The sequence below is a fragment of the Kitasatospora sp. NPDC048540 genome (genome assembly GCF_040651175.1).
Taxonomy (GTDB): Bacteria; Actinomycetota; Actinomycetes; order Streptomycetales; family Streptomycetaceae; genus Kitasatospora.
In genome coordinates, this window is record NZ_JBEZIR010000022.1 from 43863 (window position 1) to 86723 (window position 42861).

The 42861-nt window shown below is 70.3% G+C and carries 38 protein-coding genes and 2 pseudogenes; 21 read left to right on the plus strand and 19 right to left on the minus strand.

Going from position 1 to position 42861, the window contains the following annotated elements:
• Positions 1 to 14: 14 nt before the first annotated feature.
• The gene (locus AB0D08_RS11805; protein WP_359888009.1) at positions 15 to 3596 is read left to right on the plus strand and encodes a colicin E3/pyocin S6 family cytotoxin; all 3582 of its coding nucleotides are present in this window, start codon (positions 15 to 17) and stop codon (positions 3594 to 3596) included.
• A complete protein-coding gene (locus AB0D08_RS11810; RefSeq protein WP_359888012.1) occupies positions 3593 to 3826 on the plus strand; it encodes a hypothetical protein in 234 nt (77 codons plus the stop codon). Before AB0D08_RS11805 ends, AB0D08_RS11810 begins: the two co-directional genes overlap by 4 nt.
• 93 nt (positions 3827 to 3919) lie before the next feature.
• Here the strand turns inward: AB0D08_RS11810 and AB0D08_RS11815 are convergent, their stop codons facing one another.
• Both AB0D08_RS11815 and AB0D08_RS11820 read right to left on the minus strand, forming a co-directional pair.
• Positions 3920 to 4843 (minus strand): hypothetical protein, encoded by a 924-nt coding sequence (locus AB0D08_RS11815; protein WP_359888015.1) that lies wholly within the window; start codon positions 4841 to 4843, stop codon positions 3920 to 3922.
• Positions 4844 to 4935: 92 nt separating this feature from the next.
• The gene (locus tag AB0D08_RS11820; protein ID WP_359888018.1) at positions 4936 to 5859 is read right to left on the minus strand and encodes a LysR substrate-binding domain-containing protein; all 924 of its coding nucleotides are present in this window, start codon (positions 5857 to 5859) and stop codon (positions 4936 to 4938) included.
• A 90-nt stretch (positions 5860 to 5949) separates the two neighbouring features.
• On the opposite strand from AB0D08_RS11820, the gene AB0D08_RS11825 reads away from it, so the two are divergent.
• Both AB0D08_RS11825 and AB0D08_RS11830 read left to right on the plus strand, forming a co-directional pair.
• Positions 5950 to 6444, plus strand: a complete 495-nt coding sequence (locus tag AB0D08_RS11825) for a cupin domain-containing protein (protein WP_359888021.1) — start codon at positions 5950 to 5952, stop codon at positions 6442 to 6444.
• Positions 6445 to 6495: 51 nt separating this feature from the next.
• A complete protein-coding gene (locus tag AB0D08_RS11830; RefSeq protein WP_359888100.1) occupies positions 6496 to 6855 on the plus strand; it encodes a DoxX family protein in 360 nt (119 codons plus the stop codon).
• An 80-nt stretch (positions 6856 to 6935) separates the two neighbouring features.
• Here AB0D08_RS11830 and AB0D08_RS11835 read toward each other — a convergent pair whose 3' ends face one another.
• Together AB0D08_RS11835 and AB0D08_RS11840 are read right to left on the minus strand one after the other, a co-directional pair.
• Positions 6936 to 7571 (minus strand): dihydrofolate reductase family protein, encoded by a 636-nt coding sequence (locus AB0D08_RS11835; protein WP_359888022.1) that lies wholly within the window; start codon positions 7569 to 7571, stop codon positions 6936 to 6938.
• 199 nt (positions 7572 to 7770) lie between these two features.
• A complete protein-coding gene (locus AB0D08_RS11840; RefSeq protein WP_359888025.1) occupies positions 7771 to 8436 on the minus strand; it encodes a helix-turn-helix domain-containing protein in 666 nt (221 codons plus the stop codon).
• A gap of 110 nt (positions 8437 to 8546) precedes the next feature.
• On the opposite strand from AB0D08_RS11840, the gene AB0D08_RS11845 reads away from it, so the two are divergent.
• Complete coding sequence (locus tag AB0D08_RS11845; protein WP_359888028.1) at positions 8547 to 9386, plus strand: patatin-like phospholipase family protein; 840 nt, start codon at positions 8547 to 8549, stop codon at positions 9384 to 9386.
• A gap of 207 nt (positions 9387 to 9593) precedes the next feature.
• Here AB0D08_RS11845 and AB0D08_RS11850 read toward each other — a convergent pair whose 3' ends face one another.
• The 4 genes from AB0D08_RS11850 to AB0D08_RS11865 all read right to left on the minus strand — a co-directional run bounded on the left by AB0D08_RS11850 (position 9594) and on the right by AB0D08_RS11865 (position 14542).
• On the minus strand, positions 9594 to 10091 hold the full coding sequence (locus AB0D08_RS11850) for a hypothetical protein (protein WP_359888030.1): 498 nt from the start codon (positions 10089 to 10091) through the stop codon (positions 9594 to 9596).
• A 377-nt stretch (positions 10092 to 10468) separates the two neighbouring features.
• On the minus strand, positions 10469 to 12538 hold the full coding sequence (locus tag AB0D08_RS11855; RefSeq protein WP_359888032.1) for a hypothetical protein: 2070 nt from the start codon (positions 12536 to 12538) through the stop codon (positions 10469 to 10471).
• 181 nt (positions 12539 to 12719) lie between these two features.
• Entirely contained in the window at positions 12720 to 14006 is a 1287-nt protein-coding gene (locus AB0D08_RS11860) for an MFS transporter (RefSeq protein WP_359888035.1), read from the minus strand.
• Positions 14003 to 14542, minus strand: coding sequence for a helix-turn-helix domain-containing protein (locus AB0D08_RS11865; RefSeq protein ID WP_359888037.1), 540 nt, complete (start codon positions 14540 to 14542; stop codon positions 14003 to 14005). Before AB0D08_RS11865 ends, AB0D08_RS11860 begins: the two co-directional genes overlap by 4 nt.
• A 165-nt stretch (positions 14543 to 14707) precedes the next feature.
• On the opposite strand from AB0D08_RS11865, the gene AB0D08_RS11870 reads away from it, so the two are divergent.
• Both AB0D08_RS11870 and AB0D08_RS11875 read left to right on the plus strand, forming a co-directional pair.
• A complete protein-coding gene (locus tag AB0D08_RS11870) occupies positions 14708 to 15439 on the plus strand; it encodes a hypothetical protein (RefSeq protein ID WP_359888040.1) in 732 nt (243 codons plus the stop codon).
• A 251-nt stretch (positions 15440 to 15690) separates the two neighbouring features.
• On the plus strand, positions 15691 to 16026 hold the full coding sequence (locus AB0D08_RS11875; RefSeq protein ID WP_359888042.1) for a hypothetical protein: 336 nt from the start codon (positions 15691 to 15693) through the stop codon (positions 16024 to 16026).
• Positions 16027 to 16498: 472 nt separating this feature from the next.
• Here the strand turns inward: AB0D08_RS11875 and AB0D08_RS11880 are convergent, their stop codons facing one another.
• Both AB0D08_RS11880 and AB0D08_RS11885 read right to left on the minus strand, forming a co-directional pair.
• Positions 16499 to 17665 (minus strand): methyltransferase domain-containing protein, encoded by a 1167-nt coding sequence (locus tag AB0D08_RS11880; protein ID WP_359888103.1) that lies wholly within the window; start codon positions 17663 to 17665, stop codon positions 16499 to 16501.
• A gap of 744 nt (positions 17666 to 18409) precedes the next feature.
• Complete coding sequence (locus tag AB0D08_RS11885; protein ID WP_359888045.1) at positions 18410 to 19990, minus strand: FAD-dependent monooxygenase; 1581 nt, start codon at positions 19988 to 19990, stop codon at positions 18410 to 18412.
• Between the two features lie 55 nt (positions 19991 to 20045).
• Here AB0D08_RS11885 and AB0D08_RS11890 point away from each other — a divergent pair, with 55 nt between their 5' ends.
• The 3 genes from AB0D08_RS11890 (at position 20046) to AB0D08_RS11900 (ending at position 23191) form a co-directional block, all read left to right on the plus strand.
• The gene (locus AB0D08_RS11890; RefSeq protein WP_359888047.1) at positions 20046 to 20750 is read left to right on the plus strand and encodes a TetR/AcrR family transcriptional regulator C-terminal domain-containing protein; all 705 of its coding nucleotides are present in this window, start codon (positions 20046 to 20048) and stop codon (positions 20748 to 20750) included.
• Between the two features lie 465 nt (positions 20751 to 21215).
• Entirely contained in the window at positions 21216 to 22367 is a 1152-nt protein-coding gene (locus AB0D08_RS11895) for a mechanosensitive ion channel family protein (RefSeq protein ID WP_359888050.1), read from the plus strand.
• A gap of 305 nt (positions 22368 to 22672) precedes the next feature.
• Positions 22673 to 23191: a hypothetical protein gene (locus AB0D08_RS11900; RefSeq protein WP_359888052.1), complete on the plus strand. Its 519-nt coding sequence runs from the start codon at positions 22673 to 22675 to the stop codon at positions 23189 to 23191.
• Between the two features lie 125 nt (positions 23192 to 23316).
• On the opposite strand, the gene AB0D08_RS11905 is transcribed toward AB0D08_RS11900, so the two are convergent.
• The 3 genes from AB0D08_RS11905 to AB0D08_RS11915 form a co-directional block, all read right to left on the minus strand.
• Positions 23317 to 23790, minus strand: a complete 474-nt coding sequence (locus tag AB0D08_RS11905) for a hypothetical protein (RefSeq protein ID WP_359888055.1) — start codon at positions 23788 to 23790, stop codon at positions 23317 to 23319.
• A gap of 321 nt (positions 23791 to 24111) precedes the next feature.
• Positions 24112 to 24579: a hypothetical protein gene (locus AB0D08_RS11910; RefSeq protein WP_359888057.1), complete on the minus strand. Its 468-nt coding sequence runs from the start codon at positions 24577 to 24579 to the stop codon at positions 24112 to 24114.
• A 294-nt stretch (positions 24580 to 24873) separates the two neighbouring features.
• Positions 24874 to 25311 (minus strand): hypothetical protein, encoded by a 438-nt coding sequence (locus tag AB0D08_RS11915; RefSeq protein ID WP_359888059.1) that lies wholly within the window; start codon positions 25309 to 25311, stop codon positions 24874 to 24876.
• Between the two features lie 626 nt (positions 25312 to 25937).
• Here AB0D08_RS11915 and AB0D08_RS11920 point away from each other — a divergent pair.
• From AB0D08_RS11920 to AB0D08_RS11930, 3 genes are all read left to right on the plus strand, one after another.
• On the plus strand, positions 25938 to 28385 hold the full coding sequence (locus AB0D08_RS11920) for a tetratricopeptide repeat protein (RefSeq protein ID WP_359888062.1): 2448 nt from the start codon (positions 25938 to 25940) through the stop codon (positions 28383 to 28385).
• A 31-nt stretch (positions 28386 to 28416) separates the two neighbouring features.
• Entirely contained in the window at positions 28417 to 28686 is a 270-nt protein-coding gene (locus AB0D08_RS11925) for a hypothetical protein (RefSeq protein WP_359888064.1), read from the plus strand.
• Between the two features lie 102 nt (positions 28687 to 28788).
• On the plus strand, positions 28789 to 29748 hold the full coding sequence (locus AB0D08_RS11930) for a formyltransferase family protein (RefSeq protein ID WP_359888065.1): 960 nt from the start codon (positions 28789 to 28791) through the stop codon (positions 29746 to 29748).
• A gap of 96 nt (positions 29749 to 29844) precedes the next feature.
• Here the strand turns inward: AB0D08_RS11930 and AB0D08_RS11935 are convergent, their stop codons facing one another.
• Complete coding sequence (locus AB0D08_RS11935; RefSeq protein WP_359888066.1) at positions 29845 to 30240, minus strand: hypothetical protein; 396 nt, start codon at positions 30238 to 30240, stop codon at positions 29845 to 29847.
• 110 nt (positions 30241 to 30350) lie between these two features.
• Here AB0D08_RS11935 and AB0D08_RS11940 point away from each other — a divergent pair.
• A pseudogene (locus tag AB0D08_RS11940) lies at positions 30351 to 30646 on the plus strand (transposase family protein); the annotation flags it as partial.
• A 699-nt stretch (positions 30647 to 31345) separates the two neighbouring features.
• On the plus strand, positions 31346 to 31678 hold the full coding sequence (locus AB0D08_RS11945) for a hypothetical protein (RefSeq protein WP_359888069.1): 333 nt from the start codon (positions 31346 to 31348) through the stop codon (positions 31676 to 31678).
• Positions 31679 to 31762: 84 nt separating this feature from the next.
• On the opposite strand, the gene AB0D08_RS11950 is transcribed toward AB0D08_RS11945, so the two are convergent.
• Positions 31763 to 32191 (minus strand): DUF5994 family protein, encoded by a 429-nt coding sequence (locus tag AB0D08_RS11950; protein WP_359888071.1) that lies wholly within the window; start codon positions 32189 to 32191, stop codon positions 31763 to 31765.
• A 764-nt stretch (positions 32192 to 32955) separates the two neighbouring features.
• Positions 32956 to 33885: an alpha/beta hydrolase gene (locus tag AB0D08_RS11955; protein ID WP_359888073.1), complete on the minus strand. Its 930-nt coding sequence runs from the start codon at positions 33883 to 33885 to the stop codon at positions 32956 to 32958.
• A gap of 111 nt (positions 33886 to 33996) precedes the next feature.
• On the opposite strand from AB0D08_RS11955, the gene AB0D08_RS11960 reads away from it, so the two are divergent.
• From AB0D08_RS11960 to AB0D08_RS11970, 3 genes are all read left to right on the plus strand, one after another.
• Positions 33997 to 34443, plus strand: a complete 447-nt coding sequence (locus AB0D08_RS11960) for a MarR family winged helix-turn-helix transcriptional regulator (RefSeq protein ID WP_359888075.1) — start codon at positions 33997 to 33999, stop codon at positions 34441 to 34443.
• 399 nt (positions 34444 to 34842) lie between these two features.
• Positions 34843 to 35052 carry a hypothetical protein gene (locus tag AB0D08_RS11965; protein ID WP_359888077.1) on the plus strand — a complete coding sequence of 70 codons (210 nt, stop codon included), beginning with the start codon at positions 34843 to 34845 and terminating at the stop codon, positions 35050 to 35052.
• A complete protein-coding gene (locus AB0D08_RS11970; RefSeq protein ID WP_359888079.1) occupies positions 35039 to 36430 on the plus strand; it encodes an amidase in 1392 nt (463 codons plus the stop codon). The genes AB0D08_RS11965 and AB0D08_RS11970 overlap by 14 nt, the downstream gene beginning before the upstream one ends.
• A gap of 298 nt (positions 36431 to 36728) precedes the next feature.
• On the opposite strand, the gene AB0D08_RS11975 is transcribed toward AB0D08_RS11970, so the two are convergent.
• The 3 genes from AB0D08_RS11975 to AB0D08_RS11985 all read right to left on the minus strand — a co-directional run bounded on the left by AB0D08_RS11975 (position 36729) and on the right by AB0D08_RS11985 (position 39216).
• Entirely contained in the window at positions 36729 to 37196 is a 468-nt protein-coding gene (locus AB0D08_RS11975) for a VOC family protein (RefSeq protein WP_359888082.1), read from the minus strand.
• Positions 37197 to 37567: 371 nt separating this feature from the next.
• On the minus strand, positions 37568 to 38431 hold the full coding sequence (locus AB0D08_RS11980; protein WP_359888085.1) for a hypothetical protein: 864 nt from the start codon (positions 38429 to 38431) through the stop codon (positions 37568 to 37570).
• A 74-nt stretch (positions 38432 to 38505) separates the two neighbouring features.
• A complete protein-coding gene (locus tag AB0D08_RS11985) occupies positions 38506 to 39216 on the minus strand; it encodes a GntR family transcriptional regulator (RefSeq protein ID WP_359888086.1) in 711 nt (236 codons plus the stop codon).
• A gap of 1325 nt (positions 39217 to 40541) precedes the next feature.
• Between AB0D08_RS11985 and AB0D08_RS11990 the strand changes: the two genes are divergently transcribed.
• From AB0D08_RS11990 to AB0D08_RS12000, 3 genes and pseudogenes are all read left to right on the plus strand, one after another.
• The gene (locus AB0D08_RS11990) at positions 40542 to 40778 is read left to right on the plus strand and encodes a hypothetical protein (protein WP_359888087.1); all 237 of its coding nucleotides are present in this window, start codon (positions 40542 to 40544) and stop codon (positions 40776 to 40778) included.
• Between the two features lie 349 nt (positions 40779 to 41127).
• On the plus strand, positions 41128 to 42153 hold the full coding sequence (locus AB0D08_RS11995) for a transposase (protein WP_359888090.1): 1026 nt from the start codon (positions 41128 to 41130) through the stop codon (positions 42151 to 42153).
• Between the two features lie 208 nt (positions 42154 to 42361).
• Positions 42362 to 42526 (plus strand): annotated as a pseudogene (locus AB0D08_RS12000) (hypothetical protein); the annotation flags it as partial.
• Between the last annotated feature and the right edge of the window lie 335 nt (positions 42527 to 42861).

Here is a 42861-nt window from a genome sequence, read left to right on the forward strand (position 1 = left end):
CGGCGGGCGACCCGGTGGACGTGGTCTCCGGACAGGTCGTCGCCTCGGGAACCGACCTCGAACTCCCGGGCCTGCTGCCGCTGGTCCTGCGCCGCCGCTGCCTGACGGCGGGCGACCCGGTGGACGTGGTCTCCGGACAGGTCGTCGCCTCGGGAACCGACCTCGAACTCCCGGGCCTGCTGCCGCTGGTCCTGCGCCGCGCCTACGCCTCCGGGTACATCGGCGGCCGGCTGCACGGCCAGGGCTGGTCGTCGACGCTCGACCAGCGCCTCGAGATCGACGCCGACGGCATCCACTACGCCGGCGACGACGCCCAGATCCTGCACTACCCCCACCCGCCGCACACCGGTGGCCCCGTCCTTCCGACCGCGGGTGACCAGTGGCCACTGACCTGGGACCGGAACAGCGGCACCTTCCACATCGAGGACCCGGAGAGCGGCTGGACCCGGACCTTCCACGCAGCGGGCACCGGTACGTACCGGATCGGCGAGATCCGCCCCATCGCGGCACTGGCCGACCGCAACGGTCACCGGATCGACTTCCACCGCGACGCGGACGGCCTGCCGTCGGAAGTCGTCCACAGCGGCGGCTACCGGGTCGGGGTCGACATCGAGCAGAGCGGCGACGGCCCGAGGATCGCGGGCCTGCGTCTGCTGGACGGCACCGGCGGCGGCCAGGGCACCGCCGTCATCGGATTCCAGTACTACCCCGACGGCCGCCTGGCGGGCGTGGTGACCTCCTCCGGCCTGCCGTACGTCTACGAGTACGACGACCAGGGCCGGATGACCGCCTGGATCGACCGGAACGGTCGCAGCTACGAGTACGAGTACGACGAGGCCGGCCGCGCGGTCGCCGGCCGGGGACCGGACGGATACCTGTCGGCCGAGTTCCGGTACGACACGCAGCGACGCCTCACCACGGTCATCGACGCCCTCGGGCACCCGTCCGCGTACCACTGGGACGAGCAGCACCGCGTCACGACGACCGTGGACCCGCTCGGACACACGACGCTCACCGCGTACGACGACCTCGGCCGCGTGCTCGCCCGCACCGACGAGCTCGGGCGCACCACCCGGTACCGGCTGAACGCCGTCGGCGACACGGTACGGATCGACCACCCCGACGGCACCACCACCGAGGCCGAGTACACGGCCCTGCGCAAGCCGGCCCGCCTGATCGAGCCGGGCGGCCGCGAGTGGCACTACGCCTGGGACGAACGCGGGAACCTCCTCTCCGTCACCGACCCGGCCGGGGCGACCACCACCTACACGTACGACGACGGGGGACGGCCGTCCACCGAAACCGACCCGGCAGGCCACACCACCCGGTACGGGACCGACGCCGCCGGGCTCATCGTCGCGGTCACCGATCCGCTCGGCGGCACCACCCGCCGCCACCGCGACGCCTTCGGCCGGGTGGTCGAGACGACCGACCCCCTTGGACGCACCACCCGCTACGGCTGGACCCCGGAAGGCGCACCCGCCTGGCGGGAACTTCCCGACGGCAGCCGCGAGGAACGGCGCCACGACCCCGAAGGCGGCCTGCTGGAGCACCTGGACGCCGCCGGCGGACGCACCCGCTACGAGCGCACCGCGTTCGGCCAGGCCGTCACCCGGACCGACGCCGCCGGCGCCCGCCTCGGCTACGAGTACGACCGCGAGCTGAGGCTCACGCGGGTCACCAACGCCACCGGACTCGCCTGGACCTACACCTACGATCCGGCCGGCAACCTGAGCAGCGAGACGGACTTCAACGGCCGAACCGTCACCTACCGGCACGACGCCGCGGGGAAGCTGGTCGAGCGGACCAATGGGGCGGGACAGCGCGTCGAGTTCAGCTGGGACACGCTCGGCCGCGTGACCGCCCAGGACACCGACGACGGCGCCACCGCCGAATTCCGCTACGACGCCGCAGGCAACCTGGTGGGCGCGACCAACGCCGACACCACGCTGGAGTTCACCCACGACCCGCTCGGCCGCGTCCTCACGGAGACCGCCGACGGACGGACCCTGACGAACCGGTACGATCCGGCCGACCGTCGGATCGAACGCCGCACCTCCTCGGGGTCTGTCACCACCTGGCAGCACGACGGCAACGACCAGGTGACCGGCCTGAGGACCGGCCCGCTCCAACTGAGCCTCGGATACGACCCCACAGGCCAGGAGATCTACCGCTGGATCGGCGACCGGACCGCGCTGACGACCACCTGGGACGCCGCGGGCCGGCCCACCGACCGGCAGCTGATCACCGTTGAGGGCGGCAGGGCCGCGAACCGGGCCTCCCGCCTGCTCCGGCGCTCCTCCTGGGCCTACCGGGCGGACGGCATGCCGATCTCCCGGTCGGACGCATCGGGCACCGCGCACTACGACCTCGACCCGCTGGGCCAGGTCACGGCCGTCCGCGCGGCCCAGGGCACGGAACAGTACGCCTACGACACCGCCGGCAACCTGCTCCACGCCTCGCACAGCACCGACCCGCAGTCCGACACCGCGGGCGACCGCGCACTGGAGGGCGGCCTGCTGCGCCGTGCCGGCCGTACGCACTACGACTACGACCGGCAGGGCAGGCTGGTCCGCAGCGTGCGCAGGACCCTGTCGGGCCGGACCAGGACGTGGACCTTCCGGTACGACGCCCACGATCGCCTCACCCACGCCGAGAACCCGTCCGGTGAGTCCTGGCGCTACCACTACGACGCGCTCGGGCGCAGGACCGCCAAGCAGCTCCTGGGGCCGGACGAAATCCTCGCCGTCGAGGTCCGGTTCTCCTGGGACGACGAGGTGCTGGCCGAACAGGAGGTACTCGCCGGCGGTCGGCCGTCGTCGGTCGTCACCTGGGAGTACGAGCCGCAGTCCTGGACGCCGGTCACCCAGTACCGGCGCTCGCTCGCGGCCGACGGCACCGTCCGGGAGGAGGCGCACGCCGTCATCACGGACCCGGCCGGCGCACCGACCGAGCTGGTGTCGGCCGACGGCACCGTGGTCTGGCGCCGCAACGCAACCCTGTGGGGCTCACCCGCCGCAGCCGGGACCGCGGCCGCAGCCGGCGCCGTGGACTGCCCGCTGCGCTTCCCCGGCCAGTACCACGACGACGAGACCGGCCTCGACTACAACCTGTACCGCTACTACGATCCCGAGACGGCACGCTTCGTCACGCCGGACCCGCTCGGCCTGGCGCCGGCGCCCAACCACTACGCCTACGTCGCCAACCCGCTGGACGAGATCGACCCGCTCGGGCTCGCGAAGCGCAAGACCAAGGGCGGGGGCAACGCCGGCACGGGCAACGGCGGTGCGGGGAGCGGCGGCACACCGACACCGACCCCACCGGCGCCGGGCAGCCGTGCGCTCACCGGTCCGGTGAAGGCGCCGGCGACCCTGCCCGGATTCCCGGGCGCCCGCTCGGTCCGGGCGAAGACACCGGTCCAGGGCGGTGGTGGAAAGCGTGCGCGCTGGGAGGACGGCAAGAACATCTACGAGTGGGACTCCCAGCACGGCGAGGTCGAGAAGTATAACAAGCAGGGCAAGCACCTGGGCGCCTACGACCCGGACACCGGGAACCAGCTCAAGGGGCCCGTCCCCGGCAGGAAGTGTGTGAAATGACCTGGATCATCGAGGGATTCCGCAGGGGCCAGGACGAACTGACGGCCTGGTACCGGTTGCCCGAATCCTTCTCGGTCGAGACCGCCGCCGCATGGGTGGGCGACTGGCCCGACCTGGTCGGGTCCGTCTTCGACGTCCCCGAGGAGCGGATCCCCGAGATGGCGGCGCTGCTGGGAATCGAGGCGGACCCGGACGTCGACTACTGCCTCTCGGACCGCGACCTGGGGTAGCCCGCCGCCGGTGCGGCCTGATCGAACGCTGCGACGGCCGGTCCGGGAGGCCGGTCCTGGGAGGCGCGTTCCCCGGTACCGGCGGTCGCGCTGCTACCCGAGGGACCAGCGGACCAGGTCCGTTCCATCGACGGTGAGCCAGCTGCCGTCACCTGCGCAGACAACGGCCCGGGGCCGGGTCCGTACGGGGTACTCGACCTCGCCCAGCAGCTCGAGGGACGGCGCCCGGAGCACCACGGTGGAGGCGACGCCGTCGTCGTCCGCGACCGTGGCCAGCACCGTGGACGCGTCGTAGTACCCGAAGACGTAGTTCCAGGGCCGTCCCCGGAGGAGGACATCGGCGGCCGGGCGCTCGGTGAGGAGTTCCGCGCCCGGGAAGGAGTGGGTGGACAGGGTGACCCAGCCCTGGTTGAGGTAGTGGCGGCCGTCGGGGGCGACGGCCACCAACGACCGGTCGTGGCGTCCCATCAGGTCGGTGGGAGTCTTGACCAGGCGGTTCCCCTCGCGGCGCAGCCAGTACCCGAAGCTGCCGTCCTGTCCCTCGCTCACCACGACCCCGACGTGGCGGCCGTCGGGGTGGACCGTGAGATGCGAGTACGACATCTCACTGTCCATGGACGTGCGGCCGAGCACCTTCCCCGTCACGGCGTCAAGGACCCAGCACTCGTCGCCCCAGCCTTCGCTGTCCTCCTGCTCAGGGTCCCCGCACTCGCCGTCGGGATCCTCATCGTCCGGGTCGCCCGGCCGCACCGTGGCCCACACCTCGGTGCCGTCGGGCGAGAACGCGCAGGCACCGAGCCCTGAGGGGAAGTCGCTCCACGAGCCGTGCCCCCGCCTCCAGCCGACGTCCGGCCCGGCCACCTGGATGCCGTCCTCGAGGGAGGCAGCCAGCATGCTGCCGTCAGGGGAGACGGCGTAGGAGGCGGTGTCCGACGCAAGGGGCACATCAACCCGGCGGACCTCCTGGAGCCGGCCGTCGAGGACGACCGCCTGCCGCGGGTCATCCTGGCACGTCACCCACCAGCCACCCCCGGCCAGCGGCCGAACGAGCCGCACTCCGGCGGGCAGGCCGATCCTGTTCATCAATCGCGCGAGCATGGGGAGTCACGCTACCGGCCCATACCGACATCCCCACCGACATCCCCACCGGCATCGCCGCTGTGCACCGCCCGTCGCGGCGCTCGGTGACGGTAGGCGGCCGTCGCGATCCCGATGAAGGAGTGGATCAGCGGATTGGTGTCGCCTTCGTTCCACACCGCCACCACGCGGCTCGGCGCCATGTCGGCCAGCGGTACCACCGTCAGCTCCGCGGGCAGGTCGTGCCCGAGCGGGGCCAGGCCGACCGTGCCGTTCCACAGCACGGCGTGCAGGCACTCCTGGACGCCGCGCACCACCGGGCCCTCGCGCGGCGTGCCCCCGTTCCAGTAGGACTGCCAGAGGGGGTCGGTGCCCTGCGGGAACTGGAACCAGCGGCGGTCGCCCAGCTCGGCGAGCCGCAGCCGGTCGCGGCGGGCCAGCGGATCGTCGGCGCGCAGGACCACGCCGACCGGATCGTCCCGCAGCGCACGCACCGTCAGGGCGGTCTCGTCGAACGGCGCCCGGGTCAGGGCGACGTCGACCAGTCCGGCGCGCAGCCCGCAGGTCGGGTCGGTCAGATCGGTGTCGCGGATCCGGATGTCCACGCCGGGGTGGGTCCGGCGGTAGGCGGCGGCCAGCCTGGACACCCCCGGGTCGGTGCCGTCGCCCAGGATGCCGACGGTGAGGGTCGAGGCGCCGGCCGCCGCGCCCACGCGGACCCGGACGCGGTCGGCATGGTCGAGCAGGGACCGCGCCTCGTCGAGCAGCACCGCGCCCACCGCGGTGAGCGTGACGCCGGTGGGCGAGCGGGCGAACAGCAGGGCCCCGACCTCGGCCTCCAACTGCTTGATCGCCCGGCTCAGCGGCGGCTGGCTCATGTGCAGCCGGGTGGCCGCCCGGCCGAAGTGGAGTTCCTCGGCGACGGCCACGAAGTAGCGCAGGGTTCGTAGCTCCACGCTGCAAAGATACCCTCCGGGTATCGGCTCCGTGGGATGGGTCTTGGACACCGGCACACCCCCGGCGATGCACTGGTGACCATGACCGACATGACCGAAGAGACAGCGGCCGACGCGCCGCAGGCCCACCCCACCGTATCCGTGGTGGGACCCGGCGACGGCGAGACGATCGTGCTGGGCACCACGCACATGCGCGTCCTGGAGGACGGCAGCCACACCGGGCACCGCCTCGCGATCGCCGAGTCCGTCCTCGCCCCGCACACCCAGGGACCGCCGCAGCACCGCCACGCCCAGCACGACGAGGGTTTCTACATCCTCTCGGGCACCGTGCGGTTCACCGTCGGGGACGAGCACCACGACGCCACCACGGGCACGCTCGTCATGGTTCCGCCCGGCACCCCGCACACCTTCGCCAACCGGACCGACCGACCCGCCGTCATGCTCAGCACCTTCACCCCCGACCTGTACGTGCAGTACTTCCGGGACCTCCAGGACGTGCTCGCCGACGGCCGGCCCTTGACGCCGCAGGCCAACACCGACGCGATGAGCCGCTACGCGACCGAGCCTGCCACCGACCTCGCCTGAATCGTGAACACCGCTGTGAACACCACCGCGAACACCACCTTGAACGGAACCATGAACACCGCCTACTGGATCGTCGCGGGACTGCTCGCGCTCTTCTACCTCTACGCGGGCACGCTGAAAGTGAGCCGCAGCCGCGACCAGCTCCGACCGATGATGGCCTGGGTCGACCGCGTACCCCTGCCCGCCCTCAGGGCACTGGGAACGGTCGAGATACTCGGCGCGGCCGGCCTGGTCCTGCCGCCGCTGACGGGCATCGCGCCTGCCCTGGCCCCGGCCGCGGCCGGCGGCCTGGTACTCCTCCAGGCCGGTGCGATCGCCGTCCACCTGACCGGCGGCGACCGCCGGATCGCACTCAACCTCGGGCTCATCACCACCGCGGCCGTGACCGTCTGGCTGGCCACCGGGCTGTGACGTCCGGGCCGACGGGGACCTGTACGGCGCCGCCGTGCAGGTCCCCGCCGGCAGGCCGCCAGACGGCCGCGGCGGCGGTGTCAGCCGTCGGACCCGAGGCCGCGGTCGGGTGCGCTCATGTCGCCCGTCCGGGGCGTGCCGTCGGCGAGCCCGTAGCGCAGGTACACGGTGCCCTGGGGACCGGCCACCGGCGGCTCGACGAGCGTGAGGTTGGTGGGCACCGCACCGCCGTCGAACATCTTCTTCCCGACGCCCAGCACGATCGGGTGCACCCACAGGTCGAGGCGGTCGAAGAGCTTCTCGCGCAGGAGCGTCTGCACCAGGTCCAGGCTCCCGACGACCTTCACGTTCTCGTGCCGGTTGCGGACCTCACGGACCGCGTCCGCCAGATCCGGCCCGAGCAGCACGGATCCGGCCCATGGGAGGTCCGGCGTGCCCCGGGACGCAACGTACTTCGGCACGCGGTTGAAGAGTTCGGCGATCTCGCCCTCCTTCTGGTGCGGCCAGTAGGCGGCGAAGATGTCGTACGTCCGCCGCCCCAGCAGGAGCGCGTCCGTGCCCTCGTACGCGGCCAGGATCTGCGCCCCGGTGGCCTCGTCCAGCAGCGGCGCCTGCCAGCCGCCGAACGGGAACCCCACCGGGTCCTCGTCGGGTCCGCCGGGCGCCTGCCCGACCAGGTCGAGGGTGGTGAACAGCTCGAGGTGGATGAGGCCCATGTCTGCACTCCTGATGAGTCGGTCGTCGTCCCGGTCACGGTGTGGACCGGCCGGAGCCCGGAAGAACGGTCGCCGCGCCGACATGCAATTCTCCGGTCCCGCCGACGGCCGGCACGTCCACCGGCCCTTCGGCGTGTCGGAGCCCGGCACCGTCGAGCGGCTCCGGTCGCCCGTCGGAGAGGCGCCGTGCAGGAGGGGATCAGCGGGACCGGTGCGGGCCCAGATCGCGCAGGACGTCCGCCAGTTCCGCGGGGGTGAGCGCGGGCGCCGGGAGGGCACCTTCCTGCGGCACGGTCCGCAAGCCGTCCAGAAAGAGCGTCAGGTAGCGGCGCCACACATCCGGGACCACCGCCGCGAGTGCCGGTACGGCCCGGCCGAGGGCCGCCAGCATGACGAGCAGATCCTCGGTGGTGACGTCGGCGCGCAGCGTGCCCTGTTGCTGCGCACGGCGGATCAGCAGGTCCACGGTCTCGCGGTTGTGCGTGTGGACGGCGTCAAGGGAGCGGACACCCTCGATGCCCGTCGTCATCAGGTCGTTGACGCCGCGATCGGCAGCGAGTCCGGCGAACACCGCGCCGAGGTAGCCGGCCATGCCGGTCCAGGCGTCCTCGGCGTCCCGCGCCTGTTCACCGGCGGCCACCGTCGCGGCCAGCGCTCCGTGGAACACCTCTTCGATGAGGTCGGCGCGGGTGGAGAAGTTCCGGTACAGCGTGGCGTTGCCGACCCCCGCGCGGCGGGCGATCTCATCGAGCGGGGCGCTCAGGCCCTGCTCGGAGAACACCTCACGGGCTGCCGTGACGAGCAGTTCGCGGTTGCGGCGCGCGTCACGTCGCACCGGCCGGGGCCGCCCCGCACTGACTGTCATGGTCGCTCCTTGCCTCGGCGGGACGTACCGGGGAGTGCTCCCCGGTATCGATGCTACCGTCGGACGGGAAACGGGGACTGATTCCCACTCAGGCGGGAGGGACTTTGCGGATGGCAGGCACGGCTCTTGTACTCGGTGGCGGTGGAACCCTCGGAGGAGCCTGGGAGATCGGTGTGATCGCCGGGCTCGCGGAGTCCGGAATCGACCTCTCGGACGCCGACACCGTGATCGGCACCTCCGCGGGTTCGATCATCGGCGCCCGTCTGACGTCGGGCGTCGGCGCCGAGGAGTTGTACGAAGGGCAGCTCGCCGGCGCCCCCGTCATCGACGTCACGGTCACACCGGGCCAGACCGCCCGGTTCCTGTGGGCAGCACTCGGCTCACGGGATCCGCAGCGGTCCGTCCGGCGTCTTGCGCGCGCCGCGCTCGCCTCCCGCACGGTCGACGAGTCCGTCGTCCTCGACTCGGTCGGCACCCTGCTCGAAGGGGTGGGGGAGTGGCCCGCCCGGAACCTGTGGGTGACGGCGGTCGACGTGCTGACCGGGGCACTGGAGGTCTTCGATGCGGCAGCCGGGGTCACCCTGCCCGAGGCGGTCGCGGCGAGCTGTGCGGTGCCGGTGGTCTGGCCGCCCGTGTCCGTGGCCGGACGACGGTGGATGGACGGCGGCAGCCGTTCGACCACCAACGTCCACCTGGCCCGCGGGCACCGCCGGATCATCGCCCTCTCCCCGATCCCCAAGGCCGTGGGCCCGCACCCCAATGCCGTGGCGCAGGGCGAGGAACTCGCCGCGGAAGGCGCCGACGTGGTGGTCCTGACTCCGGACCGGGGCACCCGCCGGGCCTTCGGCCGCAACATGCTCGACCCGTCCCGGCGGTCGGACGCCGCACGGGCCGGTCGCGCCCAGGCCGCCGCCTGCGCGGAGGCCGTGGCGGCCGCCTGGCAGGCCTAGATCGCAGCACCAGCTGCACGTCACCGTCCACGCCCAGAACCACTCCCTCCGGGACAGCCAGACCGTCACCCTCCGCCTCGGCCACCAGTAGCCGCCCACCGAACGGGCGCCATCGCGCACGTGGCCGACCACCCGCCGGGCCGCGCCCGGACCGGGTCGGGCCGGTCGGGTTGCCGACCCCTGCTCGGTGGGCGCTCGCCCTTCCGTTCACCCGAACAGCGGGTCGACCGGCGGCCATGGGTAGCCGAGTCGCCCGGCGTCATGCGAACCTCCCCAGACCGCGGCGGTGGCACGGCGATCGCCTGCGGTCAGCTGCGCCTCAAGGCGCTCGGCCTGCTCCGATGGGGAGGCCGCGGAGATCGGGAGAGTCATCCCGAACTGGAGCCAGGGCGGATCCGTCCCGGCCCGGGTGGGGGGATGCCTCAGGATGACGTGGATCCGGTCGGGCTCTCTGCGGGAGGCCCAGACCTCCTCCAACTCGCACTCCCACCGGGCGAGCCAGTCCCCGCGTCGTCTCAATCCCGCCTCGAGCAGCCGCGCGACCGCTCCTGCCGGCCACTCCCAACTGCGGTCCTCGCCGGCCCGCAGGACCTCGGCTCCGTACCGGCCTGCGGCGAAGCGGAGTTCCGGCAGGTCGAAGTCCCGGTTGGCCGGGTCGCGCAAGCCCGCCCAGACCACGTGGTCCCCGTCCCTCCTGACCGTCACGTACAGGGCACCACAGCACTCCTCCGCGCCGCAGCCGGACCGAGCGAGACGAACCTCACGGGGCGTCGCCGCGGCCTGCAACGGCCTGTCGAGGCCCAACAGATACCGAGGGCCCACCCCCACGTACCGGGAGCCTCCCACGCCACCGGGGACCACCTCGGCCAGGAGATCCCGGCCGTTGACGACCGGGCGGACCTCCACGCGGCCCTCGTCGGGTGGCGGACACACGATGCTCAGACTGAGAAGGTCGTCCGGTCTCATGGTCATCGGCCCATGATCCCGGACCCGGCCCGCACCGGCCAGGGGACTTCGGTCGGCCACCTCGCAGGGGGTCGGTCTGCCGTCCGATGGACGTGGGCGGTGATCCTCCGCCCTGGTCAACGGTGGGTCAGAACGGCGATGTCCGAGCCGAAGCAGACCACCAGTTGCCCGTCCGGGGCCACCGCCAGTCCGCCGATCGGGGAGGGGAAGGCGTACGTCCCGAGCTGCTGCCCCGTGGCGGCGTGCCACACGTGGACGGTTCCGTCGATGCTCCCGGCGGCGACGACGGTGCGACCGTCCAGCGTCCCCGCCGCGCCGGCCGACACCTCGGCGGTGTGGCCCGTCAGGGGAGGCCCGAAGCGTTCACCCGTGGCCAGGTCCCAGAGCTGGACCGTCTCCGTCCGGTCGCCGGTCAGGAGGAGGTTGCGGCCTTCGAGCGTCTCCAGGGCCAGGGCGCCGCGCTGCTGCGGCTGTACCCCCATCCAGGCGTGCGCGGCCAGGTCCCACACGCGTCCTTCCGAGGTCACGGCGACGAAGCGGCCCTCCGGTGCCGCGAAGAACCGGATGGACGGGCTGGTGTACTCGCTCGTCGTCAGTCCGTGCAGCTCTTCTCGGGTGGCCAGGTCCCGGACCTGCGCCCTCACGTGCCGGTCGCGGGTGAGCAGCGCGGGCCGTCCCTCCACCGTACCCACCGTCAGCATGGACACGGCGGCCGTGTGGCCGGTCAGCGGCTCACCCAGCTGACCCCCGTCGTGGATGTCCAAGATCCGCACCTCGGTGTCCGACCCGCCGGTGATGATGACCGAACGGCCGTCGACGACTCCCGTGGTGACCCGTTGCACGGGCCCCGCAGCACCGGCCGGACGGCTGTCCGATTCCTCCTGGCCGAGGTCCCAGATGCGGACCGATCGGTCGTCGCCGCCGGTGACGGCGAGATGGCGCCCCTGCACCACGGCCGTGGCCGCTCCCCGCACGGTCCCTTGATGGCCGGTCAGCGGCCGGTGGGAGCGCTCGCGGGTGGACAGGTCCCACACGGCGACCGGCCCGCCGAGGCCGAACCCGACGATCGCGGTGGGGCGCCCGCGGAGCACCGTGAGGGTCGCCGCCTGCGCGAACCCGCCACCCGGCCCACCCACCTGATCACCCGTGGCCAGGTCCCAGATGTACGTCGCGTAGGAGTTGGCGCTGATCACCAACGGGCACTCGAACGCCGGGTCGGTGGCCAGGACGTGCGTCATGGCTTCGACCTCCATGGTGCCGCACCGGCGCATCCCGCCGTCACCGCCGCCGCCATCGCCGTCCGTGTCGCTGCTGCTGTCGGCGGCCGTCGGGTGGGAATCCTCGTCGTTGCCCCCGGCGCGCAGCTCCCGTCCCGTGATCAGGTCCCACCTCCGGACGGCGCCTTCGGGATGGCCGGTGACGGCGACCGGACGGCCGTCCACCACCGCCGTCGCCAGCGCATGCACATGGCCGGTACTGATGGTCAGGAGCTCCGTGGTGGGGCCGGGGACGGCCAGGTCCCACACCCGGAGCAGGCGGTCGGTGCAGCCGGCGACCAGGACCGGTCGGCCCTCGACCGGTGCGGTGGCCAGGGAGATGATCCGGACGCCGTCGCCGGCGCGGTACTCCCCGACCGGTCGTCCCTCGGCGAGGTCCCAGGCCAGGACCGTCCCGTCGGAGCCGCAGGTGACGGCGACGGGACCCCCGTCCGTCACCGCCGTCACCAGATCACGCACGGCGCCGGTGTGACCGGTTGCGGCCTGGCCGAGCTTGCGGCCGGTGACCGGGTCCCACCAGTGCAGCGTGCCGTCCTTGCAGCCGGCGACGGCGAATCCGCGGCCCTCCGCGACCACGGTAGCCACCGCAGTCACCTCGGCCGGCGCGGGCAGCGCGTACCGCAGCCGTGCGTCCAGGCCGGTACCGGTCGCCCACTCCACCGTCCAGCCACCAGCGGCCTCCTGGGGGAGCGGCACCTCCGCGAGGCTCCTCGCCAGCCCCGGGTTGCCGTACCGTGCGGCGTCCAGCGCCAGCAGCTGCCGCCGTACCTGCGTACCGGCGTCACGGTGGACATGCCCCGACGCCCGGTACACGGCAGCAGCCGCCACCTCCTCCGGCCCGACCGCAGCGTCCAGCGCCGCCAGGACCTGCTCCGGGTCGCCCTGCACCAGCCATCCCGGATCGGTCAACCGCCCACGCCCTGCGGCATCTTCACGGACCTGACCATCGCTTCGGAAATCAGCAGACATGACCGGCACCCTAACCGCACCCACCGACCACGGTCTGTCCGACGACGTCCGCCGTCCGTCACGCTCTGCGCCCCCTCCGGTCTCGGCGCCCGAAGCACCCCGCACAGGCGAGGGATGTGCCCTAAACGGCACCCGCGTGAACAGGTTCCGAGGATTCGCGGCGAGCCGGAGCATCGGCCGGGGCGGCGGTCTGAAGCGCTGCCTCGATCCTGCGGTTGGTGGTCATGGTCGCCGTGACGGCGGTCATGGTGAGGAGGAGGCCGGCCGCGGCGAAGAGCGGGGCGCGGACGTCGTAGGTGCTGGCCAGCCAGCCGCCGAGGAAGGAGCCGAACGGGGCGGCGCACATGGCGAGCATGCGGGAGGTGGAGGCGACCCGGCCCATCAGGTGGGCGGGAACGATCGCCTGTCGGAGGGAGGGCCCGAGCACCATCGTGGCGCCCATGCCCGCTCCGCAGACCGCGAGTGCGAGGCCGGCGAGGTACGGGTTCGGGGCGGCGGCCAGGCCGAGGACGGCGAGCCCTTCGACCGCGGCCGTGCAGGTCAGCGCGGTGCCGGTGCCGAGGCGCCGGCCGAGGAAGGAGGCGACGCCCGTACCGAGCAGACCGCCGGTGGCCTCCGCCGTCAGGAGCAGGCCGAAGCCGAGGGTGCCGATGCCGAGACGGTCGTGCGCGAAGAGGGCGAGAACGGTCTCCACGGCGAGGAAGGCGATGTTCCCGACCGCCGGGCGCAGCGCGAGCCCGAGCAGCAACCGATCCCGCAGGACGTACGAGGCGCCGGCCCGCGCCTGTCGCAGCAGCGACTCACGGGCCTGCGGCACGGGCCGGGGCGCGGCAGGCAGCGACCGTACGAGCAGCGCGGAGAGCGCGAACGAGACCGCGTCGGCGAGCAGCGGAACCGCCCGCCCCAGCGCGAGCAGGGCACTGCCCGCGGGCGGGCCCGCGAAGCCGGACGCGGCGGTCTGGCTGCCGCGCAGGCGGGAGTTGGCGCGTTCCAGGAGTGCGGGGTCGCGGCAGAGCAGGTCCGGCAGGTAGGCCGTGGCGGCCGTGTCGAAGAAGAGCCCGCCGAGGCCGAGGAGGAAGGCGAGGGCCGCGAGCAGGGGAACGCTCAGCGCATCGAGCGTGGCCGCTGCCGCCGGTACCGCGAGCAGCGCCGCGCGTGCGGCGTCCGTGACCCACATCGTGCGCCGGCGGTCCCAGCGGTCCACCAGTGCGCCGCCGAGCACCCCGAAGAGCAGCCACGGCAGCGTTCCGGCGGCCGTGACGACGGCGAGCGCCATCGGGTCGCGCGTCAACGTCAAGGCGAGCAGTGGCAGCGCGGCATGCGTCACCCCGTCGCCGAGCGAGGACACCGTCTGCGCGGTCCACAGCCGTCCGAACCCGGTCGGCAACTTCGGAGCTTCTGTGGTCACTTGGAGTCCCCCTCGGCCTGCGCCTGCGTTGCCGGGTGGAACAGTGCGAAGACGAGTGACGCGTCCGGCAGCGACGGATCGGACAGGTCCCGGTACTCGTCCGCCAGTGCCTCCAACCGCGCCCCCAGCTGCGCGAACTGCTCCTCGGTGAGCCGCAGGTGCGCCATCCGCACGTGCCGCTCGCTGTCCGCCGGCGACGCCTCCAGGTCCGCCACCGCGTGGCGCATCAGCACATCCGGCCCTCCTTCGCCCGGATCCGGCAGTTCGATCGACCGCGCGGCCATGGCGTAGTACCGCTCGGTGACGCCGCGGACCTTCCGCGTCCGGACCACCTTCACCAGGCCGGCTCGCTCCAACAGCCGTACGTGGTAACTGGAACTCCCCTTGGCGAGGCCCACCCGCTCGGCGATCTGCGTGATCGTCGCGGGCTCGAAGCGGAGCACGGCCATGATCCGGTGGCGGGTGAGGTTGGAGACGGCGCGTAGCTGCTCGTCCGTGGTGACGTGGAACGTCTCGGGAAGATCGTCTGTGGGCATGCCCCAATGGTCAACAGTTCTTGACCATTCGTCAAGGGGGTATCTGTCACCCCGGCGAACCTCTGCGGCCCCGCGGCCCGGCCCGGTTCGTCGCGCGGGGGAGAACCGGACGGACCGGACGGACCGACCGGTGGTTGTGTCCTTCCTGGGGGATATCGTTCTCGGATGTCCGAAAGCCTCGATCTCCGGGCGGACCTGCCATCGGCCCTCACCGGCCCGTCCGCCGCCTTCACGTTCGTCGAACGCTTCGCCGCGCACCTCGGCGCGCCGGTGCGCCCCGAGGACGGAGTGCCCGAGACCGAACTGGCCGCCGCCGAGCACCGGTTGGGCTTCGCACTGCCCGGGGCGATGCGCGAGTGGTACGCCCGGTTCGGGCGGCGCTGGGACCTCTTCCACGCCCTCCGTTACCCGTACCCGCCCGAGGACCTGGAGACGGAGGACGGCGTGCTCGTCTGGCAGACGGAGAAGCTCTTCTCCTACGGCTTCGCGATCCCGCTGGACCACGTCCACGAGAGCGACCCGCCGGTCGTGATGGACAGCCACGAGGCGGGTGGCGAATGGACCGCGTACGCGGACCGCTTCTCGCTCGCCTGCATCGAGTTGCTGATCACGCAGAACACCCTGTGCGGCGACAACGGCGGCCGGAGGAGGGAACGCCTTCCCGGCGACGCCGAGTACCTGGAGCGCCACCTCACGGCGGTGCCGTCGCTGTACAGGCCCGAGGCCTGTGACGGCCTGCAGCGGTGGTTCGCCGGCCGCGACGCACTGGTCTGCGACGACCGCTCGGACGACGGCGTCGAGCTCGGGTGGCTGGAGTTCAGGGCGCTGACGCCCGAGGCCGTCGACCGCCTCCGAGCGGAACTCCCGGGCGAATGGCGGGAGATCATGGACTACTGACGGCACTCGGCCCTTCCGGTGTCGCGCCCGGCCTGCTCCATCAGCCGCGGCCGCGCGGGGATAAAGGATTTCTGGGTGCTGCGGGGGTGGGTCCTCCTGCCGGCAGTCCCGGGTGCGTGTTATTGGTGCATGGCGAGATGCGAGCCAATGTTGAACATGTTCAAAAATCTGTGCCATGATGTCGGCCGCTCGGCGTTGAAATCGGGGGACAGGTGGAGAGTTCGGCTGCGGAGGGTGGCGGGAACCGGTCGGTGCTCGCCTGGGTGTGGGCGGTCGGCTGGGTGGTAGTGGCCGCCGTGGGGCCGTTCGTCGGGCTGTTGCTGGGAGCCATCGCCCTCGGCACGATCCCGGCCGTTCCCCTGGGTGTCTACCTCGGGCGGAACCGTGCACGGGCGATCCTGATGGTGACGGTCGGAGCCGGGATCGCCGTGCTTCCCGCGGCCGCCGCCGCGACCGGCGCGTGGACGGCGGGTGAGGATGCGTCCTGGCTGTGGGCCCTGGCAGCGGTCGGCCTGGTGCTGTACGCGCTGCCGCTCGTGATCGGAGGCTGCGTGGGTGCATGGCTCGCGGGCCGGGAGCGGCGCTGATCCGTACCGGACCTCATCCGGCAACGTCACGCGAGAGGGCGGAGGCTCCGGTCGGGCGAGACCGGTCGGTGAACAGGCGGCTTGTACCGGTCGAGCAAGTACGGGCAGGACCCGAGCCGCCGTGTGGCACGGTCCGGTGCGGACGCCGTCGCAGGCGTCCACAGCCTGTTCCAGTTCGGCCGGCGCGGGTGCCAGGGCGGTGGCACGGGAGGGACCTTGATCGAACAGGTGGTCGTCCCTGGGCTCGGGCATCCGCGGCCTCGGAGAGTTCCGCCACGTGGCGGATCAGACCGTCGCCCTGCACCACCCGCTCGAGCGCGTCGCCGTCCGCCGGGAGCGCTGCCTCGACCTGCGCGACTCACTCGGGTCGCTTGTGCGTGCGCCCACCTGCTGGTGATGGCCGCACAAGCCGACGGCGCGATTTTGTCACGAGCCGGAGGCAGGTACCGGTAACGGCGTCGGGCAGGGGCCCTCATCCGGTCTTCGGCCAGCGTGGTCCGGTGTGCGGGTCGTTGGCCCAGGTGTACTGGCCGGTGGCGGTGACGGTGATGCCGTAGTCGTAGACGCCGGGGGAGCCGATCCGTTCCCACTGTGCCCAGGCGTCCTCGAGTTCGGTGGCGAGCCGGCGGGGGCCGCCCTCGAGCACCCATGCCCCGCCGTCGGGCCGGGCGGACAGGGTGGCCCAGGAGGAGCGGCCGTCGGTCAGCCAGGCGCTGGTGCCGTCGGCGTCGCTCGCGCAGGTCACCGCGGTGTCGGGCAGGGCGACGCGTACCGCGAAGCCGAGCCGCCACCAGTCGGTGAGCGCCGCGGGGTCGCGGTCGGTCTCCCCGTGGTGCTCGGGCTCGTGGTGGCCGCGGACGGCCGCGAAGGCGGCCGGCCCCGGCGAGCCGCCCGCGGCGGCGTCGGCCGTGCGGGTGGCCATGAACTGTCCGAGGCCCTGCATCCAGCCCGAGGCGGACCTGCCGTCGTCGGCGACGGTCAGGGCGACGTGCCCGAGCCGGCCCCACGGGGTGACGATCCGTCCGCCCGGAGCGGTCTGCTCCACCCACGCCCACGGGACCCGCTCGACCGCGTAGGTGGCGATGACCCGCTCGTACGGAGCCCCGGCGGGCCACCCGGTGTCGCCGTCCCCGAGCACGACCGCGACGTCCAGGCCCGCCGCGCGGATCCGGTCGGCCGCCGTGGCGGCGAGCCGAGGGTCGACCTCCACGGAGGTGACCTTGCCGGGTCCGGCGCGGTGGGCGAGCAGCGCGGCGTTCCAGCCCGCCCCGGCGCCGAGTTCCAGGACGCGCTGCCCGGGCTCCAGCAGCAGGCAGTCGGCCATGTCCGCGACCACCGCCTGACAGGAGAGACTGGAGGTGGGCAGGTCGCCCGTGAGCTGGGTGATAGCCGCCGTGTCCGGATCCCCGTACAGCTCGCCGGCCCAGCCGTCCGGGTCGGCCGCCCGGTCGAGGGCCGCCCACCGGTGGCCGTCCCAGCGCCAGAGCAGCTCGGGCGCGAACCGGTCGCGGGGCAGCGCGGCAACCGCCTCCCGGATCCAGGGCGAACGTTCGGGCCACGCCCCCCGCTCGGCCATCACCTCGTCGAGGCGGGCACGGTACCGATCAAGGTCGAGACCGGGGCGGCCGACCATCGTCATCCCCACGAACGCCTACTTCCGGTGCTTTCCGTCGCCGGGCGGCGGCGGAGGTACCTGGCCGTCGCTGTTGCCGGGCGGCGGGGTGCCCTGGCCCGGGTCCGGTGCGGGCTTCTCGTGTTCACCCATGATGGCGCTTCCCCTCCCGTCGGACGGTCGGCACGGATGTTCGCGTCCGCCTGGGAGCCATCGTGCCCGGGCGCAGCCGGGCGGGGAAGAGCGCGTCAGGGTGGCTTGTCGGTACGCGTGTTGACGTGCGTGCGGTGCCGGGACTCTGTCCCGCCCGGCCGCGTCCTTCCGGATCCTTTCGCCGTGACGGTCCGCGCCGCTGCTTCCGCGCCGGGGACCTGGCCGGAAGGCTGCCCGGAGGCTCGTTCGAGCGCCTCGGCCGCCGCATCGGGCTGGTGGGTCGAGCCGGGCGGGTTGCGGATCGATCCGGGCGAGGTGGTGCGGGTGGTGCTGCGCACCCGCAGGGCCGTGCGGGAGGCCGCCGTTGCTGTGGTCACCACCCTCGCCCGGCGTCCGGTTGGTCGTCCGACCTGCTGCGCGAGTACGCGATGGCCGTCGCCGCTTGGTCGTCTGCGGGGCGCCGTTCACCGGCTGCGGCAGGTTCGACCGCTGGGCCGGACACGGCCTTGCCCTGTCGCGTCCGGCGGCCCGCGCGGCCGAGCCGGTCTGACCCGTACTCAGGGGTGGACCGTGACCCGGACCGCTGTGACGGGGCGCCGCTGTCGGGGTGAGCGCGGGTCAGGTACCCGGGACCGGGCGGGCCAGCAGCTGGTCGAGGACGTCGGCGAGGCGCCGCGCCGGGTCCGGGACCGGCGAGGTGACCCGCATCGCGACGATCGCGTCCGGTCGTACGAGCAGTGCCCCGTCGTCGGGCAGCCACGGCGCGCGGACCCGGTGCGCCTGCAGGCCGACGCCCGCCGCGGCAGCGAGCCACCCATCGCCCGCGGCGCCCGCCAGCAGGGTCCAGCGGGATGCGACCAGGTCGAGGGTGGAGACCCCGTCGACCCACGCGTGGGGCACCCGTGAGCCAGGCGACCCGTCGAGTGCCGCCGCCAGGTCGACCGTGGACGGGAGTTCCGGCCGCGGATCGACGACGGCGGCCGAGTCGTACCGCTGGCCGAGGTGCACGAGCGGCGCCGCCCACACTCCCGCCGCCGCCCTGGCGGCGTCGGCCTCGGGTCCACGCCCCCAGTGCAGCGCCGGGTCGGCGAACCTGCGCATCGCCTGGTCCAGCGTCGCCGCGGCCACCGGCTCGCGCTCCTGCGCGTAGGTGTCGAGCAGGCCGGCGCCCGCCTCGCCGTGGTGGACGGCGGCCAGCTTCCACGCCAGGTTGTGGGCATCGGCGACGCCGGTGTTGAGGCCGAACGCCCCGATGGGCGCCACGGTGTGGGCGGCGTCACCGACCAGGAACACCCGGCCGACGGCGAAACGGTCGGCCAGGGCGCTCCGGGGCCGCCACGGCAGCACGCTGCGCACCTCGACGTCGAGCCCGGGATCGCCGACCGCCGCGCGGACGAGCGCGACGCACCGTTCCTCCGTGAAGTCCTCGGGGCGCTCGCCCCCGTCCACGTCGCAGGTGACGTGGAGGACCCAGGTCCTCGCTCCGTCCACGGTCACCAGCAGGCCGGGGGCCTGCGGCGTGGTGATCGTGCAGGTGCCGAAGGACATTCCCCGCAGGTGGGGCCGGAGGTCGGCGCCGAACAAGATGTTGATCTTCGACTTGCCCAGGTCGCCCGCCCCGGAGGTGCCCAGGCCGAGCGCGGTGCGCACGGGGCTGTGCGTGCCGTCCGCGGCCACCACGTGCCCGCAGCGCAGCGCGTAGCGGCCATCGGGCCCCTCCAGCTCGACGTCGACCTCGTCGGCGTCCTGCACGATCCCGACCAGGCGGGTCGACCAGCGCACCTCCGCTCCGCGGCGTGCCAGGTCGGCCGCCACCACGGCGTCGAGGCGGTCCTGCGCGCAGACGCCGCGCAGCCTGAACGGCGTCGTCTCCGGCTCGGTGGCGGACGGGACCGGCATGGGCACGGTCACGACGTCGCCCGTGCCCATCTCGACGACGGTCCGTGCCACCGCCTTGGCCGTGGCACCCCGAAGGTCGACGGCGGCGGCGTCGACGGCGGTGTCCAGACCGAGTTCGCGCAGGATCTCGACCGTCCGGGGCCCGATGCCGGTGGCGCGCGGGTGGACCGACGGCCCCGGGCGGCGTTCGACGAGGACCGCGGGGACGCCGTGGTGGGCGAGCAAGGCCGCGGTGAGCAGCCCGACGCTGCCGCCCCCGACCACGAGGACCGGAACTTCTGGATACGCTGTTTCCGTCATGGCTACACCGTAGCCAGAAGCTAGAATGCCGGTCAACGAGAGAGGGAAGCACCCAATGACCGAACCCGATCCCTGGTCGGTGTGGACCAGACCGCGTCCCGAACCGGCCCGCCGCGCCCCGGGGGTGGACCAGTACGTGGCCGCCGCGCTGGCCGTCGCCGACGCGGAGGGCCTGGCCGCGGTCTCGATGCGCCGGATCGCGAGCGACCTCGGCTCCGGGACGGCCACCCTCTACCGCTACATCACCAACCGCGACGAGCTGGTCGACCTGATGGTCGACGCGGCCCAGGGCGAGGACCCGCTCCCCGAACCCACCCCCCACTGGCGCACCGACCTGGCCGCGGTCGCGCACGCCCAGCGCACCATCCTGCTGCGCCACCCGTGGCTGGCGGCCGAACTGGCAGGCAGGCCCTCGCTCGGCCCCAACACGCTCCGGCGGGCCGAATCCGCCCTGCGCGCCGCCGTCGCACTCACCCCCGACATCACGCTGGCGTCGCAGGCGCTCGGTGCCGTGCACGCGTACGTGCTGGGCTCGGTGGCCACCCAGCAGGCCGCCCGGCGCGCCGAGCAACGCACCGGCCTGAGCGAGGAGCAGTGGCAGCGCAGCCTCGGCCCCTACATCAGCGCCGTCCTCGCGGCGGGCGATCACCCGATGCTCGCCCGCCGCGTCCACGAGGCCGAAGAGCTAGACCCCGACGCGGAGTTCGCGTTCGGCCTGGAGTGCGTACTCGACGGCCTCGCGGCCCGCACGGGCCGCTGAGCGGTTTCGGGGGCACTCGGGCCCTGGGACGCGGATCCGATGGGATCCGAGGTCCGGGTTCCTGGTCCGGCTCACGGTTCGACGGCGACGACCAGTGTGTGGCGCGGGACGAGATCGGTGGCTTCCGTGCGGTGTGCGGGATTGTCCGGCCGCACCTTGGTCGCCTCAACGGGGCGGGTCGGCCGGTCACGGGCAACCCCGCTGCCGCACGGGCGGAGTGAGCCCGCCGCGCTCCTTCCGTACTCCCGCCGTCCTTCCGGCGCCGGCCGGGCGGCCGGAGGGCCGGGGTCCGGTTGTGGTGGGGGCCGCGGCATGGGGCAGGATGGCCGTGCGTTCGGAACGCGTACATCCGCTCCAACGCGGCAGCGCACGATACGACCTGACAGGCGACAAGGTGACGACACAGCACGTACGGCGGCCGGCGGCGGCCCGCTCCCTCGTCCTCCACACTGCGGGGGCACGGCGGTGACCCGGGACCTGGTGCTGCACGACTGGGTGGTGGCCGGCATCGCGCTGGCCGGCGGCTGCGTGGCCGCTCTGGTGCTGCGGGCCCTGATGAAGTGGCTGGGCAAGCACGCGAGCAGGACCAAGTGGAGCGGGGACGACATCATCGTCGACGCGCTGCGCACCATCGTCCCCTGGGCGGCCGTGGTCGCCGGGGCCGCGGTGGCGGCTTCGGCCCTGCCGCTGACCGCGCGGATCGGGGCCCTGGTCGACCGGTCGCTGACGGCCGTGCTCATCGTCATCGCGACGCTGAGTGCGGCCCGGGTGGTGGCGGGGCTGGTGCAGTCGGTGGCCGCATCACGGACGGGCGTCGCGGCGTCCGCGAGCATCTTCGTCAACATCACCCGCATCGTGGTGCTGTCGATGGGCGTCCTGGTGGCCCTGGAGACCCTCGGGGTGTCCATCGCCCCGCTGGTCACCGCCCTCGGGGTGGGCGGTCTCGCAGTCGCGCTGGCATTGCAGGACACCCTCGCCAACCTCTTCGCGGGGGTACACATCCTCGCCTCGAAGACGGTCCAGCCGGGTGACTACATCCGGCTGACCAGCGGGGAGGAGGGGTACGTCGTCGACATCAACTGGCGCAACAGCGTGGTGCGCAACCTGTCGAACAACCTGGTGATCATCCCCAACGGCCGCCTCGCGCGGACCAACATGACGAACTTCTCCCGGCCCGAGCAGAGGCTGTCGATCCTGGTCCAGGTCGGCGTCGGCTACGACAGCGACCTGGAGCACGTGGAGAGGGTCACCCTCGAGGTCGTCGACCGCGTGATGGCCGATGTCAGCGGTGGAGTGCCCGAGCACAAGGCCGCTGTCCGGTTCCACACCTTCGCGGACTCCAGGATCAACTTCACGGTGACCCTGGGCGTCGGCGAGTTCAGCGACCAGTACCGGATCAAGCACGAGTTCATCAAGCGCCTGCACCAGCGGTACCGGACGGAGGGCATCTCGATCCCGGCACCCACGCGCACGGTCTCGCTGCAGCAGAACGCGGCTGCCGGGGAGGTCGGGGCGGTCGGGGCGGTCGCACCGTCGTCCCTCACGGCGGTTCCGCACCAGTGGGAAGGGTCGTCCGAGGTACGGGCGTCCGAGGTGCTGGCCGACGGGCTGCGGTAGCCGGATGCCGCCGACAGTCCGGCCTGCTGCCCTGTCCGGGCAGGGCCGGGGCCGGGGCCGGGCGGCCGCGGGGCGCGGGCCAGGCAGGTGCTGCTGACCACCTCGCAGTAGCTGAGCTGCCGGCTCTGAACGTTTGCGGGAGGTACTGGACTCGCAGGCGCCGATTAGGAATCGAGCGGGGTTGTACTCAGAGGTCCACGGAGGGACCGGATCACGGTGCTGCGGAGGAACGGCGGGTCAGCGGTCAGCCGCTGCGGCGGGCCGGAGGCCGAAGCCGAGCCCATGGTGTGCCAGGATCTGCTGCGGTGACCAGCGACCCTCTTGCTGGCCTGGACGATGTGCCCTGGGCCCAACTGCAGCATTCCTACGGCAAGGCCGACGACGTCCCCGGACAGCTTCGGGCGATGCGGGCGGGGGATTGGGAGGGCCAGTACCCGCCGGGTGCGCAGCTCGCGAACCACATCGTGAACCACGGCATGCGATCGCAGGCTGCGGTGTACACCGTTCCGTTTCTCGTGCGGATGGCGCTCGACCCGAGATTGGTCAACAGGCACCGGTTCGTCGCTCTGCTGGTCGCTATCGCGATCGGGCGGGACAACAACCACTTGCCGAGCGGCTACGACCCTCAGGAAGACCGCGACCACCTGGCGAGCATGCGAGGTGAAGCCGACGACTGGGCTCGGTGGATCGCCGGGGCCACGGACGACGAGCAGCGCACACAGCGTCAGGAGAGCTGCGAGCAGGTGCTCATCGACGCCGAAGCGGTTGTGTCCTCCTACGACGCTGTTCGGGCAGCACTTCCCGCACTCTCGCCGCCCTGCTGACCTCGGACAGCCCCGAGCTGCGCGCCGCGACGGCGAACCTGTTCGCGTGGTTCCCCGAGTCCGGGTCGAGGTCGATTCCACTGCTGAAAGCGTTGGGTGTAGCTCTTCTGCGGTGAGCCCGCTGATCAGGCGGTGAGTGTGTATTTGTCTCGGTGGACGTGTTGGTGTTGGCGGGCGAGGTGGTAGCGGAAGTAGGCGTCGCAGTCTCCGTTACTCTCCACTGCGCGGAGCTTGAGGACGGCTTCGGCTCCGATCAGGCTCCAGCGGGCGCCGGTGATGTCGAGGCGGTCCGCGATCAGATACCGGCACGCGCCCTCGAAGACTCCGGTCGCGATCGGCCAGCTGGCCGCGAGCGCCTGGTCGTAGTGCAGGTACTCCCGCTTCGCCCGCAGGTAGCCTGCACACGCGTCCGCGCCATGTCGTCGTTCCCCGCGCAGTGCGGACGCGTCCGCCTGTTCCTCGATCCGATCAGCGACCCGGGCGGCGTGACCGGCCAGGAGTGCGAGGGCTTGGACGGCGACCCAGCCCTCGGCGGCGGGATCGTCGGCGTCGTGGAGGCTGAACGTGGCCTTCCAGAGGTATTCCAGGCAATGGATCAAGTCGAGGACGATGTGAACCGTGACGTCCCGGCGGGTGGCTTCGGCCTGGACAGGTCTATGACGCGGTCCCGGCGGTGCGGCGGGCGCACGATGTGATCGCTGTTCCCGGCGGTCGGGCCGGGGACCGCGAGCTGAGGCCGGGACCAAAGGCGAGGGACAAGTGGCTGACCAGCTCAGTCGCCGCCGATGCCCGCGAGGTGGTCAGGCAGGTCTTCGAGCAGGCCGCATCCCGCGACTCCGGGTACCGGCGGTGCTGGGTCGTGCTGGGACCGTTCCCAGCGTGGCCATGCGCTTGCGGTTCGGCTTCTTACCCGCGGTCAGTCAGTCGCGGAAGACACCCCGGTGCCTCGCCGCGGCCTTCGCGGTCGCGGGCCGCAGGGCATCGGGCCGCATCACAATGCCCTTGCCGTCCACCGACAGCACCAGCAGCACCTCGGCCGTGGCCGGAACCGGAACCCGGGCACGGTAGAACGCCTCGACATCCGTGGCGGCAGCCGCCACCAGCTGTTCGACCTGCCGTTTTCCCGCCACCTTCCCGCAGCGCCGCGTGATCGCCGCACTCGCCGCGTCGAAGGAGCCGCGGACCGCCTCGACGGCGGCCAGGCGACGTAATCCGTGCGAGTGCCGCCCGGCCAGCAGCGACAGAGCAGTGTCGGCCGGGTAGCAGTTGCGTGCCGGGGCCGCCCGCAGCGCGCACATGCGCACGGTGACCGTGCCGAACGCCGTGGCCAGGGCCCGGTGGTGACCGGCCTCGACTCGGGTTCGCGGGCGTCCCCAGGCATCGGTCACCGGTCCCGGACGGGTGCGCAGCGCCTGTTCCTCGCGCAGTGCGCGCAGGTCCAGATGGTCCTGCAGGAGCTGTCGCAGCAGTTCACGGCCCCGGGGTGTCGAGCAGGTCCTCCAGGCCCTGGTGCGCCAGGCCAGCCGCGGCCGGTGCGGCGAGGTCGTTCACGAGGGTCTCGAAGCAGCTTCGGGCAGCGACAAAGGGGTTAGCTGTCGTGGGGCGTGACGTACGGTCCCACTGGGCTCTTCTTCCGACGGTCCTGCTTGTTGGCACTTCCGAACCTTACGAAGAAGAGCCCGTCAACCAGCGGGTTTTGACACATCCGCCGCATCCGCGCGCACAGGGCAGGCGAACATCCCCGGCATCTGTTCCGTCAGCCACTCGCGGGCCACCAGCCGCTTCGGTTTCGACCGCAGTCCCTCGACCTTCGAGGCGTCCTCGGGCATCCCGAGCACCGGCGCGATCTGCTTCGCCCGCAACGGCCGCCCCGCGTCCCTCAGGACCTCCAGCACATCGCGATAGGACTGCGGCAGCACCGACTCATCGAGTCCCGGCCGCCACGGCGGCACCGTGAGCACCCCGATCACCGGCCCGTATCCGGACCCGGCGACGTCACCACCCACGACCGTGATCGACTCGGGGCCCGGTAATACGCTGGTGCCGGCCTCTGTCAGGGCTTCCTCAACGGTCTCCCGCGCGATCTGCAACCGGGACAGCCGCTCCTGCGCCGCCGCCACCTCATCGGCCAGCGCCGAAGCTCTTCCAACCGTGCCCGTGCCACCCGTTCCCGCAGTTCGAGCTCCTCGACCAACGAACCCATGGCCGCCACCTCGCCTCCATAGAAACGGTAGGAGAAGCACACCAGTCACCGCAGCCAAGCCCACTACTTCCCAGCTCAGCCTGTCCCTACAGAAGAGCTACACCCGAAGGCGACCATGCGCGTCCGCGTGCGGTGGCCGCGCCGAGGGCCCGAGCTTTTGGCGATCGACACGCTCCATGGAGGTGTAGCCATCAACCCCGCCCCCTGAGCCAGCGGCCCGGGCATTGCCACACAAGTCAGAGTGCTGTTATATAGAAGCTACAGAGAGTAATCGGAGGTCGAGTTGTGACAGGCTCAGCGCTCAGCAGCGGGACCGGCTCCAGCCTGTCGGCACCAGCCTGCGACGTGACGCAGGCTCGTCATGCCGGGGGTTGTGTGCGCTCCCGCGACATCGGCGGTACGCGCGGGGTGCCCAGCGAAGCCCGGCGCCGCAGACATATTCCGCAGATCCTCGAGTGTAGCGACAATCGATGCGTTTACCATTAACTATCTCCGGTGCATGCGTCAGTCCTGTAGCGGGCAAGCACGCCAGAAGGTGATGCAATGATCGAAAGATCTTCCGACGATCCAGGGCGAGAGGGAGATGGATCATCGCGTGAAGGTACGCGATCCGAACTCTCGGGAAATGCCCGAGATGTCATTCAAGCGCGTAGTGTAAGTGGCGGCGTCCACTTTCATGGATCGGCGGCGACTTCGAAAAAGCTGCCTCATCAGCTGCCTGGCGATGTACGCAATTTTGTCAATAGGGTCGCCGATCTCGGGCGCCTCGATAGTGTCCTTTCACAGGGTATGCAAGACCTGCAAGCTGCGACGGCGTGTGTCATCGTAGGTACCGCTGGAGTGGGGAAGACGTCACTCGCGGTGCACTGGGCACATCTGGTTCGCGATAGATTCCCAGACGGTCAGCTCTATGTCAACTTGCGCGGGTACGATCCAGGCGCACCGGTGACCGCCTATCAAGCACTCGATAGGTTTTTGAAGGCTCTACACGTTACCCCCGGCGAGATCCCATCGGATCTTGATGATCGAACTTCACTATTTCGTTCAATTATTGCCGATCGTAGATTGCTGATTCTTCTTGACAACGCTGCGACAGTTGGACAGGTTCGACCGCTCCTCCCAGGGACATCGGAGAGCCTGGTTCTAATTACGAGCAGGAGCCGTCTGTCGGGATTGGTGGCACGAAATGGCGCATATCGAATCACTGTGGAAACTCTGCCTGAAGAAGAAGCAGTCAACCTCCTTCGGGCAACCACTTCAAGCTATCGCTTCGAAGATCGCCAAGAAGATCTACAAGAGCTGGCACGGCTTTGTGCTCGTCTGCCTCTAGCCTTGCGGATTGCCGCAGAAAGGGCGGCAAGTCGGCCGCATATGCCACTCAGTGAACTAATAAGAGATTTGCAAGATGAGTCAGAGTTGTGGGAAGCCCTCTCTGTCGAGAATGACGAGGAAGCAGACGCGGTCCGTACGGTTTTCGCTTGGTCATATCGGGCTCTGACAGAGGATGCGGCACGTCTCTTCAGGCTACTGGGTCTTCACCCTGGCCCAGATTTCCGAGGGCAGGCCGCGGCAGCGCTGGCTGATATTCCTGTCGGCCAAACAAGGCATCTTCTTGATGCACTGACTGGCGCTCACCTCCTAGAGCAGACCATGCCAGATCGCTATAAATTCCACGACCTCCTTCGTGCCTATGCCAGCGATCAGGCGCACAGTGAGGAGTCAGGTGACGACCAGATTGCCGCACGGCGTAGAGTGCTGGAATGGTACCTCCACACCGCCGCCAGCGCCCCGTTGGCCTCTGCGCTCTTCATCCGCCAGCCTGTACTTGATCCACTCAGTCAAGGCGTAGCGCTTCCGAGATTGTCATCTCATAGCGAAGCTGTCGATTGGTATAAGTCTGAATGGGAAAACCTTAGTACGGCAATCCGCATGGCGAAGTCATCCGGGCTCGGCGGCATAGCATGGAAACTCTTCATGGCGCAGTACCGTTTGAATGACTTTGTCCATTCTATCGATGACATGATGGGCGAGTCTCAGATCGCGCTAGAGGCAGCAAGACAGGCCCAGGACTTGTATGGGGAGGCAGAAGTACTACACATTCAAGGGATTATCTTTGAATGGGGGCATCATCAAATTTCCAATGCTTTGAGCCGCTATCAGGCTTCTCTGGAGATTCGTCAAGAAATCCGCGATCAAGTGGGCCAGGGGATTTCCCTGAACTATATCGGATTTGCACATGCGCATGCAAGGAGGTTTCTTGAAGCGGAGCCGTTCTATAGGCGAGCTATAGCTCTATTCGAGAGCTGCAATGATCGCTCGAGACTTCTTGTCGTCGAGCGAAATTTGGCTACAATCGCGTTCAACCTAGGCCGCTTTGAAGAAGCAAAAGCCCTGTGCAATGGAACACTCGGCGAAGATCGAGCGGCAGGAATGAAGTTTGGCGAACTGGCCTCGCTGAGGATAATTGCACAAGTTTCACTTGCGACTGGAGACTTCGCGGAGGCTTTGCGCATTTCCAGTGAAATTGCGACAGAGGCTCAAGGACTCTCAAGCCCTCTATACGAGGGCTCGAGTTTGATCTTAAGTGGGGAGGCTCAGTGTGGACTTGGCTCATTCGAAGATGCGCTTATCTCATTCCACCGTTCCGCTACTCTTTATCGTCAACTCGGTATTCGTGTGGACGAAGCTGTCGCCATCAATGGTGCTGGCCGCGCTTACTACGGCCTGGGCCGGCTTCAGGATGCAATTTCTTTCCATCGACGATCGGTGGCCGTGTGCCGTGAGTGCGATGAGAGATGGCACCTCGCTAGATCATTGAATGATCTAGCGATGGCAGTAGCCGCTTCTGGGGATAATGATGAAGCGCAACAGTTTTGGGCGGAAGCTCTGAGCTTGCTCGGTCATTACAATGATCCGCAAGCTGTTCTGCTTCTGCAAAGTGTGACATCCTCGCTCGCTGCGCCTGGAGAGTCATCGCAGTCAGTTGATTAGGAACTCTTCCTGTAAAGAACTAGGGTGTGTTATGACGCGTGGTTGGGAAGCCGATGAGTCAGCAACTTTCGTCCGTCGGGCTGGCAAGTCCGCTGCTGAGCTGGGGAGTACGGGTGGGGGAAACGGCTGTCCCGATATTTGGGAACTTAGCAACGGTGATTTCGCCATCATTGGCAGAGACCTTACTGACGCCTATGCGGCTGGACTACCCGATGACGTATCCATTGGACCCGATGAGCGTCTTGTAGTCATTCCGCGGATAATGGTGGCTCATGCGAAGCTGGATTTCCCGGATGCCTGATTGCTTGACGGAATGTAGCGAACGGGTTCGCAGTTACAATAAGGCAAGAGAGGCCAGGATGCCGGTTGCGGTGAGCAAATACACGTCAACGAGAGTATTTACGTGAGTACCGATAGCCGGCCGGATGCGGTAGGCTCTCTGGCCAGCGATCCGCTGAGGATCATCGTGCTCTCGCACGATGCAAATGGGTTTGCATTAATTCGTTCGATATGCAGCAGCGAGGGACATGTCGTCGTCGCAGAGGTATTCGCCCGGTCGCTGAAGCCTTGTAAGCCAGTGCGAGAAGATGCAAGCGATACGGTCGCGGGGCTCATTGATGCGATTCCAGCAGACGTCGATCTTCTAGTGCCCTCAAGTACGAGAGGATTGGCTCAGGCGCTGCCTGGTTACCGCCCGGACCTCATTATTTGCAACGGATTCCCCTGGAAGCTTCCCCGGAGTGTGCTTGAGATTCCACGGCTCGGTGCCGTCAATATTCATCCATCACTGCTGCCACAATACAGGGGTCCTCTACCTGTCCACTGGGCAATCCGTAACGGCGACGCTGAAATTGGGCTGACGTTCCACTGGATGGACGAGGGGTTTGACAGTGGACGGATTATCCTTCAAGAGGGTGGGATTCCTCTTGATGACGAGGTAGTACCTGATCGGATCTTCGGCTACATCGATGCGGCGATCGCTCGCCTGCTCCCCACCGTTCTCGAACGAGCTGCAACTGGTATAGTTGGCGAAATTCAAGATGACACGGCCTCCTCGTACGCACGCTGGATGGAGACGGAGTTTCAATATATCGACTGGGCGGACAGCGTTCGAAGCATTCATAATCAGGTCCGCGCAAGCCGGCTATTTTCCCCCGCGAATGGCCCGATCGCTGAAGTTGAAGGCGCCTGGGTCAAAATCCTGCGAACTGAAACTAAGCCAATGGACGGCATCCGCGTCGAATGCTCCGATGGATCGATTTGGATTGTCGAATCGCTGCCGACGAGTCCGCCACATACAGGCACGTCGAGGAACGCAGAGCCTTTGGCTAAGGCTTGTCCCGTAACGCCTGACCACAGTTGAGGTCTCGCCAGAACGCCTGCCGCCTCGGCCTGTTGCTCGAAGCTGAGGTACTGCTGCAGGTAGTGGTGGACGGACAGGGGTCGGATGCGGATCAGCTCAGGACTCGAATGAGTCCTTCGCGCTGTGCCGCCGAGGGCGCTTGACACCGCTGCATGCCAAGAGTTCGGTCCCGGTGGCGTCGAAGTACAGAGTGAAGGACCAGAGCCCGTCCGCTGAGTCGATGATCCCGGTGCGCAGTTGCTCGCCGCGGTGCAGTGCAAGGATCTCAACGGTCTCGTCGAGACCGATGATCTCCTGCAGGCCACGGGCCAAGGACCGCTTCAACCTCGTTGCGGCGATACCGGCGACCATCCACTGGGGCACCTCCCTGTCCCAGACCTTCACGTCGGCGCCGGCGGCGATGGCCTCGCGTGCCGGCTTGCAGGCGCTGGTCTGGTCGGTGAGCATCGCGGCAATGTCGGGCCGGTGCGGGGGCTCGTCTTCGATGGCCATGCGGTGACTGTAGAGACCGAGCGGAGGCGTCGCTACAGGATTCGGCGCGGCCAGGGCAAGGGAGACAGGGGATCACGATGTTGCGCCGGGCATTGTGGATCGATCTTGTGATGGCTGGTGTGATCACGGCTTCGGAGCCGTCCTGGATATACCCCCGTTCACCGGGCTGGGCCTACGCGACTTCCAGAAGCTGATCACGATGCTTCGCCGCGAGGGCGCCGGCGCGATGCGCCGAGGCCGCCTGTGGCGCCTGCCGCTGGAGGACCGGGTCCTGCTGGTCGCCGCATACTGGCGGACGAACCTGACACTGCGGCAGCTCGCGCTGCTGTTCGGGGTGTCGAAGTCGGCGGCCGGCCGGATCATCGACCACACCGGCCCCGTGCTCGCGCTCAACCCGCGGCGCCGGCCAGCACCCTCATCAGGTACGCACCCAACTGGTTTGCTGCGGCGCCAGGTACAGGGGCGCGGTGTCGTAGGTCACCGCTACGCGGGGGGTGCGTCCTCATGCGAGGCCTGCCCGGTCGGGCGTTGTACATGGGAGTTGAAGGTCAGTCCTCCGGAGAAGTCCCGGCCCTGAACGACCGCGCCGTACTGGGAGCCGCCGCTGATGGTGTTGTGTGTTTCACCCTCGCCGGTGCGCAGGAGTTTCGCCTGTTCGTGCCACTGCTGCAGTCCTGCTCGGAAGTCGGGGTCAAGGGCAGCTCGTACAGCCAGTACCGTGCTCAGCGTGTGCCCCCGTGCTGGATCGGTCGGGGCCTGCTCTAGGGCTACCAGTTCCACCGCCCCGGAGCTGAGAGCGGGCACTGCCGTGTCGTCGGTGGTGGCCGGTCCGTGCCAGAACGGGCGGCGCACCAGTGCACTCAGCCCATCCCACGCCTGCCGGCCCATCTCTCCGCCGGCACCGCCCGCTAACGCCGCCAGAAGCCCTACGGAAACCGGATCCACTGTGTACCCCCAGATGAACAGCCGCCAGTGGCGAACACGCTATGGCAACCGCAGTTCCGCCGGTAGCCGATCAGCATTTTCCTGAGTGGTCGGAGCGGGCTCTGCCGGGAAGTGAAGCAGTGGATCGCTCCTGAGCGGTTCGTACGGCAGCCTTGCGGTGATGGCCCTCGCTGAGACTCCCGAGGCCACGACGCTGCGGGCGGTGGAGGCCATGCTCGCCGGTCTGGCTGACTGTACGGGCGTCGAAAGGTACGACGACAGGCACTACGCGGCGAACAGGCTGTTCACCCTGGTCTTTCCGGGCGAACCGGCCGAAGTGCCGCAGTCCTTCGAAGGCCTGAGCGCCGTGCAGCAGAGGGTCGTCCGGTTCATCGCCGACCAGGACGCCGGTGGGTGGCCCGCCGACGGAATGGAGGCTCTGCGCCGGTGGAAGGTGCCGACCGGGCACTCCGACCTGCGCGCATACGTCGGGAGCGTCCAGGCCGGCCGGTAGGCCGACAGCCGGTGTCGGGGGGCCGTGAGGCCGGATCGGCTGACGGGCAGGTGAGGTGGTGGCAGAGCGGGCACCCCTAGAAGCCTAGAAGTGGACGGCGCCGGTCGGCTCGGCCGCCGCCAGCAGGTCACTGGCGGTATGGGTGTTCGCCGGGTCGGCTGCGGCCGCCAACAACCTGGCGGCTTCGACCCCGTCGGTGTCCGGAGGGATCACGAGCAGGTCCAGCCGACTCGTCCCGTAGGAGCGCACCATGATCTCGTTGCGGTCCTGCTCCTGCTGGAACCAGCCGGCATGGACCACGTGTCCGGCGACCGGGATTCGCGAGGGAATGACGGGCCAGTGCGCGGGATTCACGGTGACACGGGTCACCCGGCCCCACCGCCCGTCCAGTTCCTTTGCGAGGGAAGGGAGTTCGGCGAGGAGGTCGTGCGACCGGGGCCACCAGGCGCCGTCCAGCCGGCCCGCGGTGGCGCCGTCGGGCGTGAGCGACAGACGCAGTGGTGATGCTGGCATCCGTGGTGTGTTCACACGGTCGAAGGTCACGGTCATGTCCCGGACCTATCCCCGGGTCCATTCACATGGGCCCGGCATTGTCGGTCTCCGGAGACGAAGCCGGACTGGGGACCGGCATGCGATGTGCCTTCGGTGATTCCCAGCTTACTCCGGTGCGGGGCCGGACCCACCATGTCCACAGGCCCGCATGCGGCTGGTCCCAGGCGGCCGACTCGACCGGCGGCAACTGCGTCGAGTCGATCCAATACTTCGCCACCGACCAGTAGCACCAATGCTTCCAGGGGCGGCCCGACCAACAGACCGCCCGTCACCCGCTTCCTGCCGGTCCTCAGACACGGTCTCAGGGTCGCAGGATGATCCGTGATGATCGCAGGGGGCCGTGACGGAGTCGGTCAGCTGTGTCCCGGCCAGGGAGTTCCACGGGATCAACCCGGGGGAGCCGACGATCGCGGAGCGTCGTCCTGCCGGGAGTGTTGTCCGGGTCGCCTGGGCGTGCTGGGGTGAGGGCGCCAGTCGGGGTCGGTGCATCTACGCGCCCGCCGTGACCCGCATCGCCCCGTCCCACCCGGCGAGCCCGCAGACCCGCCCGGCGGATGCCGTCCGGTGACCGCACCGGGTGGTCGGCTGCCCAGCGTCGGCCGCCCTCATCGACGGTTGTCCGGTGTTGTGGCGGTTCGGTGCTGAGGTCGAACCAGTGGTGGCGGCGGTCGCGGGGGTGTTCCTGCGGCCGTCGCCGACACCACGTGGAGGTTGCCGGGTGCGTGTCAGTGGGCCGGTTCGAGGTGGTCGGTGTTGTGGTGTGCGGTGTTGAGGTGGGTGGTGAGGAAGCGGGCGGCGCGGTCGAGTGCGGCGTCGGCCTCGTCGAGGCGGCCGTAGTGGTGCTGGTAGACGTGGGGGAGGCCGGGGCCGATTTCGAGGGTGACCTCGACGTCGTCGGCGCCCGCGCGGGCGGCCAGCCGGACCGCGTCGTCGAGGAGCACTTCGTTCGCCCCGACCTGGATGAGGAGCGGGGGCAGTCCGGTGAGGTCGGCGAACACCGGGCTGGCCAGGGGGTGTGCCCGGTCGCCCGAGCCGACGTAGAGATCGGCGTAGGCGCGTATGTCGGCCTCGGTGAAGATGGGGTCGGCATCCTCCTTGGAACGGATGCTCGCTCCGGCGAGGGTGAGGTCGGCCCAGGGGGAGAAGACGACCACGGCGGCCGGCTGGGGCAGCCCGGCCTCCCGGGCGGCGAGCAGCGTGGCGATGCTCAGTCCGCCACCCGCGGAGTCACCGGCGATGACGAGGTCGCGCGGGTCGGTGCCCGTCGCCAGGAGTTCGCGATAGGCGGCGAGCCCGTCGTCGACGGCCGCGGGGAAGGGGTGCTCGGGCGCCAGCCGGTAGTCCACCGATGTCGCGCGCAGCCCGGCGCGGCGGGCCAGTTCGCCGACCAGCCCTGCGTGGGTGTCGGGTGAGCCGACGAGGTAGCCGCCGCCGTGCAGGAAGAGCAGTCGGCCGGGGCCGGATGCTTCGGCTGGCTCCAGGTCCAGGGCCGGCCGCCCGCCGAGGACGGTACCGCGGGTGGTCACGCCCTGGGGCGCGGGCCGGGTGAGGGCCGCGGCGAAACCGGCGCGCTGCTCGTCGGGGGTGGGCCGTGTCTCGCCGCGGGGGGCGGAACGGAGTGCGGTGTCCAGGGCGTGGCGCTGCTGTCGGGACATGCGGGGCCTCCAAGGGTCGGGATGCGAGGATGGATTCCCGGGAATCCACCTGTCCGACCCTAACCGGATTCTCGGGAAGATGATTCCTGGGAATCTACTGGAAGGCCAATTGTGAGCCACGTCACCTCGATCTTCATCGACCTGGTCCGCGTCGAGACTCGGCTCTACAACGCGGTGAGTTCCCGACTGCGCGCCGAACAAGGCCTGGGGCTGGGGCAGTTCGAGTTTCTGGAGATCATCGACCGCGTGCCGGGGTGCCGGGTGCTCGACATCGCCGGCGAAGTGGCGATCACCGTGGGGGCCGTCAGCAAGGCGGTCGACCGGCTGGTGGCCGCGGGCTGGTGCCAGCGGGTCGCGCACCCCGAGGACCGCCGCTCGTCCGTCCTGCGCCTCACCTCCGCGGGCGAGGAGCAGCTGTCCGCCTCCCGCCCGATTGTCGAGAGCGAGCTCGTCGCGCTGACCGCGCCGGTTCCCCCGGACGATCTTGCGCGCATCGCCCCGACCCTGGCCGCCCTCCGCGCAACCCTCGAGGCGGGCCACCACGGCCAGCCGGGATGAGGGGCCATGGCCGGCGAACGACGTCCGGCCGGCGGAGTTGAGAGACACTGCTCTGTCCGCACGGCCGACATGACGTATTCGCGTTGGGTTGCGTGCGACCGTCGCCTCCCTGGGCGCCTGGGTGGGCGCGGTGTGGGCGCGCCGGTGGCGGGTGGGCCCGGGCCGGGCATGGCCGGCTGGCGCCTGTGCGACCTGCTCGCGGCCTGGTGTCGCCCGACCGGCAGTCCCGTCCGGGGTGGACGGGCCGCCCGGTCCGGGGGTGCGGTGTGGCGGTGGGTGTGGGCATTCCGTGGCGCTAAACGCTATGGGTTTGCTTTAAGCCGTCCGCGCTCCTAGGGTGGGCTAACGCAAAGCCTTAGCTTTTTGGCTGCGCTCCGCCACGTCAGCCGGGAGAAGCCGATGTCCGTCACAGAACTCACCCCGCCGGAGGCGGCCCGCTGGGCCGCCCACGCCGGGCTCCGACTGCCGGCCGACCGCCATGCCGCTGTCGCAGCCACCGCCAACCACATCCGCTCCGTCGTTGCGGTCCTGCGGGAGCTGGACCTCGGGGACACCCCGCCCGCCCCCGCCTTCCTCGCAGGACAGGAGATGCACGATGCAGCCGTATGAGATGTCCCTGACCGCAGCCGCCGACGCGATCCGGGAACGGCAGCTGTCCCCGGTCGAGTTGACGGACTCCGTCCTTCGGCGCATCGCCCAGGAGGAGCCGCGCCTTCATGCCTATGTCACCGTGACCGCCGAGCACGCCCGGCGGGCCGCGCGTGCGGCCGAAAGCGACATCGCGGCAGGCCGTCACCGCGGCCCGCTGCACGGCATCCCCATGGGGCTGAAGGACCTGATCGATGTGGCCGGCACAACCACATCGGCCAGCTCCCGGGCCAGAGCCGCCCATCGGGCGCAGGCGGACAGCACCGTCGCCGCACGCCTGGGGGAGGCCGGAGCCGTCCAGGTCGGCAAGACGCACACGCACGAGTTCGCCTACGGGCTGATCACCCCGCAGACCCACAACGCCTGGGACCGGGGCAGGGTCGCCGGCGGTTCCAGCGGTGGATCGGCCGTCGCCGTCGCTGCCGGCATGGCGACATTCGCCCTGGGTACCGACACGGGCGGATCGATCCGGGTGCCCGCCGCGCTCAACGGGGTCGTCGGCCTCAAGCCGACCTACGGGCTCGTACCCCGGCATGGCGTCACGTCCCTGTCCTGGTCGCTGGACCACGTCGGCCCGATCACCCGAACCGTCGAGGACGCGGCCACGGTCCTGACAGCCCTGGCCGGACACGATCCCCGCGACCCCGCCTCCCTGAACACGCCTCCCCGGGACTACTGGCCGGCTGCAGAAACGAACCTGACGGGGCTGCGGGTCGGCGTGCCGCGCAACTACTACTTCGACCACATCGACCCGGAGATCGAAGCCACCGTCCGGCGCGCCATCGACCAGCTCCAGGCGCTCGGCGCACGCATCGTCGAGGTCGAGATCCCCATGACCCGCTACATCCAGGCCACCCAGTGGGGCCTGATGGTGCCCGAGGCCACCGCCTATCACGAGGCGACCCTGCGCACGACCCCCGAGCTCTACCAGGACGACGTCCGCATCCTGCTGGAGGCCGGCGAACTGATGTCCGCCGGTGACTACCTGCGCGCCCAGCGCTCCCGCACCCTCATGCGGCAGGAGTGGGCCCGCATGCTGCGAGAGGTCGACGTGGTCGCCGCCCCCTCCGTCCCCGCAACCGCCGTCGAGGCCGGTCAGGAGACGATCACCTGGGACGACGGCACCGTCGAGAGCGTCTCCGACGCCTACGTGCGCCTGTCGTCCCCCGCCAACATCACCGGAGTGCCGTCCCTGTCCCTACCGGTGGGCCACGACACGGCAGGCCTGCCGATCGGCATGCAACTCCTCGGGCGTCCGCTCGCCGAGAGCACACTCCTGCGCGTCGGCCACGCCTACGAGCAGACCCGGCCCGCCCGCGACCTGGCGCACGTGGCGTGAACGAATGACGGAGCCCGGCGGCATCACCAGGGGAACCGCCAGACGCAAAGAATTTGCTTTAGGTGCTGTCTCCGGCATGTCAGGGTCGGATGCGCCACGTCCGGGTCGGGCAGTCGCGGATCTGCCGGGACCTCCTGACACGCGTCACGGGTGGGTCCGCGCTGACCGACGAGGCCCCGGAGTTCGCTCCGCCGGTCGGGGAACCCGAGCTCTACCGGGGCGGGCCTGGATCCGTGGGCGGGTGCTGTCGGGCGGGTGCTGCCCGGCCGGAGCGCCTGGTGCGCCGGGTGGGGCGGTGTCAGGATCCGGCTCCGGGGAGCCTCTGGGAGAGTTCGATCATGTTGCCCCACGGGTCGCGGAAGAACGCCAGGCGGCGGCTGATGGCCTCGATCTCGAAGGGCTGACCGATGAGGTCGACGCCGCGCGCGGAGAGTTCGGCGCGCGCCGCGTCGACGTCGTCGACGTGCAGGCACACGTGCTGGTAGCCGCCGTGCTGGAGGCTGACGGCCAGGTCGTCGACGACCTCGTTCGGGAAGGGCACGGGTCCGGCGAGCAGCTCCAGGTGGAACTCGTCGTCGTTCGGCGGGCAGAGGTAGGCGAGTCTCAGCTTCCCGTAGGGCCACTCGTGCAGGACGCGGAAGTCGAGCTTCTGCGTGTACCAGGCCTTGGCGGCCTCGTAGTCCGGGACACGGATTGCGACGTGGTGCCCGCGGAACGAGGCGAACGGACTCGTCGGATTCTTCGGCGGGTGTGCGGGCATGGGCATCGCGGTCTCCCCGGTCCTGTGGGACTACGGCATTCATTGGAACGCGGGCGCCGGCCTTCACCGCCCAGGCGCGCGGTCCGTGCCGGTCTGCGGGCCGTGGCGGCAGTGTTGCCGGGCGCCGGCTCGCGGTGCCCCGGTGCTCGCCCCGCGCCCGGCCGGCCCCGCTGCTGTTTCCTGACGGCGTCTGCGCCTTCAGATGTCCGGGGGAGACGTTCACCGGGGCCGGCGTGGACGTGGGCTGGCCGTTCGGAGAAGTGACGGATGGCCAGGATCCGTTGACGGCGCCGAGCCGGTGCGTCGGGCTCGTGGCGGTCGCCCTCGTCCCGCGGTGGGCACCGCTGCCGCCACCGCAGGGTTTCGGGTCCCGGTTCTCAGCCCTTGCCGAAGTGCAGCGGGGGGAAGGCACCTGCTGCTCGGAGGGTTGTGGAGAACCGGTTCGCCAGTTCGGTGAGGCGTGCGGTGGCGGCCGGGCCCAGGTGGTCGTACGGGGCGGCGTCGAGGCGGTCGGTGAGTGCCTCGGTCTCTGCGCGCAGGGCCGTGCCCGCCTGCGTGAGGTCGCCTGCGTGGTCCAGCAGGCCGCGTTCGCGCAACTGGTCCCGGCTGGTGTCCCACTGCTGGGTGGACCACCCGCGGGTGCGCATGAACAGGGCCGAGGTGGGTGCCGTGCCGGTGGCGTTGTGCAGTACCAGCGCCTCGATGCCGGACAGGCCGGCGATCGCCAGGGCGGCGAGGTGGCCGTCGCCGCGGTGCTCGCGCAGCAGCGTCGCTGCGTGCCACAGGGCCAGGTGCGGTTCTTCGGGGACTGGGAGATCGGCGTTGGCGGCGTACAGCGGCCGGGCCTCCCGGCGGCAGGCTTCGGTGGCGTGCAGGGCCAGTTCGGCCGCCTCGGTGATGTCCGTGGACGTGAGGGCCTCCTTGCCGAGCAGTCTCTGCAGTGTTCGGTCCGCGCCGCGCAGTCGTGCCGCGAGCACCTTCTGCGGTGTGGTCACGGTCCATGCGGCGGGGATGTACCGCCGTATGTGTTCGTGGTTGAAGTTGTAGAACGTCGCGGTGACGGTGCCCGCTTCGACGGCCCCGAGCGGTGCCGCGCGGCTCGCGAGGTAGACCATGGCGCCGCGTTCCAGCCCGAGTGCGGTGAGTTCTTCCTCCGGCTCCGGTGCGAAGTACACCGATGCGTGCAGGGGGCTGACGGCGTTGTGGCAGCGGCGGTGTGCGCCCGCCTCGAAGGAAGTCATGAGGTGGCTCCGATGTCGGTGATCAGGCGGTCAGGTGGTCAGGTGGGCTCGTGCGGTCGGGTGGACGAGGCGCATCAGGCTTCGTCCGTGGGTTCGTGGTGGGTGCAGTCGGTCAGTCCGGCCGCGGTCTGGGTGAGGTGCTGGGTCAGGACCGCGGCTGCGGTGTCGGCGTCACGGGCGAGGGCCGCCTCCTCCAGCCGACGGTGTTCCACGAGGGCATCCCGGCGGGGGTTGCGGTGCGCCGACCAGCGGCGGGCCAGCTCGCTCGCGGTCCACAGACGGTCGAAGGTCTCCAGTAGGACGAGGTTGCCGCACCCCTCCAGCAGGGTGCGGTGGAAGAGCCGGTGGGCCTCGGCCCATGCGCTGCTGTAGTGCTTGCCCTCCTCCGGTACGTACGCGGGGGTGCGGGCCAGACGGTGGTGGGCGGCCCGTACGCGGGCCTCCCAGTCCACGTCGCCGCGTTCGACGGACATCCGCAGCATGACCGGCTCGATGGTCCGCCGGGCCTCCGCGATCTCCTGCCAGCGGCGGTCGGAGAAGGCCGGGACGGCGAAGCCGCGGTTGGGCAGCCGGTCGGCGAGGCCCTCGCCGACCACCCGCACGAGCGCCTCCCGCACGACGGCCAGGCTCACGCCCTGCTCCTTGGCGAGGTCCTGGGGCTTGAGGGCGTCACCGGGGGCGTGGTCCCCGCGCATGATCGCATCCCGCACGTGTGTGTAGACCTGCTCGGAGAGCATCTGCTTCTGCTTCCCCGCCGAGGGCGAGGTGTGGGGCGGTTGGGTCATGAGGAAATGATAGACGATCAGATGGATAATCGATTATCAGCTGGTGTTCGGTCGGGCGCGCCAGGACCGGGGAGGCCGAGGACTTCGGGTTCTCCGGCGCCGACCTGTTGGCCAACGGCACGCTGATCGAGGCCAAGAGCACCCGCCATCCCAGCGCTTCGAGAGGGGTGCCGCACGGACGATCCTCCGCTGTCTCCTCCTCGATAACACCGACCACCTCCGCATCGGCACCGGCGGCATCCACCTCACCAGCACCGCCACCTTGGTCACCTGGCCGTTGAGGACTTCCTCGCCCTGCCCGGTGCCCGGTGCCCGCCGCCGCCACCGGCCGGCGGCGCTGCTTAGAGTGTGTCGCGCGGTTCGGTGGACGCACCTCAGGTCCCTGACCGGCTGGAACGTGAAGGCGGGTGGTGCGTTTCCGGCGATGAGGGGAAGACCGCTCCGCACCTGACCCGGGACCGCGAGGCCGCCAGGCCCGAGGACGTCGACCTCCTTGCTCCCCGGCGGGCAGAGGTGGCCGCCGGCGGTGCCGAAGGACCGGATGGCCTTGACGGGCTGGCTCAGTGCCGAGGCCGTGACGTCGGCCGGGTGCACGCAGACAGACCTTCGGGGTCTGGGCCCCGTCGGCGGCGGGTGGGATGGCGAGTTGGAGACGGGGGGCGCTAGGCGGCGTCGGCATGTGCGGCAGCCCGTCCTGGCGGAACCGGCAGGTCGGCTGGTGCTGTTCGGCGCGGACCCGGTGGAGGATCCGGCGTGGGTGAGCTCGCCGACACCGCCGCCGCGCCGGCAGGGGAGTGCCGGGCGAGCGACCGGGGTGAGGGGATCCGCGCTGCGGGCGAGCTCCTCGAGGCCGTGGCGTCCAAGCTCTGTGCGGCGGACCGCTTCCGGGCCGGATCGGCTGCCGAGTCATATCGCCGCCGTCGCCCGCCCGGCGATCCCGCGTCAGTACCCGCAAGGTGAAGTCACCCATCTCGCGTTACGCGGAACGGCAGCCGGACGGCCGCCCCACCGGCAGCAAGGTCGTGACCTCGGTGACGACCACTCTCCTGCCACCCCCACCACCGCGGCCCCTTTCTGCCCAGAACGACCGTCCCCCACCATGTGGCCATGGGAGGACGAGCAGCCGCATCGAACGTGTTCTGCAGGAGAGATCGCCTGACTCCTCATGCCCACGCCGGTGGAACCGGGCTGAGTCGACTCATCAGCCGCATGGGATAAGTTCACGGCCCGATGGGGCAGACCGCGGATCATTCGATTGTGTAAGTCCCACGGCGCCCACAGACTGGCGGAACCGTCCCGATAAGGGGCATGAAGGAGGAGCAGTCATGGGAAGACGTGTCACCATGCTCGTCAGTGCCGGAATTCTGGCAACAGTCGGCCTTATCGCAATGCCTGCAACATCGTTTGCCGCCGTGTCCAGTTCGACGACATACACGTGTAACTCTAATTTCGGGAAGGTGAAACTCGCCACCACCGCGACGCCGCAGCAAGCTGTGCAGGTACTTGCGCACACGGTGCCGTTCCTGAAGATCGACGCGAGCAGCTGCGTGAAGGCAACCTGAGCATTCGATTCACCATGATATTTTGCGCTGCGGAGACGCGGGGGAGGCCCCTGCAAGAATCCGGCCAGCACTACAGTGGCTGATCGTGTCTGCTCAGCCGGTCGAGCGTTTGCATATCGTCGTGGAGGCGCTGCGGGACGTTGAGCTGTCGTCCGTGCGGTTCGAGGACTTCTTGCTCCGGCCGCCGGGCTGTTCGGGCAGCCTGGCGAGTCCCGATCTGTTGCGCGACGGTGAAGATGTTCGCGGAGGCTATGACGTCCGCCGACCTCGACCAAGCCAGTGGCGGCGAGTTCTGCCGCCCTAGAGCGCGTCCTCAAAGGCGATGGGCTGATGAGCGATCATGTTGGTCGTGATTCGTCGTCATGAGCTGTCGGACGTGGAGTGGCAGGTGCTGTCCCGTCTTCTGCCGCGAGCAGGGACGGGACGGCCTCGGGCGGACGACCGGGTGGTGCTGAACGGGATCGTGTGGAAGCTGCGGACCGGCTCGGCGTGGCGGGGCGTGCCGGAGCGGTGCGGCTCGTGGCAGAGCCTGTACACGCGTTTCCGCAGGTGGGCCTTGGACGGGACCTTCGCGCGGATGCTGCGGTCGATCCAGGCGGAGAAGGACGCGGCCGGGGACATCGACTGGCTGGTGTCGGTCGACTTCACGATCGCCCGCCCGCTGTTGAGACTGCTCGGCTGGTTCGCCGACGCGCCCGTTCCCCTGGGCATCCTGCGCCCGATGACACTGGCACCCGTACTCACCCACCCGGCGTTCGGGACCGCGCCGACCGGACACGGCCTGCAGGTCGGCGCCCGCGCCGTCACCGTCGGCACCGTCCGGCTGTCCGTCGAGGGTCTGCGCGCGTTCGGTCTGCTGCACACCATGGGCCCGGATCGGACCTTCGCGTTCAAGGACACCTACGCAGCGGTCGACCCCACCGTGGCACAGGCACAGCGGGACGCCTGGACCGAGGGCCCCGACCGCGAGGTGGACCTCCCGGGGAAGGCGGTGGAGCTGTTGCACGACTGGGCCGCCCACGCGCGGGGCGTGGACGTCGATGAGGATGAAGCCGCCGCCTTCCAGGACCCGGCGGGTGCGGGCGACGGCGCAGCACCGCTGCGCCGTCCCGGTTGCCGTGCCGGGCCGCTCCGTCTCGCAGGTGCGGGCCATGTCGTGCGCCGCGGCGGTGTGGTGGGTGTCGGGGGCGCTGCGGGGACGGGGTGGCCCGGGGACGGGGAGTGGCCGCCGGGCCTGCCCTTCGGGCAGCGGCTGGCGGCCGATGGCGGCGTGAGGCATCAGGGCGAGGGAGCGGGCCCGGCTGCGGCGGCGGTTGCGGCGATCCGACATGCCGGACAGCCTGCCCGTTGGCGGGCGGCTCAAGCAGGGCCGTAGGGCTGCCACAGCGGCGGGTTGTGGTGCCGTGCTCCGGAGGACGTCGGCGCCCGGGCCGCCCGCCGTGCCTCCTCCAAGGTTAAGAGCAGGATGGTGAGGGTCAGCCAATTGTCGTGATGAGCATGGCAGTTCACTCGTTCGCGACCGGGGAGGCTGAATGTTTCAGGGTTAAAGGTGGGTTAGGGTGGGTGGTGGGGGTGAGGCTGTGATGCCTACGCAGGAGGAGCTCTTCGCGGCGGTGGACGCGCTGCTGCACGACAGTGGTCCGCGGCTGCCGGAGCCCGCGGAGCGGGCGCGGCTGCGGGAGGCTGCGGGGGTGCCGCAGGCGCGGCTGGCCCAGGTGCTGAGGACGACGACGCAGACGGTGAAGAACTGGGAGGCGGGCCGCTCTGAGCCGCGCCCGCCCAGGCTGGAGGCGTACGCCAGGCTGCTGGAGGGCTGGGCGCAGCAGCACCCGGTTCCGGCGGCGGCCGAGGCGACCGTCGCCGAGGTGCCGTCCGCCTTCGCCGCCCGCGCCGCGCAGACGGCTCCGCCCGCTGCCGTGGAGAACACGGCCGTGGAGAGGACGGCTGCGCAGGACACAGCCGGGCAGACCCCGCAGGCCCCGGAGGTTCCGGAGGTCCCTGACGACGACGATGGCGAAGCGCCAGCTGTTCCTGATGGACCACGCGGGCCTTCCGCTGAAGACCGTGCTGGAGCAGCTCGACC

Excerpts from the sequence above, each read along its gene's own strand:
- AB0D08_RS11810 (WP_359888012.1), top strand. The coding sequence starts at position 3,593 with ATGACCTGGATCATCGAGGGATTCCGCAGGGGCCAGGACGAACTGACG.
- AB0D08_RS11825 (WP_359888021.1), top strand. The coding sequence starts at position 5,950 with ATGACCGAAGAGACAGCGGCCGACGCGCCGCAGGCCCACCCCACCGTA.
- AB0D08_RS11830 (WP_359888100.1), top strand. The coding sequence starts at position 6,496 with ATGAACACCGCCTACTGGATCGTCGCGGGACTGCTCGCGCTCTTCTAC.
- AB0D08_RS11835 (WP_359888022.1), bottom strand. The coding sequence starts at position 7,571 with ATGGGCCTCATCCACCTCGAGCTGTTCACCACCCTCGACCTGGTCGGG.
- AB0D08_RS11840 (WP_359888025.1), bottom strand. The coding sequence starts at position 8,436 with ATGACAGTCAGTGCGGGGCGGCCCCGGCCGGTGCGACGTGACGCGCGC.
- AB0D08_RS11845 (WP_359888028.1), top strand. The coding sequence starts at position 8,547 with ATGGCAGGCACGGCTCTTGTACTCGGTGGCGGTGGAACCCTCGGAGGA.
- AB0D08_RS11865 (WP_359888037.1), bottom strand. The coding sequence starts at position 14,542 with ATGCCCACAGACGATCTTCCCGAGACGTTCCACGTCACCACGGACGAG.
- AB0D08_RS11870 (WP_359888040.1), top strand. The coding sequence starts at position 14,708 with ATGTCCGAAAGCCTCGATCTCCGGGCGGACCTGCCATCGGCCCTCACC.
- AB0D08_RS11880 (WP_359888103.1), bottom strand. The coding sequence starts at position 17,665 with ATGACGATGGTCGGCCGCCCCGGTCTCGACCTTGATCGGTACCGTGCC.
- AB0D08_RS11885 (WP_359888045.1), bottom strand. The coding sequence starts at position 19,990 with ATGACGGAAACAGCGTATCCAGAAGTTCCGGTCCTCGTGGTCGGGGGC.
- AB0D08_RS11890 (WP_359888047.1), top strand. The coding sequence starts at position 20,046 with ATGACCGAACCCGATCCCTGGTCGGTGTGGACCAGACCGCGTCCCGAA.
- AB0D08_RS11920 (WP_359888062.1), top strand. The coding sequence starts at position 25,938 with ATGATCGAAAGATCTTCCGACGATCCAGGGCGAGAGGGAGATGGATCA.
- AB0D08_RS11925 (WP_359888064.1), top strand. The coding sequence starts at position 28,417 with ATGACGCGTGGTTGGGAAGCCGATGAGTCAGCAACTTTCGTCCGTCGG.
- AB0D08_RS11935 (WP_359888066.1), bottom strand. The coding sequence starts at position 30,240 with ATGGCCATCGAAGACGAGCCCCCGCACCGGCCCGACATTGCCGCGATG.
- AB0D08_RS11945 (WP_359888069.1), top strand. The coding sequence starts at position 31,346 with ATGGCCCTCGCTGAGACTCCCGAGGCCACGACGCTGCGGGCGGTGGAG.
- AB0D08_RS11950 (WP_359888071.1), bottom strand. The coding sequence starts at position 32,191 with ATGCCAGCATCACCACTGCGTCTGTCGCTCACGCCCGACGGCGCCACC.
- AB0D08_RS11955 (WP_359888073.1), bottom strand. The coding sequence starts at position 33,885 with ATGTCCCGACAGCAGCGCCACGCCCTGGACACCGCACTCCGTTCCGCC.
- AB0D08_RS11965 (WP_359888077.1), top strand. The coding sequence starts at position 34,843 with ATGTCCGTCACAGAACTCACCCCGCCGGAGGCGGCCCGCTGGGCCGCC.
- AB0D08_RS11970 (WP_359888079.1), top strand. The coding sequence starts at position 35,039 with ATGCAGCCGTATGAGATGTCCCTGACCGCAGCCGCCGACGCGATCCGG.
- AB0D08_RS11975 (WP_359888082.1), bottom strand. The coding sequence starts at position 37,196 with ATGCCCATGCCCGCACACCCGCCGAAGAATCCGACGAGTCCGTTCGCC.
- AB0D08_RS11980 (WP_359888085.1), bottom strand. The coding sequence starts at position 38,431 with ATGACTTCCTTCGAGGCGGGCGCACACCGCCGCTGCCACAACGCCGTC.
- AB0D08_RS11985 (WP_359888086.1), bottom strand. The coding sequence starts at position 39,216 with ATGACCCAACCGCCCCACACCTCGCCCTCGGCGGGGAAGCAGAAGCAG.
- AB0D08_RS11990 (WP_359888087.1), top strand. The coding sequence starts at position 40,542 with ATGGGAAGACGTGTCACCATGCTCGTCAGTGCCGGAATTCTGGCAACA.